The sequence below is a fragment of the Streptomyces sp. NPDC037290 genome (genome assembly GCF_055603245.1).
This window is the reverse complement of sequence record NZ_JBVJVZ010000022.1, coordinates 1-57,671: the sequence shown is the minus strand read 5'-3', so window position 1 is coordinate 57,671 and position 57,671 is coordinate 1. Positions and strand designations below refer to the sequence as shown.

General features: G+C 70.2%; 44 protein-coding genes (1 of these 44 running past the window's edge). 28 read left to right on the top strand and 16 right to left on the bottom strand.

Going from position 1 to position 57,671, the window contains the following annotated elements; all coding sequences use genetic code 11:
• The 3 genes in view from ACZ7HQ_RS38415 to ACZ7HQ_RS38405 are tightly spaced (at most 53 nt apart) and all read right to left on the bottom strand, a layout consistent with a single transcriptional unit that may run on beyond the window.
• Positions 1-108 carry the start of an aminoglycoside phosphotransferase family protein gene (locus ACZ7HQ_RS38415; RefSeq protein ID WP_471000132.1) on the bottom strand. The gene continues 792 nt to the left of window position 1, outside the view, so the window shows 108 of its 900 coding nt (coding positions 1-108); its start codon is at positions 106-108; its stop codon lies beyond the left edge, outside the window.
• 53 nt (positions 109-161) lie between these two features.
• The gene (locus ACZ7HQ_RS38410) at positions 162-671 is read right to left on the bottom strand and encodes a ferritin-like domain-containing protein (protein WP_471000130.1); all 510 of its coding nucleotides are present in this window, start codon (positions 669-671) and stop codon (positions 162-164) included.
• Positions 668-1,165: a hypothetical protein gene (locus ACZ7HQ_RS38405; RefSeq protein ID WP_471000128.1), complete on the bottom strand. Its 498-nt coding sequence runs from the start codon at positions 1,163-1,165 to the stop codon at positions 668-670. The genes ACZ7HQ_RS38410 and ACZ7HQ_RS38405 overlap by 4 nt, the downstream gene beginning before the upstream one ends.
• 234 nt (positions 1,166-1,399) lie before the next feature.
• Here ACZ7HQ_RS38405 and rimP point away from each other — a divergent pair, with 234 nt between their 5' ends.
• The 9 genes from rimP (at position 1,400) to ACZ7HQ_RS38360 (ending at position 13,967) form a co-directional block, all read left to right on the top strand.
• Positions 1,400-1,918 (top strand): ribosome maturation factor RimP, encoded by a 519-nt coding sequence (gene rimP, locus ACZ7HQ_RS38400; RefSeq protein ID WP_471000126.1) that lies wholly within the window; start codon positions 1,400-1,402, stop codon positions 1,916-1,918.
• A 2-nt stretch (positions 1,919-1,920) separates the two neighbouring features.
• Positions 1,921-2,907, top strand: coding sequence for a transcription termination factor NusA (gene nusA / locus ACZ7HQ_RS38395; RefSeq protein ID WP_471000124.1), 987 nt, complete (start codon positions 1,921-1,923; stop codon positions 2,905-2,907).
• Between the two features lie 120 nt (positions 2,908-3,027).
• Positions 3,028-3,324 carry a YlxR family protein gene (locus tag ACZ7HQ_RS38390; protein WP_351613878.1) on the top strand — a complete coding sequence of 99 codons (297 nt, stop codon included), beginning with the start codon at positions 3,028-3,030 and terminating at the stop codon, positions 3,322-3,324.
• Between the two features lie 145 nt (positions 3,325-3,469).
• Positions 3,470-6,538 (top strand): translation initiation factor IF-2, encoded by a 3,069-nt coding sequence (infB, locus tag ACZ7HQ_RS38385; RefSeq protein WP_471000122.1) that lies wholly within the window; start codon positions 3,470-3,472, stop codon positions 6,536-6,538.
• Between the two features lie 203 nt (positions 6,539-6,741).
• Positions 6,742-7,035 (top strand): DUF503 domain-containing protein, encoded by a 294-nt coding sequence (locus tag ACZ7HQ_RS38380; protein ID WP_471000120.1) that lies wholly within the window; start codon positions 6,742-6,744, stop codon positions 7,033-7,035.
• A gap of 41 nt (positions 7,036-7,076) precedes the next feature.
• Complete coding sequence (rbfA, locus tag ACZ7HQ_RS38375) at positions 7,077-7,535, top strand: 30S ribosome-binding factor RbfA (protein WP_471000118.1); 459 nt, start codon at positions 7,077-7,079, stop codon at positions 7,533-7,535.
• Positions 7,532-8,437, top strand: coding sequence for a tRNA pseudouridine(55) synthase TruB (gene truB, locus ACZ7HQ_RS38370; RefSeq protein WP_471000116.1), 906 nt, complete (start codon positions 7,532-7,534; stop codon positions 8,435-8,437). The genes rbfA and truB overlap by 4 nt, the downstream gene beginning before the upstream one ends.
• Before the next feature lie 257 nt (positions 8,438-8,694).
• A complete protein-coding gene (locus ACZ7HQ_RS38365) occupies positions 8,695-12,879 on the top strand; it encodes a hypothetical protein (protein WP_471000114.1) in 4,185 nt (1,394 codons plus the stop codon).
• A 140-nt stretch (positions 12,880-13,019) separates the two neighbouring features.
• Positions 13,020-13,967, top strand: a complete 948-nt coding sequence (locus tag ACZ7HQ_RS38360) for a bifunctional riboflavin kinase/FAD synthetase (RefSeq protein ID WP_471000112.1) — start codon at positions 13,020-13,022, stop codon at positions 13,965-13,967.
• 77 nt (positions 13,968-14,044) lie between these two features.
• Here the strand turns inward: ACZ7HQ_RS38360 and ACZ7HQ_RS38355 are convergent, their stop codons facing one another.
• From ACZ7HQ_RS38355 to eccE, 3 genes are all read right to left on the bottom strand, one after another.
• The gene (locus tag ACZ7HQ_RS38355; protein WP_471000110.1) at positions 14,045-17,311 is read right to left on the bottom strand and encodes an SCO5717 family growth-regulating ATPase; all 3,267 of its coding nucleotides are present in this window, start codon (positions 17,309-17,311) and stop codon (positions 14,045-14,047) included.
• Positions 17,312-17,683: 372 nt separating this feature from the next.
• A complete protein-coding gene (locus ACZ7HQ_RS38350) occupies positions 17,684-18,463 on the bottom strand; it encodes a hypothetical protein (protein WP_471000108.1) in 780 nt (259 codons plus the stop codon).
• Entirely contained in the window at positions 18,460-19,797 is a 1,338-nt protein-coding gene (gene eccE, locus ACZ7HQ_RS38345; RefSeq protein WP_471000106.1) for a type VII secretion protein EccE, read from the bottom strand. Before eccE ends, ACZ7HQ_RS38350 begins: the two co-directional genes overlap by 4 nt.
• Before the next feature lie 196 nt (positions 19,798-19,993).
• On the opposite strand from eccE, the gene eccB reads away from it, so the two are divergent.
• Together eccB and mycP are read left to right on the top strand one after the other, a co-directional pair.
• A complete protein-coding gene (gene eccB / locus ACZ7HQ_RS38340; RefSeq protein ID WP_471000104.1) occupies positions 19,994-21,523 on the top strand; it encodes a type VII secretion protein EccB in 1,530 nt (509 codons plus the stop codon).
• 11 nt (positions 21,524-21,534) lie between these two features.
• Positions 21,535-22,779: a type VII secretion-associated serine protease mycosin gene (gene mycP, locus ACZ7HQ_RS38335; RefSeq protein WP_471000102.1), complete on the top strand. Its 1,245-nt coding sequence runs from the start codon at positions 21,535-21,537 to the stop codon at positions 22,777-22,779.
• Between the two features lie 384 nt (positions 22,780-23,163).
• Here the strand turns inward: mycP and ACZ7HQ_RS38330 are convergent, their stop codons facing one another.
• The 6 genes from ACZ7HQ_RS38330 to ACZ7HQ_RS38305 form a co-directional block, all read right to left on the bottom strand.
• A complete protein-coding gene (locus ACZ7HQ_RS38330) occupies positions 23,164-23,685 on the bottom strand; it encodes a hypothetical protein (protein ID WP_471000100.1) in 522 nt (173 codons plus the stop codon).
• A 32-nt stretch (positions 23,686-23,717) separates the two neighbouring features.
• The gene (locus ACZ7HQ_RS38325; protein ID WP_471000098.1) at positions 23,718-26,015 is read right to left on the bottom strand and encodes a hypothetical protein; all 2,298 of its coding nucleotides are present in this window, start codon (positions 26,013-26,015) and stop codon (positions 23,718-23,720) included.
• Between the two features lie 74 nt (positions 26,016-26,089).
• The gene (locus ACZ7HQ_RS38320; RefSeq protein ID WP_471000096.1) at positions 26,090-26,590 is read right to left on the bottom strand and encodes a hypothetical protein; all 501 of its coding nucleotides are present in this window, start codon (positions 26,588-26,590) and stop codon (positions 26,090-26,092) included.
• A gap of 184 nt (positions 26,591-26,774) precedes the next feature.
• The gene (locus ACZ7HQ_RS38315; RefSeq protein ID WP_471000094.1) at positions 26,775-27,455 is read right to left on the bottom strand and encodes a hypothetical protein; all 681 of its coding nucleotides are present in this window, start codon (positions 27,453-27,455) and stop codon (positions 26,775-26,777) included.
• Positions 27,456-27,494: 39 nt separating this feature from the next.
• Positions 27,495-29,858: a hypothetical protein gene (locus ACZ7HQ_RS38310; protein WP_471000092.1), complete on the bottom strand. Its 2,364-nt coding sequence runs from the start codon at positions 29,856-29,858 to the stop codon at positions 27,495-27,497.
• Positions 29,858-30,322, bottom strand: coding sequence for a hypothetical protein (locus tag ACZ7HQ_RS38305; protein WP_471000090.1), 465 nt, complete (start codon positions 30,320-30,322; stop codon positions 29,858-29,860). The genes ACZ7HQ_RS38310 and ACZ7HQ_RS38305 overlap by 1 nt, the downstream gene beginning before the upstream one ends.
• 372 nt (positions 30,323-30,694) lie before the next feature.
• Between ACZ7HQ_RS38305 and ACZ7HQ_RS38300 the strand changes: the two genes are divergently transcribed.
• From ACZ7HQ_RS38300 to ACZ7HQ_RS38265, 8 genes are all read left to right on the top strand, one after another.
• Entirely contained in the window at positions 30,695-31,153 is a 459-nt protein-coding gene (locus ACZ7HQ_RS38300) for a hypothetical protein (protein WP_471000088.1), read from the top strand.
• Positions 31,153-32,958, top strand: a complete 1,806-nt coding sequence (locus ACZ7HQ_RS38295) for a WXG100 family type VII secretion target (RefSeq protein WP_471000086.1) — start codon at positions 31,153-31,155, stop codon at positions 32,956-32,958. Before ACZ7HQ_RS38300 ends, ACZ7HQ_RS38295 begins: the two co-directional genes overlap by 1 nt.
• A gap of 97 nt (positions 32,959-33,055) precedes the next feature.
• The gene (locus ACZ7HQ_RS38290; protein ID WP_471000084.1) at positions 33,056-34,255 is read left to right on the top strand and encodes a S8 family serine peptidase; all 1,200 of its coding nucleotides are present in this window, start codon (positions 33,056-33,058) and stop codon (positions 34,253-34,255) included.
• Between the two features lie 113 nt (positions 34,256-34,368).
• A complete protein-coding gene (locus ACZ7HQ_RS38285) occupies positions 34,369-34,710 on the top strand; it encodes a WXG100 family type VII secretion target (protein ID WP_471000082.1) in 342 nt (113 codons plus the stop codon).
• 61 nt (positions 34,711-34,771) lie between these two features.
• Positions 34,772-35,053, top strand: coding sequence for a WXG100 family type VII secretion target (locus tag ACZ7HQ_RS38280; RefSeq protein WP_471000079.1), 282 nt, complete (start codon positions 34,772-34,774; stop codon positions 35,051-35,053).
• Positions 35,054-35,163: 110 nt separating this feature from the next.
• Complete coding sequence (locus tag ACZ7HQ_RS38275; RefSeq protein ID WP_471000077.1) at positions 35,164-36,144, top strand: protein kinase family protein; 981 nt, start codon at positions 35,164-35,166, stop codon at positions 36,142-36,144.
• An 8-nt stretch (positions 36,145-36,152) separates the two neighbouring features.
• On the top strand, positions 36,153-38,351 hold the full coding sequence (locus ACZ7HQ_RS38270) for a protein kinase domain-containing protein (RefSeq protein WP_471000075.1): 2,199 nt from the start codon (positions 36,153-36,155) through the stop codon (positions 38,349-38,351).
• 31 nt (positions 38,352-38,382) lie between these two features.
• Positions 38,383-40,530: a protein kinase domain-containing protein gene (locus tag ACZ7HQ_RS38265; protein WP_471000073.1), complete on the top strand. Its 2,148-nt coding sequence runs from the start codon at positions 38,383-38,385 to the stop codon at positions 40,528-40,530.
• A gap of 85 nt (positions 40,531-40,615) precedes the next feature.
• Here the strand turns inward: ACZ7HQ_RS38265 and eccCa are convergent, their stop codons facing one another.
• The gene (gene eccCa / locus ACZ7HQ_RS38260; protein WP_471000071.1) at positions 40,616-44,581 is read right to left on the bottom strand and encodes a type VII secretion protein EccCa; all 3,966 of its coding nucleotides are present in this window, start codon (positions 44,579-44,581) and stop codon (positions 40,616-40,618) included.
• A gap of 300 nt (positions 44,582-44,881) precedes the next feature.
• Between eccCa and eccD the strand changes: the two genes are divergently transcribed.
• Positions 44,882-46,381: a type VII secretion integral membrane protein EccD gene (gene eccD / locus ACZ7HQ_RS38255; protein ID WP_471000148.1), complete on the top strand. Its 1,500-nt coding sequence runs from the start codon at positions 44,882-44,884 to the stop codon at positions 46,379-46,381.
• 71 nt (positions 46,382-46,452) lie between these two features.
• On the opposite strand, the gene ACZ7HQ_RS38250 is transcribed toward eccD, so the two are convergent.
• On the bottom strand, positions 46,453-46,746 hold the full coding sequence (locus tag ACZ7HQ_RS38250) for a DUF397 domain-containing protein (RefSeq protein ID WP_471000069.1): 294 nt from the start codon (positions 46,744-46,746) through the stop codon (positions 46,453-46,455).
• A 266-nt stretch (positions 46,747-47,012) separates the two neighbouring features.
• On the opposite strand from ACZ7HQ_RS38250, the gene rpsO reads away from it, so the two are divergent.
• The 5 genes from rpsO (at position 47,013) to ACZ7HQ_RS38225 (ending at position 52,477) form a co-directional block, all read left to right on the top strand.
• Positions 47,013-47,300 (top strand): 30S ribosomal protein S15, encoded by a 288-nt coding sequence (gene rpsO, locus ACZ7HQ_RS38245; protein ID WP_351240480.1) that lies wholly within the window; start codon positions 47,013-47,015, stop codon positions 47,298-47,300.
• Between the two features lie 336 nt (positions 47,301-47,636).
• A complete protein-coding gene (locus ACZ7HQ_RS38240) occupies positions 47,637-49,856 on the top strand; it encodes a polyribonucleotide nucleotidyltransferase (RefSeq protein WP_471000067.1) in 2,220 nt (739 codons plus the stop codon).
• Positions 49,853-51,232: a M16 family metallopeptidase gene (locus ACZ7HQ_RS38235; protein WP_471000065.1), complete on the top strand. Its 1,380-nt coding sequence runs from the start codon at positions 49,853-49,855 to the stop codon at positions 51,230-51,232. The genes ACZ7HQ_RS38240 and ACZ7HQ_RS38235 overlap by 4 nt, the downstream gene beginning before the upstream one ends.
• Before the next feature lie 26 nt (positions 51,233-51,258).
• A complete protein-coding gene (gene dapB, locus ACZ7HQ_RS38230; RefSeq protein WP_471000064.1) occupies positions 51,259-52,011 on the top strand; it encodes a 4-hydroxy-tetrahydrodipicolinate reductase in 753 nt (250 codons plus the stop codon).
• Between the two features lie 13 nt (positions 52,012-52,024).
• Positions 52,025-52,477, top strand: coding sequence for a hypothetical protein (locus tag ACZ7HQ_RS38225; RefSeq protein WP_471000062.1), 453 nt, complete (start codon positions 52,025-52,027; stop codon positions 52,475-52,477).
• 174 nt (positions 52,478-52,651) lie between these two features.
• Here the strand turns inward: ACZ7HQ_RS38225 and ACZ7HQ_RS38220 are convergent, their stop codons facing one another.
• The gene (locus ACZ7HQ_RS38220; protein ID WP_471000060.1) at positions 52,652-53,212 is read right to left on the bottom strand and encodes a hypothetical protein; all 561 of its coding nucleotides are present in this window, start codon (positions 53,210-53,212) and stop codon (positions 52,652-52,654) included.
• An 88-nt stretch (positions 53,213-53,300) separates the two neighbouring features.
• On the bottom strand, positions 53,301-53,537 hold the full coding sequence (locus tag ACZ7HQ_RS38215; protein ID WP_471000058.1) for a hypothetical protein: 237 nt from the start codon (positions 53,535-53,537) through the stop codon (positions 53,301-53,303).
• A 170-nt stretch (positions 53,538-53,707) separates the two neighbouring features.
• Between ACZ7HQ_RS38215 and thyX the strand changes: the two genes are divergently transcribed.
• From thyX to ACZ7HQ_RS38200, 3 genes are all read left to right on the top strand, one after another.
• Positions 53,708-54,457 (top strand): FAD-dependent thymidylate synthase, encoded by a 750-nt coding sequence (gene thyX, locus ACZ7HQ_RS38210; protein ID WP_471000056.1) that lies wholly within the window; start codon positions 53,708-53,710, stop codon positions 54,455-54,457.
• A gap of 229 nt (positions 54,458-54,686) precedes the next feature.
• Entirely contained in the window at positions 54,687-55,586 is a 900-nt protein-coding gene (gene dapA, locus ACZ7HQ_RS38205; protein ID WP_471000054.1) for a 4-hydroxy-tetrahydrodipicolinate synthase, read from the top strand.
• A 156-nt stretch (positions 55,587-55,742) separates the two neighbouring features.
• Positions 55,743-57,428 carry a ribonuclease J gene (locus tag ACZ7HQ_RS38200; RefSeq protein WP_471000052.1) on the top strand — a complete coding sequence of 562 codons (1,686 nt, stop codon included), beginning with the start codon at positions 55,743-55,745 and terminating at the stop codon, positions 57,426-57,428.
• Positions 57,429-57,671: the final 243 nt, after the last annotated feature.

The following is a 57,671-nucleotide window of genomic DNA, read 5'->3' as shown; positions in this document are numbered from 1 at the left end:
GGCGACGGCCCGTTCGGCGATCACGGGCAGCTCCGCCAGCCAGGCGTCCCCGTCCGGTGCCGTCTCACCGAGCGCCCGTACCAGGCGCGGCGGCGGTTCGAAAGCCATGCGCGAGTCGTTCCTTTCCGGTCCGGGTCCTGTCGTACGGGCGTCTCACCAGGTCACCGTGACGGTGACACCGGGGCGGAGACCGACGGGGTCGCGCCGGCCGCGCCCGTCCCCTCGCCGGCCCGCTCGGCGAGCCCAGGGAAGGCTACGCTCTCCCCGCTCCAGCGCACCGCGCGCACCGCGGCCTCCCGCAGCGCCGCGGCGGCCGCACCGCGCCGGGTGCCCGTCGCCACCCGCACCAGGTCCGCGTACACACCGGCCACCCGCTCCTCCAGCCGGGCGGCGAGCCGTACGGCCGCCGACGGGTCCGGCACCGGGAACGGCAGCGCGTACGCCGCGTTCGCGGCGGCCGGCCGGCCGCCCAGGTCCTCGATGTCGCGGGTCAGCGCGTCCCGGCGCGCCCGGTGGGCGTCGTACGCCGCCCGCGCCTCGGAGCGGCGCGCCGTGCCGATCCGGCCGCCGACGACGCCGTACCCGTACACCGCCGCGTGCTCCGCCGCCAGCGCCGCCTGCAGCGCGGTCAGCTCGGCCGCCGTCTCCCCGTCCTTCGCCTTGCCGCTCACTTCGCCGCCTCCGTCAGCAGGTACGCGTGCGTGGCGCCCGCCGCCGCCACCGACGCCAGCAGCCGCGCCAGCTCGCCCGGGACGTCCAGGAGGGCTTTCGCGCGCTGGTCGGCGAGCGTGCGCTCGGCGGCGGCCAGTTGGGCCAGCGCGTCCCTCTCTGCGGCCGGAACGAGGGCGGGGGAGGCGGACGGTGCGGCCGTGGTGGGCCGTGCACCGTCCGTGAAGGCCGTGGCGTGGGCCGCGACCTGGGCGCGCAGGGGGCGCAGCCGGCCGACGAGTGCGGGATGCGCGGCGAGGACGGCGTCGTAGCGCTCCAGCAGCCCCTGGCTGTCCCGTGCCGCACGCGCGCGTGCCCGGGCCGTCGCCGAGGCGCCGCTGCCGCCGGAGTCCGCACCGGCCGAGCAGCTCGTCACGAGCGCGGCGCCGGCGGCCGAGGCGAGCAGGGATCTTCTGCGCGGCCCCCACGGGGTGCGCGAGGGAGGGGGGTACGGCACGGCTGACGTCCTCGGGGGCTCGTACGAACACACGGGCGGGAGGGCAGCCCGCCGTGATCACGGTACCCGCGCCTTCCCCCGCTTCAAGTCACCGGCTCAGCGGACCCGCCCCCGAGCCCGAGGGCGCCCCGCCCCACCCCCGGAGGGGACAGCAACACCCCCCGCGACCGGATACCCTTTGACCAGACACGCGACCCATCCCACAACAGCACACGCGGCCGAGGAGTCACCCGGATGAGCACCACCCAGAGCGAGAGGCTGCGAGAGCTGCTGGAACCGCTCGTCAGGTCCCAGGGGCTGGATCTCGAAGAGATCGCCGTGGACTCCGTCGGACGCAAGCGGGTGCTGCGCGTGGTCGTCGACTCCGACACCGGAGCGGATCTGGACGCCATCGCCGATGTGAGCCGTGCGCTCTCGGCGAAGCTCGACGAGACCAACGCGATGGGTGACGCCGCGTACGACCTGGAGGTCGGAACCCCCGGCGCGGAGCGCCTCCTCACCGAGCACCGGCACTTCGTGCGCGCCACCGACCGGCTCGTGAAGTTCCAGCTGACCGAGGGCGGTGACCTGCTCGCCAGGATCCTGAAGGTCGACGAGGACGGTCTGGACGTCGAGGTGCCCGGGGTCAAGGGCCGCAAGCCCACCACCCGCAGACTCGCCTTCCCGGAGATCGACCGGGCGCGCGTGCAGGTCGAGTTCAACCGCAAGGACGACAAGGTCAAGAAGGACATGAAGGAAGAGGAGGAGGCGTAGCCGTGGACATCGACATGAGTGCCCTGCGGGGCTTGGTTCGGGAGAAGGAGATCTCCTTCGACCTGCTGGTCGAGGCGATCGAGTCGGCCCTCCTCATCGCCTACCACCGCACCGAGGGAAGCCGCCGACACGCGCGCGTGGAGCTCAACCGGGAGACCGGGCATGTGACCGTGTGGGCGAAGGAGGACCCGGAGGACCTCGAGGAGGGCCAGGAGCCCCGCGAGTTCGACGACACCCCCACCGGATTCGGCCGTATCGCCGCCACCACCGCCAAGCAGGTGATCCTGCAGCGGCTGCGCGACGCCGAGGACGACGCGACGCTCGGCGAGTACGCCGGGCGCGAGGGCGACATCGTCACCGGCGTGGTCCAGCAGGGCCGCGACCCGAAGAACGTCCTGGTCGACATCGGCAAGCTGGAGGCCATCCTGCCGGTGCAGGAGCAGGTCCCCGGCGAGACCTACCCGCACGGCATGCGCCTGCGGTCGTACGTCGTCCGGGTCGCCAAGGGCGTCCGCGGACCGTCGGTCACCCTCTCGCGTACGCACCCCAACCTGGTGAAGAAGCTCTTCGCCCTGGAGGTGCCGGAGATCGCCGACGGCTCGGTGGAGATCGCCGCGATCGCCCGTGAGGCGGGTCACCGCACCAAGATCGCAGTACGGTCCACCCGTTCGGGCCTGAACGCCAAGGGTGCCTGCATCGGTCCCATGGGCGGCCGGGTGCGCAACGTGATGGGCGAGCTGAACGGCGAGAAGATCGACATCGTCGACTGGTCGGACGACCCGGCCGAGATGGTGGCGAACGCCCTGTCACCCGCTCGGGTGAGCAAGGTGGAGGTCGTCGACATGGCCACCCGCTCCGCCCGGGTGACCGTGCCGGACTACCAGCTGTCGCTGGCGATCGGCAAGGAGGGGCAGAACGCCCGCCTCGCCGCCCGGCTCACCGGCTGGCGGATCGACATCCGTCCGGACACCGAGCAGCCGGCCGAATAGGCGGCCGGCCGCCCGGCCCGCAGGGAATAGATCCAAGCCGCAGGTGGCTTGGTTTACGACAACAGCCGTTCGATCTTTCCCCCGAAGGGGTGAGGTCGCTACGGGGAGGTAGACTTAACCGTGTCTGGCCGGACGCACGCCGGAGCATGCCCTGAGCGCACCTGTGTGGGGTGCCGGGAGCGTGCGGCCAAGAACGATCTCCTGCGGATCGTGAGGATCGAGGACGCATGCGCCCCCGATCCTCGCGGTACGCTGCCCGGCCGGGGTGCCTATGTGCACCCCGCCCTGGTCTGTCTCGACCAGGCGGTACGCCGACGGGCGTTCCCGCGGGCGCTGCGCGCCCCGGGGCCGCTCGACACAAAGGCGTTGCGCCGATACGTCGAGCAGACAACAGTTGCCGAGCAGGCAACACCGTAAGACGTGCCGTACGGAACCCCGTGCGGCCCAGGTACCCCGCGAGTTGGAAGTAGGTCGAGATTGCGATGAGCACTCGATGAGCACGCGATGAGTACGCCCATGAAGTAGCGACGGTCCGGACGCACCCGGACCTAAAAGGAGCGAAGTGGCTAAGGTCCGGGTATACGAACTCGCCAAGGAGTTCGGAGTTGAGAGCAAGGTCGTCATGGCCAAGCTCCAGGAACTCGGTGAATTCGTCCGTTCGGCGTCTTCGACCATCGAAGCGCCCGTTGTACGCAAGCTGACAGACGCCTTCCAGGGCGGTGGCAACGGCAAGTCCGCCGGCAAGCCCGCCCCGCGCAAGGCCGCCCCCAGGCCCGCCGCGCCCTCTCCGGCGCAGGCGGCCCGTCCCGCTGCCCCGAAGCCGGCAGCGCCCAAGCCCACGACGGCGCCGGCTGCCCAGCAGCCCGCTGCCCCGTCGGCCCCCTCGGCGCCCGCGCCGGCCCCCGGTCCGCGTCCGGTTCCGGGTCCGAAGCCCGCGCCGCGTCCGGCTCCGGCCGCCCCGGAGTTCACCGCTCCGCCGGCCGCTCCGGCCGCCCAGACCCCGCAGGCCCCGGCCGCGCAGGGTCCGCGTCCCGGTGCCCGTCCGGGTGCCCCGAAGCCCGGTGGCCGTCCGGCTCCCGGTCAGGGCCAGGCCCGTCCGGGCCAGGGTGCTCCGCGTCCCGGTGGCCAGGCCCCGCGTCAGGGTGCCCGTCCGGCCGGTCCGCGTCCGGGCAACAACCCCTTCACCTCCGGTGGCTCCACCGGCATGGCCCGTCCGCAGGCCCCGCGCCCGCAGGGCGGCCCGCGTCCCGGCGGCCCCGGCGCCGGTCCCCGTCCGCAGGCTCCCGGCCAGCAGGGCGGCGGTCCGCGTCCGCAGGCTCCGGGCGGCCACGGCGGTGCCTCCGGGCGGCCGTCGCCGGCCGGTATGCCCCGGCCGCAGGGCGGTCCGCGTCCCGGCCCGGCCGGTCCGCGTCCGAACCCCGGCATGATGCCGCAGCGTCCCGCTGCCGGCCCGCGTCCCGGCGGCGGTGGCCCCGGCGGCCGCGGTCCCGGTGGCGGCGGTCGTCCCGGTGGCGGCGGCGGTCGCCCGGGTGGCGGCGGCTTCGCCCGTCCCGGTGGCGGCGGTGGCGGCTTCGCCGGTCGTCCGGCCGGTCCCGGTGGCGGTGGCGGCGGTGGCTTCGCCGGCCGTCCGGGTGGTCCCGGCGGTGGCGGCGGTGGCCGTCCCGGCTTCGGTGGCCGTCCCGGTGGTCCCGGTGGCCGCGGTGGCACGCAGGGCGCCTTCGGCCGTCCCGGCGGTCCCGCGCGTCGTGGCCGCAAGTCGAAGCGGCAGAGGCGCCAGGAGTACGAGGCCATGCAGGCCCCGAGCGTCGGCGGCGTGATGCTGCCGCGCGGCAACGGCGAGACCATCCGTCTCTCCCGCGGCGCGTCGCTCACCGACTTCGCGGAGAAGATCAACGCCAACCCGGCGTCGCTCGTCGCGGTCATGATGAACCTCGGCGAGATGGTCACCGCCACGCAGTCCGTCTCCGACGAGACGCTGCAGCTCCTCGCCGACGAGATGAACTACACGGTTCAGATCGTCAGCCCGGAGGAGGAGGACCGCGAGCTGCTCGAGTCCTTCGACATCGAGTTCGGCGAGGACGAGGGCGACGAGGAGGACCTGGTGGTCCGTCCGCCGGTCGTCACCGTCATGGGTCACGTCGACCACGGTAAGACCCGACTGCTCGACGCCATCCGCAAGACGAACGTCATCGCGGGCGAGGCCGGTGGCATCACCCAGCACATCGGTGCCTACCAGGTCGCGACCGAGGTCAACGACGAAGAGCGCAAGATCACCTTCATCGACACCCCGGGTCACGAGGCGTTCACCGCCATGCGTGCCCGTGGTGCGAAGTCGACCGACATCGCGATCCTGGTCGTCGCGGCCAACGACGGCGTCATGCCGCAGACGGTCGAGGCGCTCAACCACGCCAAGGCGGCCGACGTGCCGATCGTGGTCGCGGTCAACAAGATCGACGTCGAGGGCGCCGACCCGACCAAGGTGCGCGGTCAGCTGACCGAGTACGGCCTGGTGGCCGAGGAGTACGGCGGCGACACGATGTTCGTCGACATCTCCGCCAAGCAGGGTCTGCACATCGACTCGCTGCTGGAGGCCGTGATCCTCACGGCCGACGCCTCGCTCGACCTGCGGGCCAACCCGGCCCAGGACGCGCAGGGCATCTCGATCGAGTCCCGCCTCGACCGCGGCCGTGGTGCCGTGGCGACGGTCCTCGTCCAGCGAGGCACGCTGCGGGTCGGCGACACGATGGTCGTGGGCGACGCCTACGGCCGGGTGCGCGCCATGCTCGACGACAACGGCAACAACGTCGCCGAGGCCGGCCCGTCGACGCCGGTCCAGGTCCTGGGCCTGACCAACGTCCCGGGTGCGGGTGACAACTTCCTGGTGGTCGACGAGGACCGTACGGCCCGTCAGATCGCCGAGAAGCGTGCCGCCCGTGAGCGCAACGCGGCCTTCGCCAAGCGCACGCGCCGCGTGTCCCTGGAGGACCTGGACAAGGTGCTCAAGGCCGGCGAGGTCCAGCAGCTGAACCTGATCATCAAGGGTGACGCTTCTGGTTCCGTCGAGGCCCTCGAGTCCTCCCTGCTCCAGCTGGACGTCGGCGAAGAGGTCGACATCCGCGTCCTGCACCGCGGCGTCGGTGCGGTCACGGAGTCCGACATCGACCTGGCGATGGGCTCCGACGCCATCGTGATCGGCTTCAACGTCCGTGCGGCCGGCCGCGCGGCGCAGATGGCCGAGCGCGAGGGTGTGGACGTCCGGTACTACTCGGTCATCTACCAGGCGATCGAGGAGATCGAGGCGGCCCTCAAGGGCATGCTCAAGCCGGAGTACGAAGAGGTCGAGCTCGGTACGGCGGAGATCCGCGAGGTCTTCAAGTCGTCCAAGCTGGGCAACATCGCCGGTGTTCTCATCCGCTCGGGCGAGGTCAAGCGCAACACCAAGGCCCGCCTGGTCCGCGACGGCAAGGTCATCGCGGAGAACCTCAACATCGAGGGTCTGCGTCGCTTCAAGGACGACGTCACCGAGATCCGCGAAGGCTACGAGGGTGGTATCAACCTCGGAAACTTCAACGACATCAAGGTCGACGACGTCATCGCGACGTACGAGATGCGGGAGAAGCCGCGGGCGTAACGGCCTACGGTTCGTGCTGGCCGGCGGGACTTCGGTCCTGTCGGCCAGCGCGCCGTTCCCGGGGGCACAGCCCCCGGGCGGCGTGCCCACGGCACCGAAACCCTGTCGAGTCACCGGCAGGTACGCGGTACCGTTCTTGATGTCCCCGGCCACACCGACCTGGGGCCATCGATCCCGTACCGGCGGGTAACCCGGCACACAACATGTACGTGGGGACTCTGTCCTTCGACCTCCTCCTCGGCGACGTCCACTCGCTGAAGGAGAAGCGCTCCGTCGTCCGCCCGATCGTCGCCGAACTCCAGCGGAAGTACGCCGTGAGCGCGGCCGAGGTGGACCACATGAACCTCCACCGGCGAGCGGTCATAGGTCTCGCCATGGTCTCCGGCGACGCGGCGCACCTCACCGACGTACTCGACCGGTGCGAACGGCTGGTCGCCGGCCGCCCCGAGATCGAGCTGCTGTCCGTACGGCGGCGCTTCCACGGCGAAGACGACTGACCACAGAACGCAAGAAGAAACAAGGAACGGGAGACGGACCAGTGGCCGACAACGCGCGGGCGAAAAGGCTGGCGGACCTCATCCGAGAGGTGGTGGCCCAGAAGCTGCAGCGCGGGATCAAGGACCCGCGGCTCGGCTCGCACGTCACCATCACGGACACCCGGGTCACGGGTGACCTGCGGGAGGCGACCGTCTTCTACACGGTCTACGGCGACGACGAGGAGCGGAAGGCGGCGGCAGCCGGCCTGGAGAGCGCCAAGGGCGTCCTGCGCTCGGAGGTCGGCCGCGCGGCGGGCGTGAAGTTCACGCCGACCCTGACCTTCGTCGCGGACGCCCTGCCGGACACCGCCCGGACCATCGAGGACCTCCTCGACAAGGCCCGGCAGTCCGACGAGAAGGTCCGCGAGGCCTCCGCGGGCGCCAGCTACGCGGGCGGCGCCGACCCGTACCGCAAGCCCGCCGAGGACGAGGCCGAGACGGACGGCGACGCCGCGGAATGACCCAGAAGCACACCACGCCCGACGGCCTCGTCATCGTCGACAAGCCGTCGGGCTTCACTTCGCACGACGTGGTCGCCAAGATGCGCGGGATCGCCCGGACCCGCCGCGTCGGCCACGCCGGCACCCTCGACCCGATGGCGACCGGCGTGCTGGTCCTCGGCGTCGAGCGCGCCACCAAACTCCTCGGCCACCTCGCACTGACCGAGAAGGAGTACCTGGGCACCATCCGCCTGGGCCAGAACACCGTCACCGACGACGCCGAGGGCGAGATCGCCTCGTCCACCGACGCGTCCAAGGTGACCCGGGACGGCATCGACGCCGGCATCGCCAAGCTGACCGGCGACATCATGCAGGTCCCGTCCAAGGTCAGCGCCATCAAGATCGACGGCGTACGGTCGTACAAGCGGGCTCGCGAGGGCGAGGACTTCGAGATCCCCGCCCGGCCGGTGACGGTCTCCTCCTTCACGGTGTACGACGTCCGGGACGCGGTCGCCGAGGACGGCACCCCGGTCCTCGACCTGGTCGTCTCCGTGACCTGCTCCTCCGGCACCTACATCCGTGCCCTCGCCCGTGACCTGGGCGCCGGCCTCGGGGTCGGCGGCCACCTCACCGCGCTGCGCAGGACACGCGTCGGGCCGTACAAGATCGATACGGCGAAGACGCTCGACCAGCTCCAGGAGGAGCTGACCGTGATGCCGATCGCGGAGGCCGCCGGGGCCGCGTTCCCCCGCTGGCAGGTGGACGCCCGGCGTGCCCGGCTGCTGCTGAACGGCGTCCGGCTGGAGATGCCCGACGAGTACGCGGGCGTCGGTCCCGTCGCCGTGTTCGGCCCCGAGGACCGTTTCCTCGCGCTCGTCGAGCAGCAGAAGGGCAAGGCCAAGAGCCTGGCCGTCTTCGGCTGAGACACCAGCCACCGCTGTTGCCCGTGGAGCGGCGGCCGGCCACGGGGTGCGCCCCTGCCGCCGCTCCACGGTCCCCCCTCGGTTCCCCCACCTCTAGGGTTATCCAACGGCTCCCGCCTATTCACCCGTCCGGGCAGGCGCTCGGAGTGAACCGGGGGAGCGGAAGGGGGCGCGTTCGCCAGGTGATCTGTCCCGTCGATCACCGCGCGCCTACCGTCGGAAACAGGGCACGCGGGCACCGGCGGGGAGGTACGGCCATGGCGGGACGGGGCCCGCGCACCGGAAGCGGTCGCGGGGCGGCGGCGGACGGTACGGGGGAAGCGGAGACCGGCTACACCACGGGTACCGCTGGTTACCCCGGTACTTCCGGCACCGAGGGCGCCAGGGACACCGGCGGCCGCTATGGCACCAGTGCCGGCACCAGTGAGAGCTCCGGCACCGGCTACACCACCGGCACTGCTGACATCGGCGGCTCCGGCGGCAGTGTCGGCATCACCGGCAGCCCCCTGCGCACCACCTACACCACTGGCGCCGCAAGCATCGGCGGCGCCGCAGGTCTCTCCACTCCCACAGCCGGCACCACCGCCACTCCCCGCCACATCCCCGGTCCCCACCCCGATGCCGCTCTCGTCCGGATCCGGGACCTCGCCGGGCGCCCCCGCGGCATCGGTTTCCTCGCCGATCACCAGGGCACCCTGCTCACCAGCCACGAGGCCGTCGACGGCCTGCCCCGCCTCGTGCTGCACGCCGCGGGCGACCGCATCTGCCTGGTCGGCGCGGACGCCGTCACCCCGCTGCCCACCCTGGACCTGGCCCTGATCCGCACCGAGGGCCTGGCTGTGGAGCCGTTGCCACTGACCGTTCGGGAGCGGATCGACGCCGGAACGTACGTACGGCTCCCGGCGGGCTGCTGGCGGGAGGCGCGGGTGCTGGCCGCCACCGAGGTGACGTACACCGCCAACGACCGCTTCCACCTCCTCCGGGACGCGCTGGAGCTGGCCATCGGCACCGCCGGCCAGGACGCGCTGCGGCTGGGCGGCGGGGCGGCCGGGGGACCGGTGCTCGACACGAGGACCGGCGCGGTGATCGGCGTCCTGGGCACCGCCCTGCACTCCGCACAGCGCGACACGGGCTTCGCGGCGCCGCTGCGGCCGGCCGACGGTCCCCTCACGGAACTGCTCGCCCGCAACGCGGCCACCGTGCCCGCCTTCGGCGCCGACCTGAACCTGGCCGGCATGCTGCAGCTGACCGTCACCTCGGTCGGCCAGGACGGTCCCCAGGGCTTCCTCGCGGGTGCCGTGGAACCAGTCGAACGCCTCGGTGTCGTCCGGGAGTTGGCGGCCTTCATGGACGGCGACCGGACCGTGCTCGGTCTCGTCGGCGCCCCGGGCAGCGGCCGTACGACGGAACTCGCCGCCCTCGCCGCACGGCGGGCCCGCGGTGAGCGGCCCGCCCCGACGCTGTGGCTGCGCGGTGCCGATCTGGAGGACACCGACGACTCCGTGGCCGACGCGGCCCGCCGCGCCCTGGAGCGAGCCGCCCGGATCGTCGCCGCCGATCGCTGCGTCCACCCCGAGGACCTGGGCGATGTCGGCCCCGAAAACCTGGCCCGCCTCGCGGGACAGGCCGGCCGCCCGCTCCTGCTCCTCCTCGACGGCCCCGAGGAGATGCCTCCCGTCCTCGCCGGCCGGCTGCCCCAGTGGACCCGGGGGACGGTCGCATGGTTGCGCGCGACGGGGGCACGGCTGGTGGTGGCCTGCCGCGAGGAGTACTGGGAGCGCGCGGGCACGGAGTTCCCCCCTGACCTGCTGCACACCCCGCCCGCCGGGGGCGCTGCCGTCGTCCCGGCGGGGCCCGCGACGCCTGGGACACCCGCGCCTCCGGCCGCTCCGGCGGACACCACGACCCCGACTGCCCCGCCCGCTCCCGCGACTCCTGCGGCCGCTCCCGCTGGTCCTGCGCCGATCCGCGTGGCTTGGGGCACCGCAGGCGCCACCACCCTCACCGCTCCCACAGCCACTTCGGCCGACGCTGCCGCAACGGTCCCGGCCTCCGCCACGTCCTCCGTCAGTCCCACCTCGGCCGGCTCCGCCTGGGCCGGCTCTGCTGCCGCTGCGGTTCCGGTTTCGGCCGTGTCCTCGGCTGGGCCTGCCTTGGCCGGCTCCGCTGCCGCTACGGTCCCGGCCTCGGCCGCGTCCTCCGCCGGACCCGCCCCCGCCGCGCTCTCCGCCTCCGCGGGGCCCTCCGCCTCCGCCACCACCTCCTCCATCCCCACGCCCTCCGCCCCCTCCCCACCCCACCTCCACCTCGCCGACCTCACGCCGGACGAGGCGCGTCTCGCTCGGGCCCGCTACTGGATTCCCGAGGGGGTCCTCGGCGACCGTGACGCCCGGCATCCGCTGACCATCCGCCTGTTGGCCGAGGTCCGCGCCGCCGCCCCGGACGTTTTGGCCGCCGGGCCGCTGGACCGGCACGAGGTGTTCGCGGCCCACCTGGATCTGATGTGCCTGCGTATCGCGGTCCGCCTCGCCGCAGGGAGCGGACTGCGCGGCACGGCCGTGCGCCGGCTCGCCGCGCGCGTCGCCGGGCAGGTGCACGAGGCCGCCCGGCGCAGCCTCGGCCCCGGGCAGGGCGAGCTGGACCGGGAGTCCTTCGAAGCGGTCTTCCCCTGGGGCCCCGCCCCGGCCCGGCTCGGCGGTGGCACCGGCTGGGCGTCCGCCGTCCTCACCGAGGGCCTCCTCGTCCCGGCCGGCCGCGGCTACCGCTTCGCACACGAGGAGCTGGCCGACTGGCTCCAGGGCGTGCACCTCGACCTCGACGAGGCCCTGCGCGCCCTGGTCCACCGCACCCGCACACCCGGCGAAGCCCCGTCCGTTCCCGTGCCGCACCACCGGGTCGGCCCCGTCGTGCAGGCCCTGCTGCTCCTCGCCCGGCAGCAAGGTGACCGCCAACTCGCCAGCCGACTCAGGGACTTGGTGGACGCCCTGGACCGCGACCCCGGCTCCTGGTGGGCCGCCCGGCTGCTCGCCCGCACCCTGCTCCAGGTCCCGGACGCGACGCCGTACACCGACGTGCTGCGGCTGCTGGCCGACCGCATCGTGGCCTGGCGCCGCGCCCGGCAGCCCGTACCGGCCGAGTTCGGCCCCGCATTCTGGACCGAGCTGCCGGTCCCCGACACCGAGCGGCTCGACCTGCTGCGCCGGCTCGTGCTGGCCGACCAGGCGCCCCCCGAGGCCGGCGAGCGCTACCTGGACGCCGTCGCCCACCTGCTCGTAGCCGCTCCCGCCGTCGTACAGCCGCGGCTGACGCGCTGGTTCGACGACGAACGGCCGCTGCCCGCGACCCCGCACGCCACCGTCGCGACCGCCGCCCAGGCGCTGCTGCACACCCACCGGCACGGCGCGCTGGACGACCTCACCGAGATCCTCGTGGCGAGCGCCCACCGGCGCGCCGACGAACTGCTCACCACCCTCGCCGAGGACGAGCCGTCGGCCGTCTGCCGGGCCGTCGACCGCTGGGCGCACGACGAACGCCCCGCCCGCCGGGTCGCGGCCGTGGCCTTCGGGCTGCGCGCCGCCCCGCACGTCCGCTCGGCGGCCGACCGCGAACTGCTGCGCTACGCCGCCCTCGCCCTGCTCGCCCGCCCCGCCGACTGCACCCTGCACGGCGGCGCCCTCGCCCTGCTGGTCCTCGACCCCCACACCCGCGACCGGCACCTGGCCACGGCCCTGCGGCACTTCGCGGAGGCGGACCCGCAGTTCCCGCCGAGCGCCCTGGCGCCCGCCCTGACCACCCATCCCGAACCGGTCCTGGAGGCCTTCCGCGCCCGGCTGCACGGCCCGTACGCACGGGAGGCGCTGGGCACCCTCACCGACGTCACCACCCCGGCCCTCGCCCGCCGCGTCCCGCCCCTGATCCGGGAGGCGGTACGGCTCCGCCCGGAGACCGCCCGGCACATCGCCGCCCACGTCGACCGCCGCCTCGCCGAGGGCCCCACCGCACGCCCGGTCCTGCTGCCCCTGGTCACCGGCCTGCTCGACGACGCACCGGAACAGCTCCGCGCGGCTCTCGCCACCGTCCTGGCCGCCGCCGGCACCCCTGCCTCCCGTCCCCTGCGCCGCGAGCTGCTGGAGTTCCTGCTCGCCCGGGAACACGACCCCTCCGTGCTGTACGCCGTCCTGCGCGCGGCGGCCGAGCACGGCGACGGCCGGGAGGAGGAGGCGCGCGGGCTCGTCCACCGCACCGGCCTGCTCCTCGTCCGCACCCCCGACGGAGCCACCCACTTCGACCGCGGCCTGGTCGACCTGGGCCGGCACGTGCCCGGCTTCGCCGCCCGGATGGCCCGCTGGCTGGCCGCCACCCCTGAGGACTGGGCCGCCGTGGTGGGCCCCAGCACCCGCCGCATGCTCGAGAACCTGGCGGGCGTACGCGTACCGGCCTGATCGTCTCCGGCAGGTGCCGCGGAACGTGCGCCCGGTCACAGCCCCGATACCGATGCGGGCCCGGGGCACCCGGCATGGCACCCTTAGATCTGCGCAAGTCTTAGGCGTCGATATGGACACGGGTTCGAGGAGCGGTCACAGTGCAGCGCTGGCGTGGCTTGGAGGACATCCCCCAGGACTGGGGGCGCAGCGTCGTCACCATCGGTTCCTACGACGGCGTCCACCGCGGCCACCAGCTGATCATCAAGCACGCCGTGGACCGCGCCCGCGAGCTGGGCGTCCCCGCCGTCGTCGTCACCTTCGACCCGCACCCCAGTGAGGTCGTCCGCCCCGGCAGCCACCCGCCGCTGCTCGCCCCGCACCACCGTCGCGCCGAGCTGATGGCGGACCTGGGCGTGGACGCCTGCCTGATCCTTCCCTTCACCACCGAGTTCTCGAAGCTCTCGGCCGCCGATTTCGTGGTGAAGGTGCTGGTGGACAAGCTGCACGCGAAGGCGGTCGTCGAGGGCCCGAACTTCCGCTTCGGTCACAAGGCCGCCGGCAATGTCGACTTCCTCGCCGAGCAGGGCAAGGTCTACGACTTCGAGGTGGAGGTCGTCGACCTGTACGTCACCGGTGCGGCGGGCGGCGGTGAGCCGTTCTCCTCCACCCTGACCCGACGCCTGGTCGCCGAGGGCGACGTCGAGGGTGCCCGTGAGATCCTCGGCCGCCCGCACCGCGTGGAGGGCGTGGTCGTGCGCGGCGCCCAGCGCGGCCGCGAAATGGGCTTCCCTACGGCCAACGTCGAGACGCTCCCGCACACCGCCATCCCGGCCGACGGCGTGTACGCCGGCTATCTGCACGTGCAGGGCGAGGTCATGCCGGCCGCGATCTCCGTGGGCACGAACCCGCAGTTCGACGGCACCGAGCGCACGGTGGAGGCGTACGCCATCGACCGCGTCGGCCTGGACCTGTACGGCCTGCACGTCGCCGTCGACTTCCTCGCCTATGTGCGCGGCCAGGCGAAGTTCGACTCGCTGGAGGCCCTGCTGGAGCAGATTGCCGCCGACGTGAAGCGGTGCCGGGAGATCGTCGCCGCCGAGGCGTAGGGATCTTTTCCGGCGCAACGCGCGACGAAGGGGCGGCCGGTGCGCAGAACGCACCGCCCGCCCCTTCGTGCACTGTCCTACTGCTGCTGGGGCGGGGTCTGCGGAGGCTGCGGGTAGCCGTACACCTCGCCGGGCGCCTGCGGAGGCTGCCCCTGTCCCTGTCCCTGCGCCTGGCCTTGCTGACCCGGTGCCGCCTGCGGATACGGCTGCTGGCCGGGCGCGCCCTGCGGGTAGGGCTGCTGCCCCGGAGCCTGCGGGTACGGCTGCCCCGGCTGGGCCGGATAGGCCGGCGGATACGGCTGCCCTTGCTGGCCCGGGTAGGGCTGCCCGGGGATGAGCTGACCCGGCATCTGCTGCCCGGGCATCGGCTGACCGGGGACGGGCTGACCACTGGGCATCGGCTGGCCCGGCATCGGCTGCCCGGGCATGGGCTGGCCCGGCATCTGGTGGCCGGGCATGGGCGGGGCGGCCACCGGCGGCGGGTTGCCGTCGCTGGTCCACAGCCCGTGCGACTGCTGGTGCCGTACGAAGTCCTCGGCGATCAGCGCGGCGAGGTTGAAGTACGCCTCGCGCGTCCGCGGCCGCATCATGTCGAGGTCGACCTCGGCACCGGCGGCCAGATGCTCGTCGAAGGGCACGACCACGACCCCGCGGGTCCGCGTCTCGAAGTGCGACACGATGTCCTCGACCTTGATCATCTTGCCGGTCTCACGGACCCCGGAGATCACGGTGAGGGACCGGGAGACCAGGTCGGCGTAGCCGTGCGCGGACAGCCAGTCCAGCGTCGTACTGGCGCTGCTCGCACCGTCCACGGACGGCGTGGAGATGATGATCAGCTGGTCGGCGAGGTCGAGCACGCCCCGCATGGCGCTGTACAGCAGACCGGTACCCGAGTCGGTCAGGATGACCGGGTACTGCCGGCCGAGCACGTCGATCGCGCGCCGGTAGTCCTCGTCGTTGAACGTCGTCGAGACGGCCGGGTCCACGTCGTTGGCGATGATCTCCAGTCCGGAGGGCGCCTGCGAGGTGAACCGGCGGATGTCCATGTACGAGTTCAGGTACGGGATCGCCTGCACGAGGTCGCGGATGGTGGCACCGGTCTCCCGGCGCACACGCCGCCCGAGCGTTCCGGCGTCCGGGTTGGCGTCGATGGCGAGGATCTTGTCCTGCCGCTCGGTGGCGAGGGTCGAGCCGAGCGCCGTGGTGGTCGTGGTCTTGCCGACGCCACCCTTGAGGCTGATGACCGCGATGCGGTAGCAGGAGAGCACCGGCGTACGGATCAGCTCCAACTTGCGCTGCCGCTCGGCCTCCTCCTTCTTGCCTCCGAGCTTGAACCGGCCGCCGGCCGCCGCGGGCCGCCCGCTCTTCGCCTTCTGCCTCTTGTTGTTGAGCAGCCGGTCCGAGGACAGCTCCACGGCAGCGGTGTAACCGAGCGGCGCCGCCCCGGGGTTGGTCGGCTGCCGCTGGTCGTGCTGAACGGGCTGCGGCCAGGCGGTCCCGGTACGCGGATCGACCGGCGCCTGCGGCGGCTGCGGGGCGTGCGGGGCCTGGGCGCCGTCGGCCGTCGGCGCGCCGCCCGGCCCCTGGGGGCTCTGGGGCGACTGCGGGAAGCCGTAACCACCCGACTGGGCCTGGGCGTTGGGGGCACCGGTCTGGGGGAAGCCGTAGCCACCGGCCGCGCTGGGGCCGTTGGGGTTCGGTTGCGGCGCGGGCGGCTGCGGGAAGCCGTAACCGCCCGCCGCGGCGGGTCCCGTCGGGTTCGGCTGCGGTCCCGGACCCGCCGCCGGCTGCCCGGCCGCGTGGGGCCGGCCGGGGTGCGGTGCGGTGGGCGCACCGGGCTGGTTCGGCTGGTTCGCGTGGTTCGGCTGGTTCCAGGCGGCGGGCGCGGGCTGCGGGGCCTGCGGCTGGAACGGCGTCTGCTGGCCGGGCACACCCCCGGGCCCCTGCGCGGCCGCCGGCTGCGGCTGCCCCGGCATCGGACCGGGCTGCTGCGGCGCGGCCGGCTGCCCCGGCCACTGGGCCGCCGGAGCGGGCGCCGCGGGCTGGTAGGAGGGCGGCAGCGGCGGCACCCCGCTCTGCGGCGCGGGCGGAGGCGTCCAGCCCGTCTGGCCGTCCTGCGGCGCGGGCGGGACATCGGCGTGCGGTACGGCGGCTTGCGGCGCGCCGGTCGGCGGGGCGCTGTCCGGCTGAGGGCCGCTGCCGGGTGTGCCCGGCTGCGGCGCGCTCTCCGGGGCGGCGGCGTCCGCTGCTCCGGAGTCCTGCACCACGGAGTCCTGCACCACGGCGTCCTGCACGACGGCGTCCTGCACCACGGCGTCCGCGGACTGGCCGTCGCCGGACTCGGCGTCACCGGCGGCCTCCGCCTGAACACCGGCCGCATCCCCGGCTTCGGCACCGGTGGTGTTGCTGTCGGTCGTGTCCTCGGCCCGGACCTTGCTCTCGCTTTCGCCCTCGCCCTCGCCCTCATCGGCATCGGCCGCGGCGTCGCTCTCGGCACCGGCGTCCGCGGCGACCCCGACCAGGGCCTCCTCGCCCGCCTTCTCCTCGGCCGCCTCGACGGAGTCCTCTGCCACCGACTTCTCGGAGGCGTCGCCATCGGCCCCGGCGGTACCCGTGGCGGACGCATCCCCCGTGGCCGTACCCGTCGCGGAGTCCTCGTCACCCGGGGCGCCCTGCTTGGCCGCAGCCGCCGCGCGCTCGGCGATCTCGGCCATCTCCCGCTTCAGGGCCACGGCGGAGAAGCGCATGGTGGCCCCGCTCTCCAGGTCCCCGTTGCCCGTCTCGGGCTCGACAGCGGGCGCCTCCGGCTGAGCCGGCTGGGCGGCCTGCGACTGCTGCGCCTCGAAACCCTCCGGCAACCCCGGCATCGGAACGGGATTCCCGACAGGCGGCGCGGGCGGCACGGGCGCGGCGTAGGGAGCGCCCTGGACCGGCGGGGGCGGCGGCGGGGCGTAGGGCGTGCTGTGCGCGGGCGCGAACGGAGCTCCCAGCGACGGCGAATCGACGGTCGGCGGCGGGGCGAACGGAGTTCCCTGCGGCGGGGTGCCCGAGGCGGGCGGCGGCGGAGCCGGCTCGGCGGCCGGCGTGCTCGACGGGAACGGCTGCATCCCGGAAGCGGCAGGCACACCGGAGCCGTTCGACCCCGTGAAGTCGCCCGGACCTGCCGAGGACGGGCCCGTCGCCGTAGCGGAGCCCCCCGGAGTACCGGACGCGTTCTGGGTGTACCAGGCGGGCGGAGCGTAGTCGATGGTGAACTCGCCGGTGGTCTCGACGGCTTCCGCGTCGGGCTGGTCATCGCCGGGTGTGGCCCAGCCCCCGCGCATCCCGTCCCGATCGCTGCTCACAGTTCCTCCTGGTGTGGTCGAGCACCCTCATGCCGTGCCGGGGCGACCATGTCGTGTTATTCCGAGTCGTCCGTGGTCGTTCGAGGCAGGCCGTTCCACCGGCGCTCCCCCTGGGACACCGACGGCTCTCCCCCTGGGACACCGACGCGCGGTCCACGGGTCCTGCCATCGCGCCCGCTCCCAGCCTAATCACCACGAGCCACGCCTCGGCAGGCCCGCCCGCCACTCGGCACGAGCTCACACGGTCACAGCGCGTTGGGAAGTGCCCTGCCCACCCCGCGCCTTGCCGAATGAAACAGGGAGCAAACGGTGGACAAGTGACGAATCCCGGAACGCGCGAGCAGTGAACAAAAGGGGACGGGTAGGGGCAGTTCAGTCCATCCTTCGCGGTGTGCCCAACAATCCGATCTCGGCATCGGTCGGTTGGGTCATCACATACTGCCGGTCACGGTCGGTGCACCACAGGGTGACGCCGTCGGGCAGCGCCGGCAGCGACTCCACCTCGGCCCGCGACAGCCCCATGGTGCGGCCCAGTTCGGCCGCCTCGTCCGGGGACACCCGCTGGATCCCGGCGAGCCGTGCCTGCCGCAGCAGCCGGGGCGCGACCGGGCTGAGGTACGGCAACAGGGTCAGCACCGACTGCCAGGGCCCTGACACCACGCGCCCGCGCGGCGGGCGCATACCGCAGTCCCGCACCACCAGCACAGGCGTACCGGCGGAGGCACCCTGCGGCGGTACTCGCCCGACGTCGTACACGGACAGGCCGTTCTGCCCGCCGCCCATCGCGTGCACCATCTGCATCCAGGCCTGCGGCCGCCCCGTCTCCACGGCCACACGAGCCCCCGTGGCCGCCGAACGCAGCGCCAGCACCTGCGCGGTCCACAGGCTGCCGATCAGCACGACGTCGTACGGCGTGGGCCGGTTGATACCCAGCACGGCCGGCTGACCCTCGGCATCGACACCGGCCACCACTCCGTCGTCGCCGATGGGCAGGGCGAGCGCGTCCAGTTGCTGCGCGGCCAGTGCGTGCCGGCGGTGCCGTGGCCCGATCAGGCCCAGTCCGTGCCGGAGCAACTCGACCGCGCGGGACGGGCCGGACGCCGCGGGCGTCTCCGTGCCCGGCGTCGCGAACGTCGTCGGAATCGTCGTCACCGCGCACCTCCGAGAGGCAGTGTGGCCAGCATGCCGGGCAGTTGCTCACGGTCGAGGCGGGCCAGGCCGGCCCCCGCCTGCCGCGCCGCGCCTTCCAGCGCCCGGCGTGCCGCCACGAGTTCGTCGTCGCTGCGCCCGGTCACCCGCAGATGCGCGGACACGGAGACCTCCTGCCGCTCGCCCTGGGCGAGGGTGAGGCTGAACGTGGTGGCCAGCGCCGGTATCGCCGTGACCCGGGCGACGAAGTGCGGCAGCGACTCGGCACGGTCACCGCCCAGTTGGGGCCAGCGCCTGACCCAGTACGTCGTGTGCCGCCGGTTGTCGCAGCGCCAGCTGCGCCCGGCCTCCTCCGTGCGCCGCTCCCGGGTCTCACTGCGCCCGGCCTCGGCGGTGACCAGGGGATTGGCGCAAGCCGAGGTGGCGAGCGCGGCGACCAGCTCCTCCTCGTCGAGTACCCGTGCCCGGAAACCGGCACCGGTCAGCCGACTCGCCAGATGGTCCGCCGCCCGAGCCACGCACTTCTGCGCACCGAGCAGCCCGCCCCCGCGCGCGGCCACGGCCTCCGCGCACACCTCGGGGTCGAGCTTCAGCGCGATCCACGTGATGCGCACCGCCGGGGCGCCCGTCTGCTCCTGCAGCGGCAGGTAGTTGGAGACGGCCACGGACTGCTGGGGCAGGTGCAGCGCGGGCGCCGGCTGGGTGTGCAGCACGATCTGCGCGGACTCCAGCCGGATCCCGTCCACCTCCAGCGCGTCCCGCACCAGTGCAACGGGCAGCGGCTGCCGGCTCCGCTCGGCGCGCAGCGCGGTGGCGTCGGCCTCGACCTGCAGCACGGCCGTGACGAAGGTGCCGTCTCCGACGATGCCGACCGGCCGGCGGTCACGTGGGCCGTAGGAGTACGTCCGCAGGGCCGGCTCGCACTCCACGGCGGGGATCAGCCCCGGCTCCGTACCCGGGGGTATGGGGGTGGCCGCAGCCCGCTTCTGGCGTGCCCGCAACTCCCTGGCGGTGGCGAGCCACTCGGGCAGCGACCGTCCCCGGCGTCGTACGAAGGCCAACAGGATCAGTGCCACGGCAACGACTGCGGCCGGCACCAGGGCCATCATCCCGATGGCAAGGCCGACGAGCAGCACGGCTACCGCCAGCTCCACCAGCACGAGCCGTTGCAAACGGAACGAGCCCGACTGGCCCGGCCGCGGCCGGAGGCTGAACGTGACCGGTTGCTGCGCGGCGCCGCGCTGGGCGGACGAGCCGCGCGCCGGTTCCGCGGAGCCGGCCGCGCGGCCTCGTGCCGCCGATCGTCCGCGCGCTCGCGTCCGCGTTCCGGAAGCCATCACGACATCCCCCCGATTTGCTCACAACTCACTGGAACCAGGCCACTGAACAAGGCCCTTGAGGGCCCAGGTACCCTACCCGCTCCGCGAGACCCGCTCCGTACCAGGCATAGTAGGGGCCGGGTCCGACAACGGACGGCGGGGGAGCGTGGTCCCGGGCGCGCTCCGCGTGAGACACGGGGAGAAACAGGCACAGATGGCATCTCGGCGGGATCAACTCAACGCCTACACCTTCGCGAAGCGCCGCATGCTCGCGTCGTTCGTGCAGTCTTCACCGGATGCCTCCGACGAGGGGGCTCCGCGGCCGCTGCGCGCCATCCTGCCCGGTACCCTCGTCGGTGTCGTCGTCCTCGCCGCCTTCGGCGCCTGGGGCATGTTCAAGCCGACGGCTCCGCAGGGCTGGGACACACCGGCGACGAAGGTGATCATCGCCAGCAAGTCCACGACCCGGTACGTGGTGCTGAAGACGAACGGCAAAGCCGAGCTGCACCCGGTCCTCAACATGGCCTCGGCCAAGCTCGTCCTCGACGGCCAGAGCGATGTCGACGTCGTCACCGTCGACGAGTCGATCCTGGACAACGGCAAGATCCCGCACGGCGTCACCATCGGCATCCCCTACGCCCCCGACCGGCTGCCGTCCGCCTCGGCGGCCGGAGCGGGCCACACGTGGGCCGTGTGCGAACGCCCGAGCGGCAGCGGCAGCTCCATCCAGAAGGCCGCGTTCGTGCTGGCCGACCGTGACCAGAACAGGACCGAGACGGCCGGGCAGAAGCTGCGCGGCGGTGAACTCCTGTACGTCACCACCCCGTCGGACCAGAAGCAGTACGTGGTCGACGCACAGGGCACGGCCTACCCGGTGGACCCCTCCAACAGCAACCTGGTGGAGGCCCTCGTGGGCCTGAACCACAAGCCTCAGCAGGTGACCAGCCAGTGGATCGACACCCTGCATCAGGGCGACCCGATCAAGTTCCCGCCGATCGGCGGCGTCGCGAACGCCGCCGCGAACGCCCCCGGCGAACTGGGTGACGCCAACCGTGTGGGCATGGTCCTCCGGGCGCCGGTCAACGGCCAGGAGCAGTTCTTCGTGGTGCTGCCCGGCCGGGTCGCCCCCGTGTCCGACTTCGTCGCCCGGCTGCTGCTGGCCGACACCGACCTCGTGAAGGTCGGCCAGGACGGACACTTCCGGGAGGTCAGCGCGGGCGCCATCAAAAAGAGCCGGCCGTTCGCCTCCGAGTACAAGTGGCCGACCCAGAAGCCCAGCGCGGTCAACGACGCCTCCACTGCCGACGGCAGCCGCAACACGGTCTGCAACGTCCTGAACCACGTCGACCCCGACAACGGAAACACCACCCTGAGCACCTGGGCGGGCAAGGACTTCCCGGCGGCGCTGGCGACCGGCTCCTCGAGCGCCTATGTGACCGCGGGCTCCGGCCAGCTCTACCGCGAGTTCCAGGGCACGGCGACGCAGGTGGGCCCGGTCTTCCTGGTCACCGACACCGGCCTGCGCTACGCCCTGCAGTCCAACGCCGACAGCGCCACGGACGACAAGGGCATCGGCATCACGGCCAAGCAGCGCAAGCAGCTGCAGACGGAGGCCAAGCTGGCGCAGACCCGCCTCGGCTACGCGGACGTGAAGGCGGCCCCGGTCCCCGCCACCTGGTCGAAGTTCCTGCCGACGGGCCCGCGCCTGTCGACGGCGGCGGCGCGCCAGCCGCAGGGCTCGTGAGGGGTACGCCGATGCGGACCACACTGCTCACCCGTACGACCCTGACGACGACGCTGGCCGTCACGGCCACCCTGCTGGCCGCCCCGGTGGCCGCGGCGGACTCCATGTCCGACCAGTGCGAGTTCTCCGGGAAGAACCATGTGTACACCGGCACACCCTGGGCCCTGCAGCGCGTCAACCTCGATGAACTGTGGAGCCAGTCGAAGGGCGCGAACGTGAACGTGGCCGTGATCGACACGGGCGTCGACACGGCCAACCCACAGCTGACCCACGCGGTGAACGCGTCCCTGGGCGCGAACTACCTGCCCACGAAGGACAGCAAGGGCCAGAAGATCGACGTCGGCAAGCAGGACGGCACGACCGACACGGTCGGGCACGGCACGCGCGTGGCCGGCATCATCGCCGCCCGCCCCGCGAAGGGCACCGGCTTCGTCGGTCTCGCCCCCGAGGCCACCATCGTGCCGATCAAGCAGAACGACTCCGAGGGCCACGGCACGGCCGCCACCCTCGCCAAGGCGATCAGACACGCGGTCGCGGTGGGCGCGCAGGTCATCAACATCTCCCAGGACACGGCGAACGCCATCCCCCCGGGCGACGACCTGCACAACGCCATCGACGAGGCCCTGAACCACAAGATCGTTGTGGTCGCCTCGGCGGGCAACGACGGACTCGACGGCAACGTCAAGAAGACGTACCCCGCTTCCTACCCCGGGGTCCTTGCCGTCGCCGCCTCCGACCGCAACAACGAACGCGCGGCGTTCTCCCAGTCCGGGGACTACGTGGGCGTCGCCGCCCCGGGTGTCGACATGATCTCCACGGTGCCCAAGGGCGGCCACTGTTCCGACAACGGCACCAGCTTCTCCGCGCCGTACGTGGCCGGTGTGGCCGCCCTGATCAAGGCCAAGCATCCCCGCTGGACGGCCCAGGAGGTGGTGGCCCAGATCGAGCAGACGGCGGAGCGTTCCATCGCCGGCCATGACCGCCTGGTCGGCTGGGGCGTGGTGGACCCGGTCCGCGCTCTCACCGAGGACGATCACCCGATCGAGACCCCCCACCCCGACGCGGGCCTGACCCACGTGCAGGCCCCGACCCCCGCCAAGCTCACCCTCGGTGAAACCCCTCAGGAACGGACGGCCCGCATCGCCACCTACGTGGCCGTCGGCGTCGCCGTACTGGTCGCAGGCCTCAGCGGAGGCGCGGTGGCCCTACGGGACGCGCGACGCAGGCGCCGGACACTGGAAGGCCGGGCGGCGTAAACCTGATGCTGCGGGGGCGGAGCGTGGGTGGCCGAACGGCCCCCGCGACCTCGAACGAGGCCTCCTACGCCACCTTCGCCGACGGCGCCCTGGCCGCCTGCGCCTGAGGCCCGCCGCCATGACAGGGGCCTTGGAGGGTGTCTCACATGCTCATCCGCGGCATACCCGCCGTCCGGTCCCACCGAGGACCACGGCGGCGCCGACCCGTCAAACGCCTCGGTCGGCACCGCTGGAAGATCGAACGGTCGATCGCCTCGCTCTTCGGCTACCGTCGCCTCACCGTCCGATACGAACGAAAGGGCTCGCACCTCTTCGCCTTCCTCGGCGGCGGACGCCCTGACCTGCTACAAGAAGCTCGCGAAACTTGCCACGTGAGACGCCCTCTTAAGCACACTCATCTGACGTCGCAACAGCTTTCGTGAAGGCGGTGGACAGGTTCTTCATTTTGCCGGGATCTGCGAGATTCGAGTTGCGGACCCGCAACGAGGTGTAAAGCAGCTGCCCTTTGTGCTCGGGACTTTTGCAGCCCTTGATCTGCACGACGGCACCCGTACCGCTGTAGAAAAAGGTGTCGGTGTCGGACATCTTGGCGTCATTCAGTTGAGGGTTGGCATCCGCCACCATGGAACTCGACACGTCGTCCGCCCACCACTCGAGGTTGGCCATCAGGGCCCACTTGTCATCGACGTCCAGTCGACAGTCCTTCCTCGTGGGTACCGGACGTGTGTCGAGAATCTTGATCTTCTTACCCGGAGGAAGGAAAGGAGAGACCAACTCGGGATCCACTGGGATGCCGCACAGCGCCCTGGGGACGTTGTACTCCTTCTTCTCGCCGGATCCCGAGCAGCCGGCGACCACGCCGACCATCATGAGCGTCGACGTGGCTGCCACGAGTCGCCGAGCCATCCAATCCTCCATTGAACCGGGTCGTACCAGGGTCAGATGTCCGTGACGAGTTCGGGGCCGACGCGCTCCATGTAGCCGCCGCCCTCCTGGAATCCCTGCGAGGAAGACTCCTCTGCCCAGGTGGCAACATCGCCAGTGTTCGCGAGATGGTATGCCTTGGCTGCATTGAAGGCAGCCTCTCGCGTGTACTTCATATTGTCCTGATTACCGTTCTGCCAATTCTCACCCATCTTGCTACCGGCGTCGTCCTTGGCGCTTCCCTCGGCGTCTTTGAACATTTCCTCCAGCATCATGCTGGTCGCGGTTCCGGCAGCGCCGCCGACTCCGGCGCCCACTGCAGGAGACGCGATGAAGGAGGTGCCGACACCGACCCCGGTACCGATACCACCGGACAAGAAGTTCTTCCACTGGGCCACGGAGTGATCAAAGTCCTTGTCTTTGAGATCGGCAGGGCCGGCGACGGCCTCGTTTCGTCCCATGGCCAAGGTGCCCGAGATCTGACCGGAGTGACGCGCAATATCCCGAACGGTGAGTTCCAGATCGTGGTTCGGACGCTGGTTCTCGGGCAGATCCGGGTTCAGGTGGTACTCCATCAACTTGCCCATGTAGTTCTTCTGGCCAACCTCCACCGCTGCGTAGCCGTCGGGGTCCTGGCCTACCGCGAAGAGGAACCGGGAGACTTCACGATGGTCCAGTTCGGCTGCCGAGCCCTGGATGGGGTAGAGCTTCTGAATGCGCTGCCAAGCGGTCTGTCCGTCTTCGTCACCCTTTTCCGGATGCGGGTCCACGTCGGTTGTGGCGCGGTCGATATCTGGAAGGTACTCAGAGGCGATCTGCCCAATGCTGTCGGACATCTCACGGTGGTCCGTGAGACGCTCGTTGTCGTCCGAGATCGACGACACGATGTTTTCGAACAGCTTGGCCTGTCCGGGGTTATGAGCAGGCGTGTCAGCGGTCGGCACCTCACCCGCGGGGTGGCCAGTAGCGCCCGCCTCAAGGGCAGCCGCCAGGTTGTTGTGTCCATCGGTGCTCTCGCCCTGGCTGAGGTCGCTGTTGCTCTCATGCGGCCAATGTCGGTCCTCGAAGAGATACTTGAAGTTGGAGACAGCGTGCTTGTGGTCTCCGTCCTTCGGGATGAAGTCGTCGTTGAAGAATTCGGTCGCGGCGTCCGGGTTGTTGGACAAGCCTTTGAGGTAGCCGGACATCGGGTCCCAGCCGGAGTCGCCCGACATGTGGTTGAGGTAGGGATCGAACCCGAGCCGTTGCCAGGCCGTGTGCTTGCCGTCGCCCGTGAACTTCCGTTCCGTCTCCATGAGGTTCTTGCCGTACTGCGTCATGAAGTCGTCGTCATAGTCCCCGGCTCGCATGAGGTTGCTCATGACCTGGAAGCCCAGGACGTTCCCGCGCTTGCCGTGAACGGGTTGGTCGCCGATGTCGACCATGTGCTGCTTCCACTGGGTCATGGCGCCGGTGTCGCTCTGGCTGGCGGTGGCGAGAGTGAGGCCGAGGTTCTTCTGTAGCTCGCCCAACTGCTGACGCCGCTCTCGCGTGAGGTCCGGGGTGACGGCCGGGTCGCTCACGTTCGCCCAGAACGACAGCGTTTTCTCGGGGCCCAGGTCGGTAGCGAAGCGCTCGGAGAAGAGGGAGTCGTTGTGATACTTCTTCAGGCCTGCGTTCAGCCGGTCGAAGTCCTCCACTGACAGATCGTCGGGATCCTTCTTTGCGAGCTCAGCCAGCTCGTCGGCCTGCTCGACGGCGTCTGCGGCAGCGTCCCGGTCCTTGTAGTGGACGTCGGAGAATCCCATCCGGCTCTGATCCGCGATTGCCACGAGCACGGTCTTCGCCGAACTGTCGCTCTCGCTCGCCTTGTTCAGGATGCTCTGGATCTCGTCGCGGAGGTCGTCGCAGTCCTTCTGGCTGACCGCGCTGGTGTTGCCGCTCGGGTCGGAGGCCCAGTCGGGGCGGGTGCTGCCGGTGACCGTGAAGCTGCTGCCGGTAGTGGTGACGGCCATGCCCTTTTGCTGACCGCGCGAGACGGCGTCGGTCAGCTGTGTGTGGTAACCCTTCAGCTCCCCCAGGGTGTCACGCAGGATGTCGCGGACCGTGGTGGCCTGAGTATGCGCGTCGGCGAACTCGCCGGCGGTCTTCCCGATGAACTGTTTGGACACCTGCGCGTTCACACCGGCCCAGTCGGCCTTGTTGGCCGCCTTGTGCAGACCGTCCTCGGCGTCCTTCTTCAGGTCTTCGAGGTGTTTGATGAGCGTCGACCAGTCGGTGACGGCGTCATCGAAGAGCTTGAAGTTGGCGTGGTACAGGGCGTTGAAGTCCATGCGGGTCGTCGTCCTCCGGGAGTAGCGGTGTCAGCTGATGCGGAGGGAGGTTTCGCCGTCTCCTCCCCGTGCCGCTACTCCTTCTTCTTGTCCTTCTCTCCGTAGATGGAGTTCTTCTTGCCCGGCGCCCCGACCCGTTCGTCGAACCCGTCGTCCAGCGCGTCGATGCTGCTCATCTGCCGCTGGATGTAGTTCTCGTCGTTCGCGTGGATGGTCTTGGTGGTCTGCATGTGGTTGGAGATCTGCGCACACGCGTCCATCAGGGACTTGAGCTGCTCGTCCCACCGGTCCGCCACGTGCTGGAGCCCCGCACCGACCGCGAAGCCCTGCTTGGAAAGGTCGGCGGCCGCGGAACCGCTGCTGGGGACGGCGGTGCGGGCCTTGTCCCACATCTGGTTGTAGAGGTGATGCGCGGCACTGCCGATCTTCACCAGGTCGTCGTGTCCGACCTTCAGGTCACCGGTCCTGCTGGGCATCGCGGTGTTGCCGCCACCGCCGTCGACCTGGTTGAGCTGCATGCGCGTCGACTGGCCGGCCGCGTGTGCTTTGAGCTGCTCCCACTCGTCCCATGCCATGGAAGGACCCCTTCCCCCGCGTGACTGATCCCGTGACAGTCAAAATAGCAACCCAAGGGAAGGAAAATTTCCACCATGTTCGTTATGTATCGGATTGTTCGGTGTGAAGATTCATGGCAGAGTGAGTTATGAGGTGGCCATGACAATCCCAGGCTCTGGGTCGCGGCCTGCCGAGGCTCAACGACTACGCGAACGTCTTGAGAGGCCCTGGTTTCCCTGGAAGCCGACTCTCCTTGCGGCAGTTCATCTGTTCGGCCAGCTTGAGAGCCGTGCCGTAGGCCACCAGGGTCAGGTCCTCACGGGACCGGCGGTCGGGGCCCTTCTCCAGGTGGTACGTCATGACGTTGACGGTGAGAACGGTGTTGCCGGCCCGCCCCGGGCCCGCCGGGCAGCGGAAGCCCAACCAGGCGAGGGTCGGCGTGGCAGTGGCATAGGGAGCGCTCACATCCTTCATTCCGCTTCCGAGGATGTCGATCGTCGTCCAGTCCCCGTGGCTCTTCCAGGTGTAGTCACCAGACCGCAGCCGAAGCCAGTTTGTGGAGACCGTGAGCTGCCCACCGGTCATGCCGTCCGTTGCGGCCGGACGGCAGAGGTCGAATGCCTTGCCGCTGTGGACGAACGACGTGTCGTGCAGCAGGGCGGTCCGCGCCTGGCTCGTACCCTTCACTGTCTCGTTCTCCGACAGCGGGGACTCCCTGAAATGCTTGGAGCCGGTGAGGCGTTCCAAGGCGGGTGCCGCCGGACCGTTCAGCAGAGAGCCGCAGATGCGCGCCGCCGTGGTCCCGTCGCTGGAACGGCTCGGCGCGGGAGAGGACGTGGATCCTGTGGAGCATCCGGACAGCACCATGGCGGTGAGCACGGACACCGCCGTGATCCATGGCCGCGGGCGAGACATGGGCATGGTTCAGCCTTCGGGGGAGGGGAGCTGGCCAACATCCTCCTGGAGTTGGCTTCCGCTGGTGTATCCGTCCTGGTGTGCTCGGCTCAGGGCCTTGCTCAGTTCCTGGTACTGATCACGGGTCCAGTGCGGATCATGGTCGGCCCTGTCGAGCACCGAGTACACCGGCTGCTTCGATGCTCTGAAACCGTGGTCGAACACCTGGTTTCCATCAGCGTGGTACTTCTCGCTGTTATCACGGTGCTGTGCCTCGGCGTATGCGTCGAGGTTCTTCTCGATCAGCGTGCCGGACACTTCGCTGGTCTGATCACTGACGATGGGAACGACGGTGGCCGCAAGCCCGCTCTCCGGTTCCGGAACCAGGGAGAACAGGCCTCCCGACACGGCCCCGACGACCATCTTGTTCTTTTCCATCCGGGCGTCGATCGCCTTGTTGTACGCCTCATCCAGGGCTCGGCCGTGCGCCTTGATCTCCTCGACGCGTGACTTGTCGAGCACCCCCTGAACCTCCGCACCCGTGCTCACCGCCGTCTCGGCCTGAACACTGTGCACATGGCCGTGTGCGTCAAGCGTGGGGGCGTACTTGTGCACCAGCGAGGTGGTGTACACCTGCTGGGCCTGGCCCACCTCGGTGTACGCGTCCGGATCCTGCCCCAGGGTGCTGAGGAACCTCGTCACACCCAGTCCCTTCGCATCAAAGTGTGCACGTTCGTCGATCGATGCGCGTCCCCCGTTGTCCATGGCAAACAGCGACTTGTGGGCGTCGTGGTCCATCGCCCAGTCGATGTCGTCGATGTAGGCTGCTCCGATCTTCCCCAGACTGTCCGCGATCCCCTTCTGCTTGTGCATGAGCTGGGCACCGCTGAGTCCGGTCTGTTCGTTTCCTTTGTACTCGGCGTCCCGCCCGTACAAGGAGACGACCTTCTCGGCGACCTTTGCGGTGTCCAGGTCCCGGTGCAACTGCGGCGGATGGGCGTCGTAGGGTGCCCCCGTCGTCGCCGACTCCAGGGCATGCCCGAGCGAGTCGTATCCTGCGATCGTCTTCGCGTGGTCTCCGGCGAAATCCTCGGGCCACTCGCGTTTGTCGGCGAGGTACTGGAAGTGGTCGCCCTCGTTGAAGAACTGCGTCGACGCCTCCGCGTTGTGACCCAGCGCCTCCATGAACCCGGTCATCGGATCGCGGCCGGCATCGTTCGTGTCGCCGTAGTGCAGCTGCTCCCACTCTCCTGAGCGGTCCCACGGAAGAACGTCCTTGCGGGTGACGCGGTGTTGCAGACCGCCGTACTCGTCGGAGGTGTGCGACTTCTCGTAGGCGATGAGGTGGTTGCCGTAGTCGTGCAAGAAGTCGGTTCTGTACCCCCCGTTGCGCATGAGGTTGCTCATGACCTGAAAGCCGTAGACGGGGTTCTCGCCATCGGGGCGAAGATCCGTGCCACCCAGGCTGATGACCTGGTGCTTCCAGGTCTGCATCGCGGCACTGTCGGAATGGCTGGCCGTGGCCAGTGTCATGCCGAGCTGCTTCTCGAAACCCTCGATCAGGTGCATGCGCTGCTTCTGGGCATCCGAGAGACCATGCCCGGAGCGAGGGTTCACTGCGAACTGTGAGTCGTCGACGATGCCGGAATAGAATTGGAGCGTCCGTTTGGGCCCCACGTCTGTGGCGAGCCGCTCGGCGAAGAGAGGATCGTCCTTGTACTTGGCGAGGGCGGAGTTGAGGGCGTTCAACTCGGTGTTGCTGACCTTGCTCGGATCCTTCCTGAGGAGCTGCGCCAGCTTGTCGGCTTCCTCTACGGCCTTGGCCGCGTCGTCGCGGTTCGCATAGTGGGCGTCGGAGAAGCCGTACTTGGCCTGGTCGACGAGGAGCCTGAGCACCTTGGCGGCACTGTTGTCGCTCTCGGTGGCCTTGCCGAGGATGCGCTTGATCTCGTCGCGGAGTTCGTCGATGTTCTTCTGGCTGTACGCGCTGGTGTTGCCGCTCGGGTCGGACGCCCAGTCGGGACGGGTACTACCGGTGACCGTGAACGTGCCGTGACCGGTGTCGAGGACGGTCAGGTGCTTGTACGGTTCCCGTTCGAGTGTCTCCTTCAACTGATCTCGGTAGCCCACGAGTTCACTGCGGGTGTCCTTGAGGATCTTCGTGATGGAGTCCGCCTGGGTGTGCGCGTCCCCGAACTCGCCGGCGGTCTTGTCGACGAACTCCCGTGTCACTGTGGCGTTCAGGCCTGCCCAGTTGGCCTTGTCCGCCTTGGCCTTGAGGTTGTGCTCCGCGTCGTGCTTGAGGTCGCCCAGACTCTTGGTCATGTGCTCCCAGTCGGCAATGGCGTCATCGAGCTGCGAGAAGTTGCCGAAGCGGAGCGTGTCGAGGTCCATCAGTGCTGCCCGGTCCTCTGGTCGAAGCCTGCGTCGAGTGTCGAGATGCTGCTGAGGGTGCCGGCGATGTAGGCCTCGTCGCGGGCGTGCACGCCTTTGGTGTAGTCGAGGTGGTTGGAGATGTGCGCCGTGGCATCGAGCAGGGTCTGCACCTGGTCGACCCAGCGTTCCGCCACATGGTCCAGCGCGGCACCGAGGGCGAAACCCTGGTCCTTGAGGCCACCGGCGGCTTTCATGGATGCAAGTCGGGCGTGGTCGCTGCAGCGGGAGAAGTCCTGGTGCAGTTGGTAGGCGGCGTTGCCGACGGCTGCGAGGTCCTTCTGGCTCACGCGTAGGTCGCCGCCCTGGTGGCTGTCACCGCCGGCGCCTCCGCCGGGGTCTCCCGGAAGCTGATTGAGTTCCATCTTGGTGGAATGGCGCTCGGCTGCCTGTGCCTTGAGCTGTTCCCACTCGTCCCACGCCATGCGTGGACCCTCCCCGTTGCCGTCACGTGCCACCCGTCGAACTCTTCGGCAACATAACGATGGGTTCCCCACGAAGTGGTTTTGTGGTCGCAAAGTTCCCGTGCTGCGGGAGAGTGGCGTCTCGCATGCTGGACAGATGTGAAATTTCTGGGCAGATACCAGAGTGCTTCAGTCTGTATTGACCGTCTTGTCGGTCATGGCTGACTCGCGACTCGGTCACCTCAGGACAGCATTGCAACTGAACTGTCGCAGAGTTCAGTTGGCCGCGAATTGCACAGTGACTACAGTGGTCAACGATGGATCCGGGGGTGCGGCTGCCCGCTGCCCGGGCCGTTGAAGGCTGTACGAACGGGGAACGGGGAAGGGGTCGCGGTGAGTGACGGTGGCGGCTCGGATCTGAGACGCGGACTTGAGGCTCTGAAGATCTTTCAGAAGCGCGTGAACGATGCGTTGAGCAAATTTGATGAGTCACCGGGCTCTTCGTCCAGCATCGCCCGGCACGCCATCGATCGGGCGTCGTTCAGTGGTGGGGTCATCAAGTTCCACGAGGCGGACGCTCTGCATGGGCAGTACACGCGCGTACACGATCGCCTCAAGAGCTTGTCAGGGTCGCTCAGTCTGCACATCGAGTCGCTGGGGCTCGCGGTGAAGGCTGCCGATGCCGGCTTCGACAACGTCGAGGAAGAGGTGCGGCAGCGCTTCTGGGCGATTCAGACGCAGCTCGACCGGGAGCACCAGCAGGCGAAGGCGGACAAGCAGACCGACAAGCAGGCGGGCAAGTCGGTTCCGGGTCAGAAGACCAACAAGTCCAATCAGGGCGAGGACTACTGATGAGCGACGACAAGTGGCAGCAGGAGCCCCAGTACAAGCCCGGTGTCGATCAGGCGAACCAGCAGGTCGGTGGGGTCGATGCCGTGGAGTCCTTGCTGGGCGGCTTCCCGTTCGGCCTCGGCATGCGCGTCAACGCCTTCGGCTCGACCGACTTCGAGAACCACGACCTGAACGACATGATCGACCTCGTCGAGCAAGGTCAGCCCGAACACCTGGAGACGGCCAGCAGGGCGTTGTGGGACGCCCATCAGTCCATCTCCGATGCGGCCACGGAACTGAGAGCCCATCTCGACGCGGTCGACTGGAAGGGGCAGGCCGCCACCAGCTTCCATGTCTGGGGCAAGGGTCTGGCCGGCTGGAGCGATGAGCTGGCGGCGTTCGCCAACAAGGCGGCCACGCAGATCTCCGCGGCAGGTACGGGCCTGGCTTCGGTCAAGAAGTCGATGCCGCAGCGGGATCCCCGACCCCGGGCCGATCGGAAGCTGCCCACCGAGCTGCCGAAGGCCAAGCAGCACGACAACGACCCGGACTACGTGGTCGCCAAGAAGGCCGAGCAGGACCGGCAAGAGGCGATCAACCAGATGAACAAGCTGGCCTCTTACTACGCGGTCTCGACCGACTTCCTGCACGGGGAGGACGGGCCGAAGCCGTATGAGGCGATGCCGGCTGTGGGGGTGCCGAAGCCCAGCAATGCGGGAGGTGACATCTACTCGGACAGAAGGGACCACTACGGTTCGGCTCAACAGGTCTCCGGGCAACCCACGGTGTCCGGCCATCATCAGGTGGCGGTGTCGGCTGATCCGCATGCCCCGGGCCATGCGACGCCTGTGAAAGAAGTGCATCAGCCGGTTGTCCATCCGCATCAGCCGGTTGCCGATCCGCACCCCCAGGTCGGCACGGAGATCAACACCGTTGGCACGCTGCCTCCCCAGCCCACCACCGCACCGCACGGCACACCCGCGCCCACTCTTCCGACCACCGGCGGTGGAGGTCACATCCCTCCGCTGCCCAGTGGACCAATGGCGCCTCCGATCGCGCCGACCGTGGGGCGTACCACGGGCTACGGTCCGACCGGTCGGCTCCCCATCTCGGCGCAGGGGCGCAGCGGCCCTTCGGGCACTGCAAGGGGACAAGTGCCGCAGGAGCCCGAGGGCCAGACGGGGCGGAGCACCACGGGTGGCCGGGTGCCACAAGGACCGATGGGGCAGGCTGCTCGCGCCATGGGTCGCACGACGACTCCGACCGGTCAGTCGGCTGTGCGCGGGGTGCCTCAGCAGGCCGGACGCTCCCCTCTGGGGCGTGGCGTCACTGGCGGAACGCCGAGGATGACCAACCCGACTGGTGGGCGTGCTGGGACCACCGGTCCCACGAGCGCGGTGCGCAACGGGGTCATGGGTGGCAAGCCTGTCACCGGCCGTACGTCGGGATCGGCGTCCAATCCCCGTGTCCCGCGCGGTATGGTCGTCGGCGCCGAAGAGCCGGTCTCCTCGACGCAGCCGAAGGGTGCTCTTGGACAGCGAGGGGTTGTCGGTGCGCCTGCGGCGAAGGCGGATCCGGCCACGGGGCAGTCGGTGCTGCGTTCGGCGAGCAACCCCGAGGGTGTGATCGGCGCGCCCCGCAACACTGGCGGCTCAGCGGCCAAGGACTCCGAAGGCGGCGTCGGCAGGACGGGGCTCGGCCGGGGCACAGTGGGTGATCGACAGGGCCCGGCTGGTGGCACGGTACATGTCGGAAAGCCGGCCGAAAAGGAACAGCGCCGCTCGTCGCAGAAGAAGCGACGTGACGTGCCACAGAAGAACGACTGAACAAGCGAGGACGTACGCGGGCATGAAGCCAGGGACTAGCCGACGTGGCACAAAAGCATTGCGTCTGACAGGGCGTGGCGGAACACGCCTGTCCGTCGTGTGCTCCGTGCTGGGCGCGTTGACCATCGTGTCCACGTCCCTGGCTCCTGGTGCCGCGGCCGTGGACATTCGGTCGAAGCAGTGGTACCTGAACGCGATGCACGCCGACGGCATGTGGAAGACGAGTACTGGCAAGGGGGTGAAGGTCGCGGTCATCGACTCCGGAGTCAATCCGAACACTCCCTCTCTGAGGGGTCAGGTACTCGTCAACGAGGTGCAGAAATCCGTCTCGTACCATGTCACCCAGGACTATGACGGCCATGGCACAACCATGGCGGAATTGATCGCTGGCACCGGTGCGGACAACGGTATAAAAGGCCTGGCCTTCGGGGCAAAGATCATCCCTTACCGCATTGGGCTCAATTCACTGAAAGACAAGCAGGAGAAGGGCAAGACTGCTTCGTCGGTCGAAGCGATCAGGGCTGCCGCCGATAGTGACGCCAAGATCATCAACATGTCCTTCGGCAGCGAGTTCTACGATCCGGATGAGGAGGCGGCGATAAAATATGCCGCTTCCAAAGGTAAGCTCCTTTTCGCTGCCGTCGGTAACGCGGGGTTGAAGAAGAACCAGATCGACTATCCGGCCTTCTACCCGTACGTCAACGGCATCTCCGCGTCGGATCAGTCCGGCACTGTGGCCAAATTCTCGGAGCACGGCAAGTACGTCGACTTTGCGGCACCTGGAGTCGACGTACCTGGCTGGTGTGACAACTCGTTCAAGGAGTATTGCAACTCCCCGGGCACCAGCGCCGCCTCCGCCATCGCCTCCGCCTCCGCCGCCCTCGTCTGGTCGGCCCATCCCAAGTGGACGGCCAGCCAGGTGCTCCGAGTGCTGTACGACACGGCCAGCCGTAAGTGGCCGAAAGACGAGCGGAGTATCTATCTCGGCTTCGGTCTCATGCGTCCGCGCAAGGTCCTCGACGATCCGAACATCAACCCCGGACCGGCCAACGTGGACCCCTTCACGGGCGACAAGGCCCCGGGTGCCGCCGACACCTCGGCCGGCTCCGCCCCGTCCGCCTCGTCCGACTCCTCCGCGAAGGACGCCGGATCCGCCAACAGCCCCACCTCCGCCGCAGCGAAGGACTCCGGCTCCGACGGCAACACCCAGATCTGGGTGATCGTCGGCGCCGCAGCAGCCGTACTCCTCGTCGGAGGTGCCGGATTCGCCGTGCTGCGGGCGCGGCGTAACGCCTGACCGGTCCCCGCGCAGCTGCTCGTTCCCCGAACGGGCAGAGGTCCGCTTGCCGTTGGTGCTGACTGCCTGAAGTCGGCACTCGGCAAGGTCAGTTCACAGAGAAAGGCATCGTAATGGCCGCAAGCACCCAGAAGATCACAAAAGAATCAGTTGTCGGCCTTGAACAGAAGCTGCTGGCGCAGTTCGACGACATCAAGGGGCAGCTCGGGCGCCTCCAGCACCTGATCGACTCGCTCGAGGGTCACTGGAAGGGCATCGGCGCCGGCGCATTCAACGCCAAGCAGACCGAGATCAACGAGAACATGGTCCGGATCGGCAACATCCTGGTCGGGTTCATCGAGTCGATGAGCACCACCATGAAGATCAACGACAACACCGAGGACCAGGTCCGCGCCACGGTCCAGAAGATCGACGTGAACCTCGGCGGCTCGCACTCGGCGCTGTCGCACTACTGATCCCGGTCAGACCACCACTTCTCGGAACAACGGAGGAATCATGGGCGTCAACAACAGTGGCGTGACAGAAGTTCATTACGACGGCCTCGACCAGATCGCGACCGAAATCGCCACCCAGGCCGAGAAGCTCGAGGCCAGCCTCGGCGAGATCAAGCGCGAGGTCCAGAAGGTCTCCGGCATGTGGGAGGGCGAGGCCCACCAGGCGTACATGAGGAAGCAGACCGAGTGGGACACCGCGGCCCGGGCCATCCACGAGTCCCTGCGCGCCATCGGCCGGGCCGTGCACGCCGCCGGCGGTGACTACATGGGCGGCGACAAGAAGGCCGCCAGCTACTTCCAGTAAGTGGCCGGGACCATCGGCACGTCGCGGTAGCGGGGTGGGCACGCACGGAGGGTGCCCACCCCCAGTCGTGTCGGGAAGGACCCGGCAAAGCGGAAGAACCAGGACAGGACATGCACGCCACAGGTGGTGCCACGGGTGTGGCCGCCGGGGAACCGGGCAGCGCCGCGAAGGCGCGGCGACGAGTGGGCCCGTACACGCTCATCACCGCGCTGGACGACTCCCGTACCGGGGTTCCCGTTCCCGAGCGGCGCTACATCGCCCGCAGTGCCGACGGTCAGCACACCGTCCTGCTCTGCTTCCCGCAGCCGGGAGCCGACGCCCAGCGCTTCCGCACGGAAGCCGAAGCCTCCCGTTACCTGCTCGGCCCTTGTGCCGCCCCAGCCACGGCACTTGCCGATCCGGCCGAACCCGCCTGGTACGCGTGGCCGTACCAGCCCGTCCTGCCCCTGCCGACCGCCCTCGCGGTCCACGGCGGCCCGCTGCCCGAGCGGACGGTACGCGCCCTGGGGATCGCCCTGGCCGAGACGCTGGCCATCCTGCACGGGCAGGGCCTGACCTTCGCGGGCGTGTCTCCGGCGGCCGTGCTCCTCGCCGCTGACGGGCCACGTCTGTCCTGCTTCGGCGCGGTGCGGGCAGCAGCCCCGGAGGGTACGGCTCGCACCGGGCTCCCGGGGCTCGAAGTGGGCAGCCTGCCGCCGGAACAGGCCTCCGGAGGACGCCCGCGGCCTCTTGGAGACGTCTACGCCCTCGGGGCGACACTCGCGTACGCGGCCACCGGCTACACGACGCCCGAACGGGACGAACTGCCGGCCGCCTTCCGCACGGTCATCGCCCGCTGCCTCTCCCGTGACCCCAACACCCGCCCCCAGCTCGCCGAGCTGATCGAAGTCCTGGCCGGCCACGCCCCCGCCGACGCCGGAAGCCGCAGCGCCGACGCCGGAAGCCGCAGCACGGCCCGGCCGGCCCCGGGGTGGCTCCCGGGGCGCGTGATCGCCGCCCTCGCCCATCAGTCGGCGGCCGTCCTCATGGCGGAGTTTCCCGTCGAGACAACACCCCCCTCGCCCACCAGCTCCGCACCTCACCCGAACTGACGACGGTCATGCCCTCCCCTCTCACCCACGACGATCCCCAGGTACTCGGCCCGTACCGCCCGCTCGCCCGCCTCGGCAGCGGCGGCATGGGTACCGTCTACCTCGCCCGGAGCGCAGGCGGTCGTACCGTCGCGCTGAAGACCATGCACGCCCGCATCGCGTCCGACCCGGCGTCCCGCACCCGGTTCCGGCTGGAGACCGACGCGGCGCGGGTCGTGGGGGAGCGGTTCGGTGCCGGGGTGGTCGACGCGGATCCGCGGGCCGAGACGCCGTGGTTCGCGACCGAGTACGTGCTCGGACCCCCTCTCGACGAGGCCGTGGAGCTGTGCGGTCCGCTGCCGGAAGGGTCCGTACGGGCGCTGGGGGCGGCGCTGTGCGGGGCGCTGGGGCAGCTGCACGCGTCGGACGTCGTTCACCGCGACCTCAAGCCGTCCAACATCCTGATCACGGCGTACGGGCCCAAGGTCATCGACTTCGGTATCGCCCGGGCGGCCGGCGACGACCGTCTCACGCGGGTCGGAGTCGCGGTCGGGACCCCCGCGTTCATGTCGCCGGAGCAGGCGAGCGGGCAGGAGCACACGGCCGCCGGGGACGTCTTCGCACTCGCCGGTCTCCTCGTGTTCGCCGCCACCGGGCGCCCGCCCTTCGGGCACGGACAGGCGGCGGATCTGCTGTACCGGGTGCAGTACGCGGAGCCCGACCTGAGCGGCGTGCCGGACGCTCTGGTGCCGTTGCTGAGCCAGTGCCTGGACAAGAATCCCTTCCGGAGGCCGGCGACCGGTTGGTTGGCCTCTCAACTGCACGACGGCAGTGGTGAGTTCGCCGACCATCTGCCGGACACGCTCCTGGCCGACATCGCTCGGCGGGCGACCGAGGTCTGGCAGGTCACGGCGCAACGCCTGCCGGCTCCGCCGGAGGAGGAGGCGACGGCGGCGGCTACCACGCGGTGGTCGCGTCGCCGGTTGCTGCTCGCCGGTGCGGGGGCGGCGCTGGTGGTGGCGGGCGGTGCGGGCGCACTTGCCTGGAGTGAGTGGGGCGGATCGGGCGGCGGGCAGCCGACCCCGGGGCCCAGCAACAGCCTGCTCCCGGAGAAGAAGCTGGACTCCCTGTGGCAGGTCCAGATCGGTGCGCCGGGCATCTTCGAGCGGGACGTCCTGTCGCAACCGCTGGTGGTGGAGAACCTGGTGATGGCGGTGGCCGACGACTCGGTCGGCGTCGTGGCCACGACGGGCCGGCGGCAGTGGACGACACAGCTGGTCTATTCCTGGAAGAACGCCACCGACGGAGAGCGGCTCTTCACCCTCGCCTCCGCCGACGAAGCCCCGCGCCGCAGCACCATCGGCGGGCCCCGGATGGTCCTGGCGTCCGTCGATCTGCTCAAGGGCGAGGTCTCGGGAGCCCTGGTGGCGTTCGACGACTTGAACGGCGACCTCTATCCGGCCCAGCTCGTCCGCGTCGCGGACGGCACCGCCTATGTGGTGGGGGGCCGTGGAGCGTGGGAACACAACACGTTCACGGCAGGGCAGTCCTGGTACATGTGCGCGGTCGACATCGACTCCGGCAAGCGACTGTGGACGACATCGCTGCCTGCCCGGAAGCCGGGCACCGAGCGGTTCTACGTCCTCTCCGGCGCCGTCGTGGGCCGCCACTTCGTGGCGCTTGAGGAGAGCAACGACGGAAGGGTCCACGCCGTCGTGCGCGACACCCGCAGCGGAGCCGTCCGCTGGGACCGGCCACTGGCCGGGGTGAAGCCGGATCGCGTACGCCGGTCCCTGGCCACCGACACCAGGCACTTGTACGTCGGCGCCGGCGAGCTGCGGGCCCTGCGGCTCGCCGACGGCGCGGTGGCCTGGGACTCCAGGACGACCAGGCCGGGCCGTACGTACGGGCTGCCCACGCTGACGGACGGCACCCTGTACGCGGTCGAGAAGGGGCTCGGGCTCGTCGCCTTCGACCCGGTGAGCGGCCGGGTCAAGTGGGAGGAGAAGGGGGGCCAGGGGGCGAAGGCGGACCTGGATGACGCGCCCGTGATCGGCACCGACTTCGCGTACAGCAGACGGGACTCGGAGCTGTGGGCCGTCGATCTCTCCTCCCGGACCCCGGCGCACTCCTACAAGACCAGCGGTGACCGCTTCGTCGCTCATGAGAAGGCCAAGGTGGTCGTCGGGCTGGGCGGCAGTTTCCTGGCGGCCTTCCCTCTGCAGTGAACTGTCCGGTGAGACGAGAAAGCGATCCGCGATGAGACCCCTGGAGACCGGCGACCCGATCCGTCTCGGCCCCTACCGACTGCTCGGGGTGCTGGGCGAGGGCGGTATGGGCAAGGTGTACGTCGGCCAGGACCACGCGGGCACCGTCGCCGCGGTGAAGGTGCTCCGGCCCGAACTCTCCCACGACACCAACCTGGCTCAGCGCTTCGTTCGCGAAGGGCTGGCGGCCCAGGCCGTACGGAGCCCGGGTGTGGCCGCCGTTCTGGGCGCGCAGACCGAGGGCGGGCGGCCCTGGATCGCGACGGAGTTCCTTGCCGGGCCGACACTGGACCAGATCGTGGACCGGCTCGGCCCGCTGGACGACAGCGGGGTTCGCGCGCTGGCCGCCTCCGTCGCACATACCCTGCGTGACATCCACGCCGCGGGCTTCGTCCACCGTGACCTCAAACCGCCGAACATCATCCTCACCTCGGACGGCCCGCGCATCATCGACTTCGGCATCGCACGTCCCGAGCACGGTCTGACGCTCACCACCACCGGACAGATCCCCGTCACACCCGGGTACGGCGCCCCCGAGCAGGTGCTCGGCCGGCGTGTGACCGCTGCCGCCGACGTGTTCTCCCTCGGTGCCGTCCTCGTCTACGCGGCCACCGGGCACCGGGCCTTCGAGGGCGCGCACGTGGCCGCCGTCCAGTACGAGGTGGTCCACGGTGAGCCACGCTGGCAGGGCCTGTCGCCCGAGCAGCACGCCCTGATCGCCCCCTGCCTCGCCAAAGAGGCGGCGGGACGGCCTGCCCTCGAACAGATCATCACCGCCTTCGCTCCGCCCAAGAAGGCGGACAGGGTGTGGAAGCACGGGCCGGTGGCGGACGCGATCAAGGAGAGGGAACGTGACGTCAGGAACCTGACCGCCCCTCTGCTGTCCACGGCGGAGACGGGACCCGCGTTCAGCCGGCGGCGCCTGCTCACCGGATTCGCCGCGGGCGGAGCGGTACTCGCCGCAGGCGGGACCGGTGCCGGCTGGTGGCTGCTGCGGGGCCGCGGTGACCGCCGTAGGGAACTCTTCACCTACCCGCCCGCTGTGAAGACACCGGAGGCACGCCTGCTCTCCGCGGACAAGGGCGACTACATCATCGGGGGCTCACCGAAACCCCTGTGGCAGGCCACCTGGGTGCCGAGTCCCCACTCCCCGGCGCCGTTGCCCGTGCGGGACGTCGTCATCGTCAGCAATGCCGTCACCGGTCTGACGGCTCTCAACGTCGTCGACGGCAAGCGGCGCTGGAGCGCTCCGATGAAGCAGATAGCGTGCCGCTGTCTCTCGCTCGACGACCGACTGCTCGTGGCCGCCGACGAGAACGGCATCCTGCACACCTTCGTGCCGTCCACTGGTGAGCCCAAGTGGACGGCAAAGGCCGACGCTGCCGCGCTGCTGACCGCGGACGCGGACGCGATCTACCTGGTGACGAAGGACCACCGTCTGCGTGCCGTGGGCCGTGCCGACGCCAGGATCCGCTGGACGGCACCGGTACCGGACGACTTCCGCGCGAAGCTCCTGCCCACAGCCGCCGCCGACCAGGAAAGGCTCGTCGTCGCCACCACCACCGGGCACGCCATGGCGGTGAACACGGGGAACGGGCGCATGGAATGGGCGGCCCGGAATCTGGCGAAGAAACGGTCCCTCGTTCCCGTGGCCCGGAACGGCGTCGTCTACCTCAACGGCAAGTCGCTGTCCGCGCGCAGGATCTCGGACGGCAAGCAGCTGTGGTCACACACGGAGAGGGCCTACTACGACCACAGCATCGAGGAGTGGTCGTGCCCCAGTGTGTACGGCGACATCGTGTATTCCAGTGCCTGTGACAGCGAGGGGGACGCCGAGCCCTACGGTTACGGCGTCCGCGACGGCAAGGAGCGCTGGGAAGGCGGGCAGGCCCTGAGCGCGGGCGACTTCCCCATCCTGCGGCAGGGCAACGGAGTCTGGCTCATGGACGGCGGGAGCGACCCCGGCGTGAAAACGACGGACACCGCGGCCAGGGCCAGTGAGATCTGGTCCTACAGCCTCTCCGGTGTCCTTGGGAACCTCGGCTTCAAAGCCGACCCCGGAAGCCTCGCCTTCGCAGCCGACGGCAACCGTGTCTTCGTGACCAACGGCGAATCCCTGTACGCACTGCCGGTCTTCTGAACTCCGGTCATCGCGTACTCGTACGCCTGGTGGCCGACGGCGCCCCGGTCGTCCTGATGGATGACCAGGGCCTCCGCCGCCGGCTTCAGTACTCCACGTCCACCAACCCGGTCTGAACCAACGGCTTCCCCCTCTTCCGCGACACGAAGACGCCCCGCCCCGGGGGCATCGGCCGCGGCCGGACCCCGCCGAGGATGTCGCCCTCCGCCGGGTCGCCCGCCAGGACGATTCCCTGGGCGCCGAGTTCCTTCATCCGCTGCATGAACGGCTCGTACGAGGCGCGGCTCGCGCCCGCGGAGGAGCGGGCGACGATGAAGCGGACGCCGACGTCCCGGGCGAAGGGGAGCATCTCCGTCAGGCCGCCGAGCGGGTTGCCGCTGGATGTGGAGACGAGGTCGTAGTCGTCGATGACGACGAAGACCTGCGGTCCGCGCCACCAGCTGCGGTCCCGGAGCTGCTGGGGTGTGACGTCGGCCGTGGGGGTGCGGCGCTGCATGAGGTCCGCGAGAGCCGTCATGTGGTGGTCCATCTGGCTGGACATCGGGATGTACTCCGCCAGGTGGGAGGCGGGCGTGATGTCCAGCAGGGAGCGGCGGTTGTCTACGACGAAGAACTTCACCTCGTCGCCGCCGTACCGCAGCGACAGCTGCTTGATCAGCAGGCGCAGCAGATTGGACTTGCCGGACTCGCTCTCGCCGAAGATCAGGAAGAACGGGTCCTGTTCGAAGTCCAGGAAGACCGGCTCGAGGTTCTCCTCGTCCAGCGCGAAGGCGATGCCCTGCTTCGGGAGGCGGTCGCCCGGCGGCAGCTGGACGGCCTCCAGCTGGCGCGGCAGCAGCCGTACCTTCGGGGCACCCGGCGCCTGCCAGTGGCGGCCGACCTCGGTGGACAGCGCCGCCGTGGCCTCGGCGAGGTCGGTGTCGGACGTCAGTCCGTCGATGCGCGGCACCGCCGCCATGAAGTGCAGCTTCTGCGGGGACAGACCGCGGCCGGGGACGCCGGTGGGGACGTTCGCGGCCACCTTGCGGTCGATCTCGGAGTCCATGACGTCGCCCAGACGCAGCTCCAGGCGGTTCATCAGGTGGTCCTTGAGGTTCGCGCGGACCTCCATCGAGCGCGACGCCGTGATGACGACGTGGATGCCGTAGCCGAGACCGCGCGCGGCGATGTCCAGGACCACCGGTTCGAGGGCTTCGTAGTCCGTGCGGAAGTTGCCCCAGCCGTCGATGATCAGGAAGACGTCGCCCCAGGGCTGCTCGGTGACCGAGATCTCACCGCGGGCGCGGCGGGCACGGTAGTCGGCGATGGACGCGATACCGGCGGAGCGGAAGTACTCCTCGCGGCGGGTCAGGACGCCGTAGACCTCGGAGACCGTACGCCGGACGCGTTCCGGGTCGAGACGGGAGGCGACGCCACCCACGTGCGGCAGGCCGTCGACCGCGGCCATACCGCCGCCACCGAAGTCCAGGCCGTAGAACTGCACCTCGTACGGCGTGTGCGTGAGCGCGAAGGAGCAGATCAGGGAGCGCAGCAGAGTCGACTTGCCGGACTGGGGACCGCCGACGATCTGCATGTGGCCCGCCGCGCCCGAGAAGTCGAGCATCAGGCGGTCACGGCGCTGCTCGTACGGCTTGTCGACCAGGCCGACCGGGACAACCAGGCGGCCGGCGCCCTCGTAGTTCGGCTGGGTCAGACCGCGGCCCTGCACCGCGGCGAGGCCGGGCAGCAGCGCGTCCAGCGACGGTGGGCTCTCCAGCGGCGGGAGCCACACCTGGTGGGCCGCCGGGCCCTGCGCCTCCAGCCGGCGCACGATCACGTCGAGGACCGTGTCGGCGAGCGCCTCGTCCACCTCCGGTTGCGCCTCCTTGCGCTGCTGGGGGATGGCCGTGTACCGCACCGGCACCTGGGTGGCGGTGAACAGCACCGGGCGCCGGTCCACCGGCAGCGGTCCGCCGCCGTGTACCGCGCGCTGCGTGCCCGAGCGGTACACGCCGGAGACGTAGGCGGCCTTGAAGCGCTCCATTTCGTCCGTGCCGTACTTCAGGAAACCGGAGCCGGGCACGTTCGGGAGTTCGTAGGCGTCGGGGACACCGAGGGCGGCGCGGGACTCCGCCGCGGAGAAGGTACGCAGACCGATGCGGTAGGAGAGGTACGTCTCCAGGCCGCGCAGCCGGCCCTCCTCCAGGCGCTGCGAGGCGAGCAGCAGGTGCACGCCGAGCGATCGGCCGATACGGCCGATCTGCACGAACATCTCGATGAAGTCCGGCTTGGCGGTCAGCAGCTCGCTGAACTCGTCGATCACCAGGACCAGGGACGGGATCGGCTGCAGCGGGGCACCGGCCGCGCGCGCCTTCTCGTAGTCGTGGATGTTGGCGTAGTTGCCCGCGTCGCGCAGCATCTCCTGGCGGCGGTTGAGCTCACCGCGGATCGAGTCGCCCATGCGGTCGACCAGCGTGAGATCGTCGGCCAGGTTGGTGATGACCGCCGCCACGTGCGGCATCTGCGCCATGCCGGCGAAGGTGGCACCGCCCTTGAAGTCGGCGAGGACGAAGTTCAGGGTCTCGGAGGAGTGGGTGACGGCGAGGCCCAGCACCAGGGTGCGCAGCAGTTCCGACTTTCCGGAACCGGTCGCGCCGACGCACAGGCCGTGCGGGCCCATGCCCTCCTGAGCGGCCTCCTTGAGGTCCAGCATGACCGGGCGGCCGTCCTCGCCGAGGCCGATGGGCACGCGCAGCCGCTCCGCCAGCGCACGCGGGCGCCACGTCCGCTTGGTGTCGACGGACGCCGCGTCGCCCAGGCCGAGCAGGTCGGTGAACTCCAGGTTCGCCAGCAGCGGTTCGTCGTCGTCGCCGCCCGAGGCCATACGCAGCGGCGCCAGTTGCCTGGCCAGGGCTTCGGCGGACTCGTAGGAGAGACCGTCCGGGGTGCCCTCGTAGATCTCGCCGTGCCCGGACTCCAGGCGCAGCATGCCCGGTTGTACGACCACGTTCAGGTCGCCGCCCGCTGTCGTGAGGTCGCCGGGCACGACCTCGACGACCGTGACGCCCTGGAGCCCTTCGGGGTTCGCGAGCACCGAGTCCGGCAGCAGCGAGATGTCGTCCAGTACGAGCACGATGTGCGGCGCGTCCACGAGCGGGGAGGCGGCGGGGTGGAAGCGGGGCCGGCCGGTCAGCCGGAGGGACAGCATGTCCTCCAGCTCGCGCGGGTCGGTGCCGATCAGCCGGCGGGTGCCGGCGCCGTCCACGTCGCCGGAGGACTGGACGTGCGGGAGCCACTTCGCCCAGTCCCAGTGCGGCAGCGCCTCCCGGCCGGCGGCCACCGCGATGACCAGGTCCTCCGGGGAGTGCAGCGAGGCCAGCGAGCCGACCAGGGCGCGGGCGGCGGCCCGTACGGACTGCGGCTCGCCGCTGATCGTGACGTGGTAGAAGGCGCGCAGGGACACCGCCATCGGCAGGTCGCCGACGGAGTTGTGCGTGGCGAGGAACCGCTGCATCGCACCCGCGGTCAGCGGTTCCAACTGCTCGACCGGGCCGGTCTCGGGAGCGATGAGCGGGGTCGCCAGCGGCTGCGGGCCCAGGCCGATGCGCACGTGCGCGAAGTCCTCGTCACCGGGCCGCCGCTCCCACACCCGGCTGCCCTCGGCGACGAGCGCCCACAGCTGCTCGGGGGAGGGGTGCAGGTAGTACTGCGCGTCCCGCTGCACCCTGGCCGTCTGTACGGCGGACTTGCGGGTCTGCGACAGGTAGCTGAGGTAGTCGCGGCGCATGTCGGCCAACTGCCCCTGCGAGCCCCGGCGGAAGCGGACCACCATGGCGATGGACATGGCCACCGTCGAGGCGATCATGATCATGCCCATGATCTTCATGAACGGCTGACCGTTCGTGAAGAAGAAGACCACCGAGCCGCCCATGCCCAGCGTGGGCAGGAGCTGCATCAGCACGCTCTCCTGATGCCCTCGCGGCAGCTCGGGCGGTGGCTGGACAACGACCTCTTCCGTGGGCACTTCGGACGGCAGCGCCCTAGCGGGGCGCTTGACGACAATCTGGCTCACTGCTCACCAATTCCCTTGCCCGACCCAGGCTTTCCACCCGCCGCCCCGTGTCCGGCGGGCGCAGGCCGCCGCGTGATCCTACTGAGTTCACGGCAGCCGGGTGAGCGGTAGGGTGCCGGATGTTCGCGTGAGCACACGCCGAGCAGGCTGGAAATACCGGGACAACTCCCTCCATGTCGAGGCGGGAAGGCCCCGGAACCCTGCCGCATGGCACCCGTGCCGCCACGCCCAGGGCGGATCGGCACGAGACCTTCACGAAGTAGACGCACCACCACCACTGAGGGGGAGCAGCAGGTGAGCATGACGGCCGCCGCCACCGGCGGACCCGGGACGGGAGCCCCCGCGGGATCCGGCACCGGACTCGGCTTCTGCCGGGTCACCATCGTCGCGCCGGACAGCCGTATCGACGTGGCGCTGCCCGACGACGTCCCGGTCGCCGACCTCTATCCGGAGATCCTCCGGCTGTCCCAGCAGAGCCCCGAGGCGGGCGCCCCGGTCGGCTACCACCTCGTCCGCACCGACGGCAGCGTGCTGGACAGCGCCCGCTCCTTCGCCGCCCAGCGCATTCTCGACGGCGAACTACTCACCCTGCGCCCGTTCGCGGAGTCCCTGCCGCCGGCCGTCTTCGACGATGTGGCCGAGGCCGTGGCCTCAGCCGTCACCAAGCAGCACAAGCTGTGGAGCGGCGAGCTGACCCGGGCCGCGGGCCTCGTCGGCGGCGGAGTCCTGCCGACGCTGCTGGCGTTCGTCGCCTGGACCGCCGATCCCCGTCACGACATGAACGGCCTGGCCGGCATCCTCGCCGCTGTCGCCGGCATCCTGCTGGTCGTGCTCTCCGCGGTCCGCGCCCGCGTCTACGACGACCGCGGCTCGGCCGTCGCCCTCGGCCTCGGCGCGCTGCCCAACATCGGGGTCGCCGGCAGCGGACTGCTGCCGCTCACCGGCGGGGAGGGCATCGGTAGACTCCAGTTCCTCCTGGCGTGCGGCGCCGTCCTCGTCGCGTCGCTGATCCTCGTCCTGTGCTCCCCGCACGGCGACGGACCGTTCGTCGCCTTCGTGTTCGCCTCGGCGATCGCCCTGGTCGTCGTCTTCGCCGCGACCCTCACCCACTGGTCCCCTACCGAGATGGCCGGCCTGTGCGCGCCCGTCGCCGTGGGTGCGCTCGCCTTCCTGCCCAGTATGTCCATGCGCTTCGCCCGCTTGCCGATCGGTTTCGAGAGCCCCAGCAGCGGCCCCACCCGCTCCGCCTACGGCACCGAGTCCGCCGCCGAACCCGTGGACACCGAGCGCGTCCAGGCCCAGGCCCGGCGCGGCCACGAACTCCTCGTCGGCCTGGTCGGCGGCTGCGCCGTGCTCGCCGTCGGCGCCTCGGCGGTCCTGGGCTTCTCCGACGACATCTGGGCCCAGGTGCTCGCGCTGGCCACCGGCGTCGCGATGCTGATGCGTGCCGGGCTCTTCCGCTACACCGCCCAGGTCGCCCCCGTCCTCGGCGCCGGCCTCGCCTGCCTGGTCCTGCTCGGCCTCGGCCTCGCCCTCAACCCGCCGCGCCACGCGATGCTCGAGGCGCTGACCGGCGACCGTACCGATCTCGACATCCGTACGATCTGGCTGATCTCGGCCATCGCCGCCGCAGCGGCGGTCGTGACCGCCCTCGGCCTGATCCTGCCGCGGGGCGGAGTGACCCCGTTCTGGGGCCGCTTCCTGGAGATCTGCGAGGGCTTCGTCCTGCTGACGCTGATCCCGCTGACCCTGGCCGTCTTCGACGTGTACGCGACCGCCCGGGCCATGACCAGCAAATAACCGGCGCGGTGACGACGACGGGCCCGGGCTCAGCCAAGAGCCCGGGCCCGCGCGCTACCGCCGCGCGCCGCTCAGTGCGCCCCCAGCCCCCCGTTGCCGCCACCGGGCTCCAGATCGAACTCCCCGTCCCGTGCCCCCAGGACGAACGCCCGCCACTCCGCCTCCGTGTAGCGCAGCACGGTGTCGTGGTCGAGGGACGACCGCATCGCCACGGCCCCGCCGGGCAGGTACGCGATCTCGACCCGCTCCTCGTGCTCCTCCGTGCCGGGTGCGCACTGCCACTCCACGCCCGAGATGTCGAGCGCGTACAGTTCGTCCCGCTCCCGCTCCTTGCGCGCCTTGATCTCCGCTTCCGTCTCCGTCATCGTGCAGCGATCCCTTTCCGGCGGTACGTACGATCCCGGCGCTCACCCTAGTGGCCGCCGCAGCGCCGTCCGGGCGGTTTCCGGACCGCGGTCAAGGCGCCGGCCACCTGCTGGTACCCTGAGTGACGGCCGTTTGTGTACGCACCCCCGGAACCGTCGGTTCTGGTGGCCGCGCCCAGCGGATCCCCGCCTCCCGAGTAACGGAAGCTCCCCGAGACGTAGACCGGGGGCACTCGGTGGCACTCAACAGACTATGAGGAGTGCGCGTGTCGCTCGACGCCGCTACGAAGAAGCAGATCATCGCCGAGTTCGGTACCCAGGAGGGTGACACCGGCTCCCCCGAGGTCCAGGTCGCTCTGCTCTCCCGTCGGATCTCCGACCTGACGGAGCACCTCAAGACCCACAAGCACGACCACCACTCCCGTCGTGGCCTGCTGATCCTGGTCGGTCAGCGCCGCCGCCTTCTGCAGTACCTGGCGAAGAAGGACATCCAGCGCTTCCGTACGCTGGTCGACCGCCTCGGCATCCGCCGTGGTGCGGCGGGCGCCAAGTAAGACGCCGTGAAGGGAGCGGTTCCCGGTAGCACCCGGGGATCGCTCCCTTCGTCGTACATACGGAAACGTGCGGAGTGTCACTCACGCTTTGTAGTGTGGTAGCACAACGCAATACGCACGACACAGAACGACGTACGCCACAGAACGGCGTACGACCCTGAACGAGGAGAAGCGCACCTAGCCGCCGCCGGTCCTCGGTAGTGGCCCCCGGGGGATGCGAGCCCCGGGTGCTTCGATCGAAGACCGGCCCGCAAGACGGAGCGCTTCTCCACCACCGTCCCCCTGCCACACGGGCAGCCAAGGGACGAAAGACGATATGTAACGGAGAAAACGCTAGTGGAGAACGAGACCCACTACGCCGAGGCAGTCATCGACAATGGCGCCTTCGGCACCCGTACGATCCGCTTCGAGACGGGCCGCCTGGCCAAGCAGGCCGCCGGTTCCGCCGTGGCGTACCTGGACGACGACACCATGGTGCTGTCGGCCACCACCGCCTCCAAGAACCCCAAGGACCAGCTCGACTTCTTCCCGCTCACGGTGGACGTCGAGGAGCGGATGTACGCAGCCGGCAAGATCCCCGGCAGCTTCTTCCGCCGTGAGGGCCGTCCCTCCGAGGACGCCATCCTCACCTGCCGCCTCATCGACCGCCCGCTGCGCCCGTCCTTCAAGAAGGGCCTGCGCAACGAGATCCAGGTCGTCGCCACGATCATGGCGCTCAACCCCGACCACCTGTACGACGTCGTCGCGATCAACGCCGCGTCCGCGTCCACGCAGCTGGCCGGTCTGCCCTTCTCCGGCCCGATCGGCGGCGTCCGCGTCGCGCTGATCCGCGGCCAGTGGGTCGCGTTCCCGACGCACACCGAGCTCGAGGACGCCGTCTTCGACATGGTCGTCGCGGGCCGCGTCCTGGAGGACGGCGACGTCGCGATCATGATGGTCGAGGCCGAGGCCACCGAGAAGACCATCAAGCTGGTCGAGGGCGGCTCCGAGGCACCGACCGAGGAGGTCGTCGCCGCCGGTCTGGAGGCCGCGAAGCCCTTCATCAAGGTCCTGTGCCGCGCCCAGGCCGACCTCGCCGCCAAGGCCGCGAAGCCGACCGGCGAGTTCCCGATCTTCCTGGACTACCAGGACGACGTCCTGGAGGCCCTGACCGCGGCCGTCCGCCCCGAGCTGGCCCAGGCGCTCACCATCGCCGGCAAGCAGGAGCGCGAGGCCGAGCTGGACCGCGTCAAGGCGCTCGCCGCCGAGAAGCTCCTGCCGGAGTTCGAGGGCCGCGAGAAGGAGATCTCCGCCGCGTACCGCTCGCTCACCAAGCAGCTGGTCCGCGAGCGCGTGATCAAGGAGAAGAAGCGCATCGACGGCCGCGGCGTGACGGACATCCGTACGCTGGCCGCCGAGGTCGAGGCCATCCCGCGGGTGCACGGTTCCGCCGTGTTCGAGCGTGGCGAGACCCAGATCCTGGGCGTCACCACCCTCAACATGCTGCGCATGGAGCAGCAGCTGGACACCCTCTCCCCGGTGACCCGCAAGCGCTACATGCACAACTACAACTTCCCGCCGTACTCCACCGGTGAGACCGGCCGCGTCGGCTCCCCGAAGCGCCGCGAGATCGGCCACGGCGCCCTCGCCGAGCGCGCGCTCGTGCCGGTGCTGCCCACGCGCGAGGAGTTCCCCTACGCGATCCGCCAGGTCTCCGAGGCGCTGAGCTCCAACGGCTCGACGTCCATGGGCTCGGTCTGCGCCTCCACCATGTCGCTGCTGAACGCCGGTGTGCCGCTGAAGGCCCCCGTCGCCGGTATCGCCATGGGCCTGATCTCCCAGGACATCGAGGGCGAGACGCACTACGTCACCCTCACCGACATCCTCGGTGCCGAGGACGCCTTCGGTGACATGGACTTCAAGGTCGCCGGCACCAAGGAGTTCGTGACCGCCCTCCAGCTCGACACCAAGCTGGACGGCATCCCGGCCTCCGTCCTGGCCGCGGCCCTCAAGCAGGCCCGCGACGCCCGTCTCCACATCCTCGACGTGATGATGGAGGCCATCGACCGGCCCGACGAGATGAGCCCGCACGCCCCGCGGATCATCACCGTCAAGATCCCGGTCGACAAGATCGGCGAGGTCATCGGCCCCAAGGGCAAGATGATCAACCAGATCCAGGAGGACACCGGCGCCGAGATCACGATCGAGGACGACGGCACGATCTACATCGGTGCCGCCGACGGCCCCTCCGCCGAGGCCGCCCGCGCCACGATCAACGGCATCGCCAACCCGACGATGCCCGAGGTCGGCGAGCGCTACCTCGGTACGGTCGTCAAGACGACCACCTTCGGTGCGTTCGTCTCCCTGCTGCCCGGCAAGGACGGTCTGCTGCACATCTCGCAGATCCGCAAGCTCGCCGGCGGCAAGCGCGTGGAGAACGTCGAGGACGTCCTCGGCGTGGGCCAGAAGGTCCAGGTCGAGATCGCCGAGATCGACTCCCGCGGCAAGCTCTCCCTCGTTCCGGTGATCGAGGGCGAGGAAGGCTCCGACGAGGCGAAGGACGACGCCGAGCAGTGACGTCCCGTAGCTCCAAGGTGACGGCCCGCCCCTCTTCGGAGGCGCGGGCCGTCGCCCGTACCCAAACCCTCATCAAGGGCACGGGCGGCATCGGCACGGTCCGCAAGACCACCCTCCCGGGCGGCCTGCGCATCGTCACCGAGACCCTGCCCTCCGTGCGCTCGGCCACCTTCGGCATCTGGGCGCACGTCGGCTCCCGCGACGAGACGGCGGCCCTGAACGGCGCCACGCACTACCTGGAGCACCTGCTCTTCAAGGGCACGCACAAGCGCAGCGCGCTGGACATCTCCTCCGCCCTCGACGCCGTCGGCGGCGAGATGAACGCGTTCACGGCCAAGGAGTACACGTGCTACTACGCGCGCGTGCTCGACACCGACCTGCCGCTCGCCATCGACGTCGTCTGCGACATGCTGACCGGCTCGCTCATCCTCGAGGAGGACGTCGACGTCGAGCGCGGCGCGATCCTCGAAGAGATCGCCATGACCGAGGACGACCCGGGCGACTGTGTGCACGACCTGTTCGCGCACACCATGTTCGGCGACAACGCCCTCGGCCGCCCGGTCCTCGGGACCGTCGACACGGTCAACGCCCTCACCGCCGACCGCATCCGCCGCTTCTACAAGAAGCACTACGACCCCACCCACCTGGTGGTCGCCTGCGCCGGCAACATCGACCACGCCAAGGTCGTACGACAGGTCCGCGCCGCCTTCGAGAAGGCGGGCGCCCTGCGGAACGCCGACGCGCAGCCCATCACCCCGCGCCACGGCAGCCGTACGATCCGCACGTCCGGCAAGGTCGAGCTGCTCGGCCGCAAGACCGAGCAGGCGCATGTCGTCCTCGGCATGCCGGGCCTCCCCCGCACCGACGACCGCCGCTGGGCCATGGGTGTGCTCAACACCGCCCTCGGCGGCGGCATGTCCTCCCGGCTCTTCCAGGAGGTCCGGGAGAAGCGGGGTCTCGCCTACAGCGTGTACTCCTACACCTCCGGCTTCGCCGACTGCGGCCTGTTCGGCGTGTACGCCGGCTGCCGGCCCAACCAGGTGCACGACGTCCTGAGGATCTGCCGCGACGAGCTCGACCACGTCGCCGCCAACGGCCTCACGGACGACGAGATCGCCCGCGCCGTCGGCCAGCTCCAGGGCTCCACCGTCCTCGGCCTCGAGGACACCGGCGCGCTGATGAACCGCATCGGCAAGAGCGAGCTGTGCTGGGGCGAGCAGATGTCCGTCGACGACATGCTGGACCGGATGGCGGCGGTCACCCCGGACGAGGTCCGCTCGGTCGCCAGCGACATCCTGGGACAGCGCCCGTCGCTGTCGGTCATCGGCCCGCTCAAGGACAAGCAGGCCGCGCGGCTGCACGACGCCGTCGCCTGAAACACCACCGATCAGGAAGCAGGAACATGAGCAAGCTGCGCGTGGCGGTCCTCGGTGCCAAGGGCCGGATCGGCTCCGAGGCGGTCAGGGCGGTCGAGGCCGCCGAGGACATGGAGCTGGTCGCCGCCCTCGGCCGGGGCGACACGCTGGAGACGCTGACGGCGGCCGGCGCCCAGGTCGCCGTGGAGCTGACCACCCCGGACTCCGTCATGGACAACCTCGACTTCTGCGTGCGCCACGGCATCCACGCGGTCGTCGGTACGACGGGCTGGACCGAGGAGCGCCTCGCGCAGCTGCAGGGCTGGCTCGACCGGTCCCCGCGGACCGGCGTGCTCATCGCGCCGAACTTCTCCATCGGCGCCGTCCTGACGATGAAGTTCGCGCAGATCGCCGCGCCGTACTTCGAGTCGGTCGAGGTGGTCGAGCTGCACCACCCGAACAAGGTGGACGCGCCGAGCGGTACGGCCACGCGCACCGCTCAGCTCATCGCCGAGGCCCGCCGCGCCGCCGGTACGGCCCCGGCGCCGGACGCCACGGCCACGGCCCTGGACGGTGCGAGGGGCGCCAGCGTCGACGGGATCCCGGTCCACGCCGTCCGCCTGCGCGGCCTGCTGGCCCACCAGGAGGTCCTGCTCGGCGGCGAGGGCGAGACCCTCACCATCCGCCACGACTCCCTGCACCACAGCAGCTTCATGCCGGGCATCCTGCTCGGCGCCCGCCGCGTGGTGACCACTCCGGGCCTGACCTTCGGCCTGGAACACTTCCTGGACCTGAGCTGAGACAGACCCTGCGATGCGCGCGAAGATCTCCTTCCTCGTCACGGCCGCCGTCCTGGTCTTCTACTTCCTGCTGGTCGGCAGCCGCGGCGTGATGCTCATCGAGTCCGGCACGGTCGTCACCGTCACCTTCGGGGTCGCGGTGCTGATCCTGCCGGTCATCGGCCTGTGGTTCCTGTGGAAGAACACCCAGTTCGTCCGCAGGGCCAACGCCCTCGCCGCCGAGCTGGACGCCGAGGGCGGCCTGCCGGTCGACGAGCTGAAGCGCACGCCCGGTGGCCGGATCGACCGCGACTCGGCCGACGAGGTCTTCGCCAAGCGCAAGGCCGAGACCGAGGCGTCCCCCGACGACTGGCGTTGCTGGTTCCGCCTCGCCGTCGCGTACCACGACGCCCGCGACACGCCCCGCGCCCGCAAGGCGATGCAAAGGGCCATCGCCCTGCACGACGGCCGACCCGTCCCCTCCTGACCGCGCCCCCGCCGAGGGGCGTCCGACCTGCGCGGATGCGGGTGCGGGCCTGATCGCGCAGTTTCCCGCGCCCCTGAGGAACCGCAGCCCCGTCGGCCGCATCGCGCCGACGCCTGCCGGCAGTCATACGGCCGGGGGCGGCACAGCGCACCGCTCAGCCGGGCGAACCGGCCCCTACGGCGTGACCCGCCCGTGTTCCGCCGCCCATGCCTCCACCGTGTCCGCCGCCCGGTCGAACGCGGCCGGGCGGCCCAGGAAGTCCAGCGTGTGCGTGGTCAGCAGCGGCGGCGTGTCCTCGGCCGGCCGGTCCTTGCGTACGAGCGTCAGCGCCTGCCCCTGCACCGTGCGGGGCAGCCCCAGCCAGCGCACCGGCTGCTGCACCGTCCGCACGGAGACCACCCGGGCCCACGGCGCCGTACGCGTCACCAGGAAGCCGACCTGGCGCAGCCCGCGGCTGCTCACCCACACGCCCATGCGCAGCAGCCGCAGCGCCCCAGCGAGGATGACGAGCGCCGCGACGAGGACGGCACCGGCGGAGGACACCGAGTCGGTCAGGGCGACGGCCACCGCGGCGAACAGCACGAAGGAGGCGAACAGCAGCACCAGCGCCGCCATGCCCACACGCCAGGGGCCGGGACGGTAGGGGCGCCGCCAGCGCTCCCGGTCGTCGTACGGCAGCGCAGTGTCGGCGGCAGCCTCGAAGGTCCGGTCGGCCGTCAGGAAGGACAGGGGCACGGCTGGTCCTCACAATCCTTGCGTGAGCTGTGCCCGGTGAGGCTATCCGCCGCTGTTCCCGCTCACCACCCTTGGGCGGCCGGAAGGGTCAGTGCCCCTGGGACGCCTGGGACTGCTGCGTCGACGTACTGGACGGCGTGGACATCGCCGGCATGCCGAGTACGAGGGCTCCCGCCAGCGCCGCGACGATCGTGAGTCCCAGCAGCCAGCGCCCGGCTATCTCGCCGAAGGACGCCCGCTGACGGGGCGGGGGAGTGACATTGCTGCGGAACCGGTCAGCCTCGGCCAGGAAGGCGAAGGGTACGGGCTCGCGCCGACGGAACATGGGGGCTACGTCTCCTTTCGGGGTCGAACGAGCAGGTCTCACCGATACAGACGCTCGAGTGACACAAAGGGTGCCCATGTCGGAAAAAATCCGTGGCGGGATTTTTGAGGTGAGGTCCTGCCGTGGCCCGGCCGGGTGCCCCGTAAGGTGGGCGCGAACCGCATGCAGTGATGGGAAGGACCCCGACCCCCGTGACCACCCCCGAGTCGCTCACGTTCCGCAGTGACGTCACCGTCGAGCTGGTGAAGTCCAGCGCTTCGGACGCCGACGTCCTCTTCGCCGCGCGGGTCTCCACCGCCGGCGAGCAGTCCCTGGACGAGCTGAAGAAGGACCCCGAGCGCTCCAAGGGCCTGATCAACTACCTGATGCGCGACCGGCACGGCAGCCCGTTCGAGCACAATTCGATGACGTTCTTCGTCAGCGCCCCGATCTTCGTGTTCCGCGAGTTCATGCGGCACCGCGTGGGCTGGTCGTACAACGAGGAGTCCGGCCGCTACCGGGAGCTGCAGCCGGTCTTCTACGTCCCCGGCGCCGACCGCAAGCTGGTCCAGCAGGGCCGCCCCGGCAAGTACGTGTTCGTCGAGGGCACCCCGGCCCAGCACGAGGCGGTCAGCGACACCCTGCGCGAGTCGTACGAGCAGGCGTACGCGGCCTACCAGAAGATGCTCGCCGAGGGTGTCGCCCGTGAGGTCGCCCGGGCCGCCCTCCCCGTCGGCCTCTACTCCTCGATGTACGCCACCTGCAACGCCCGCTCCCTGATGCACTTCCTCGGCCTGCGCACCCAGCACGAGCTGGCCAAGGTGCCGTCCTTCCCGCAGCGGGAGATCGAGATGGTCGGCGAGAAGATGGAGGAGGAGTGGGCCAGGCTCATGCCGCTGACGTACGCCGCCTTCAACGCGAACGGCCGCGTGGCTCCCTAGCCCCGTAGCCAAAGCGTGCGAAGCCCTGTTCCCCCACCAGGAACGGATGTCCGCATCAGCCTGGCGAAGTGTCCGTATTGCGGCATTTAGAGAAGTTCATCTAGCCTGATCAAACGGACCCGGCACTGCTTGAACCCCCGAGCAGGCAGTGCCGGGCTCCGCATTTGTCCTGACTTTCCCGGCACCCCAAGGGCAGACCACGCATTCAGCACCGAGTAGCGTGTTACCCATGGCTCCGACCTCGACTCCGCAGACCCCCTTCGGGCGGGTCCTCACCGCCATGGTCACGCCCTTCACGGCGGACGGCGCACTCGACCTCGACGGCGCGCAGCGACTCGCCGCCCACCTGGTGGACGCAGGCAACGACGGCCTGATCATCAACGGCACCACCGGCGAGTCCCCCACCACCAGCGACGCGGAGAAATCGGACCTCGTACGAGCCGTACTGGAGGCGGTCGGCGACCGCGCCCACGTCGTGGCCGGAGTCGGCACCAACGACACCCACCACAGCATCGAGCTGGCCCGCGCGGCCGAGCGCGCCGGCGCACACGGCCTGCTGGTCGTCACGCCGTACTACAACAAGCCCCCGCAGGAAGGCCTGTACCGCCACTTCACGGCCGTCGCGGACGCCACCGGCCTGCCGGTCATGCTCTACGACATCCCCGGCCGCAGCGGCGTCCCGATCAACACCGAGACCCTCGTCCGGCTCGCCGAGCACCCCCGGATCGTCGCCAACAAGGACGCCAAGGGCGACCTCGGCCGCGCCAGCTGGGCCATCGCGCGGTCCGGCCTCGCCTGGTACTCGGGCGACGACATGCTGAACCTCCCGCTGCTTTCCGTGGGCGCGGTCGGCTTCGTCTCGGTCGTCGGCCACGTCGTCACCCCCGACCTCCGCACCCTCGTCGACGCATTCGTCTCGGGCGACGTCGTCAAGGCCACCGAGATCCACCAGAAGCTGCTCCCGGTCTACACCGGCATGTTCCGCACCCAGGGCGTCATGACCACCAAGGCCGCGCTCGCCCTCCAGGGCCTGCCCGCAGGACCCCTGCGCTCACCCATGGTCGAGTGCTCGCCCGAGGAGATCGCCCAGCTCAAGATCGATCTTGTTGCCGGCGGGGTACAGCTCTGACAACAGACTTGGCACCACACGAGCTTCACAACTGAAGAACAACAGAAGATGACGGGCCACCGGTGCCCGCACCCCACAACGACAACTGCTTCTGCACGAACGTCTCACGCGCCACGTGCCCGACCGGTACGTGGCGCGTGTGGTGAGGAGAGTCTTTTGAGTCATCCGCATCCCGAACTCGGCTCGCCCCCGCCGCTCCCCGAGGGGGGCCTACGGGTCACCCCGCTCGGCGGTCTCGGCGAGATCGGCCGAAACATGACGGTCTTCGAGTACGGTGGCCGCCTGCTGATCGTCGACTGCGGAGTGCTCTTCCCCGAGGAGGAGCAGCCCGGAATCGACCTGATCCTGCCGGACTTCTCGTCCGTCCGGGACCGCCTCGACGACATCGAGGGCATCGTCCTCACGCACGGCCACGAGGACCACATCGGCGGTGTCCCGTTCCTGCTCCGCGAGAAGCCGGACATCCCGCTGATCGGCTCCAAGCTGACCCTCGCCCTCATCGAGGCCAAGCTCCAGGAGCACCGGATCCGTCCGTACACCCTGGAGGTGGCCGAGGGGAACCGTGAGCGCATCGGCCCCTTCGACTGCGAGTTCATCGCGGTCAACCACTCCATCCCGGACGCCCTGGCCGTCGCCATCCGTACTCCCGCCGGCATGGTCGTCCACACCGGCGACTTCAAGATGGACCAGCTTCCGCTGGACAACCGCCTCACGGACCTGCACGCGTTCGCGCGCCTGAGCGAGGAGGGCATCGACCTCCTCCTCACGGACTCCACGAACGCCGAGGTCCCCGGCTTCACGCCGCACGAGCGCGATATCTCCAACGTCCTGCGGCAGGTCTTCGCCGGCGCCCGCAAGCGGATCATCGTGGCCAGCTTCGCCAGCCACGTCCATCGCATCCAGCAGATCCTGGACGCCGCCCACGAGTACGGCCGCCGGGTCGCCTTCGTCGGCCGCTCCATGGTCCGCAACATGGGCATCGCCCGCGACCTCGGCTACCTGAAGGTCCCACCGGGCCTGGTCGTCGACGTCAAGACGCTGGACGACCTCCCGGACCATGAGGTGGTCCTGGTCTGCACGGGCTCCCAGGGCGAGCCGATGGCGGCCCTGTCGAGGATGGCCAACCGCGACCACCAGATCCGGATCGTGGAGGGCGACACGGTGATCCTCGCGTCCTCCCTCATCCCCGGCAACGAGAACGCCGTCTACCGCGTGATCAACGGCCTGACCCGCTGGGGCGCCAACGTCGTCCACAAGGGCAACGCCAAGGTGCACGTTTCCGGCCATGCCTCGGCGGGCGAGCTGCTGTACTTCTACAACATCTGCCGCCCGAAGAACCTGATGCCGGTGCACGGCGAATGGCGCCACCTGCGGGCCAACGCCGAACTGGGCGCCCTCACCGGGGTCCCGCACGACCGGATCGTCATCGCTGAGGACGGCGTGGTCGTCGACCTGGTCGCCGGCAAGGCCAAGATCTCCGGGAAGGTCCAGGCCGGTTACGTCTACGTCGACGGCCTCTCCGTCGGCGATGTCGGCGAGCCGGCCCTCAAGGACCGCAAGATCCTCGGCGACGAGGGCATCATCTCGGTCTTCGTGGTCGTGGACTCGTCCACCGGCAAGATCACCGGCGGCCCGCACGTCCAGGCACGTGGCTCCGGCATCGAGGACTCGGCCTTCGCCGATGTCCTCCCGAAGATCACGGAGGCACTGGAGCGGTCGGCCCAGGACGGCGTCGTGGAGCCGCACCAGCTGCAGCAACTCGTTCGGCGCACCCTGGGCAAGTGGGTCTCGGACACCTATCGCCGCAGGCCGATGATCCTCCCGGTGGTCGTGGAGGTCTGACGCCCCGTCGGATGCGAGCCCGGAGCGGGGCGCCTCGATTTGCATCGGGGCGCCCCGCTCCAGTACGTTTACGGCTCCGCCCAACCGGGAACCCCAGCACTTCACGCGCTGGACACAGGTGTCCGGGAGCGGGTGGGAAAACCGACTCAGAACTTCTGATAAAGTCGGAACCGCCGGAAAGGGAAACGCGAAAGCGAGAACCTGGAAAGCACCGAGGAAATCGGATCGAGAAAAGATCTGATA

Excerpts from the sequence above, each read along its gene's own strand:
- rimP (WP_471000126.1), top strand. The coding sequence starts at position 1,400 with ATGAGCACCACCCAGAGCGAGAGGCTGCGAGAGCTGCTGGAACCGCTC.
- ACZ7HQ_RS38380 (WP_471000120.1), top strand. The coding sequence starts at position 6,742 with ATGTACGTGGGGACTCTGTCCTTCGACCTCCTCCTCGGCGACGTCCAC.
- truB (WP_471000116.1), top strand. The coding sequence starts at position 7,532 with ATGACCCAGAAGCACACCACGCCCGACGGCCTCGTCATCGTCGACAAG.
- ACZ7HQ_RS38365 (WP_471000114.1), top strand. The coding sequence starts at position 8,695 with ATGGCGGGACGGGGCCCGCGCACCGGAAGCGGTCGCGGGGCGGCGGCG.
- eccE (WP_471000106.1), bottom strand. The coding sequence starts at position 19,797 with ATGGCTTCCGGAACGCGGACGCGAGCGCGCGGACGATCGGCGGCACGA.
- eccB (WP_471000104.1), top strand. The coding sequence starts at position 19,994 with ATGGCATCTCGGCGGGATCAACTCAACGCCTACACCTTCGCGAAGCGC.
- mycP (WP_471000102.1), top strand. The coding sequence starts at position 21,535 with ATGCGGACCACACTGCTCACCCGTACGACCCTGACGACGACGCTGGCC.
- ACZ7HQ_RS38330 (WP_471000100.1), bottom strand. The coding sequence starts at position 23,685 with ATGGCTCGGCGACTCGTGGCAGCCACGTCGACGCTCATGATGGTCGGC.
- ACZ7HQ_RS38325 (WP_471000098.1), bottom strand. The coding sequence starts at position 26,015 with ATGGACTTCAACGCCCTGTACCACGCCAACTTCAAGCTCTTCGATGAC.
- ACZ7HQ_RS38320 (WP_471000096.1), bottom strand. The coding sequence starts at position 26,590 with ATGGCATGGGACGAGTGGGAGCAGCTCAAAGCACACGCGGCCGGCCAG.
- ACZ7HQ_RS38310 (WP_471000092.1), bottom strand. The coding sequence starts at position 29,858 with ATGGACCTCGACACGCTCCGCTTCGGCAACTTCTCGCAGCTCGATGAC.
- ACZ7HQ_RS38305 (WP_471000090.1), bottom strand. The coding sequence starts at position 30,322 with ATGGCGTGGGACGAGTGGGAACAGCTCAAGGCACAGGCAGCCGAGCGC.
- ACZ7HQ_RS38295 (WP_471000086.1), top strand. The coding sequence starts at position 31,153 with ATGAGCGACGACAAGTGGCAGCAGGAGCCCCAGTACAAGCCCGGTGTC.
- ACZ7HQ_RS38285 (WP_471000082.1), top strand. The coding sequence starts at position 34,369 with ATGGCCGCAAGCACCCAGAAGATCACAAAAGAATCAGTTGTCGGCCTT.
- ACZ7HQ_RS38275 (WP_471000077.1), top strand. The coding sequence starts at position 35,164 with ATGCACGCCACAGGTGGTGCCACGGGTGTGGCCGCCGGGGAACCGGGC.
- ACZ7HQ_RS38270 (WP_471000075.1), top strand. The coding sequence starts at position 36,153 with ATGCCCTCCCCTCTCACCCACGACGATCCCCAGGTACTCGGCCCGTAC.
- ACZ7HQ_RS38265 (WP_471000073.1), top strand. The coding sequence starts at position 38,383 with ATGAGACCCCTGGAGACCGGCGACCCGATCCGTCTCGGCCCCTACCGA.
- eccD (WP_471000148.1), top strand. The coding sequence starts at position 44,882 with ATGACGGCCGCCGCCACCGGCGGACCCGGGACGGGAGCCCCCGCGGGA.
- ACZ7HQ_RS38250 (WP_471000069.1), bottom strand. The coding sequence starts at position 46,746 with ATGACGGAGACGGAAGCGGAGATCAAGGCGCGCAAGGAGCGGGAGCGG.
- dapB (WP_471000064.1), top strand. The coding sequence starts at position 51,259 with ATGAGCAAGCTGCGCGTGGCGGTCCTCGGTGCCAAGGGCCGGATCGGC.
- ACZ7HQ_RS38225 (WP_471000062.1), top strand. The coding sequence starts at position 52,025 with ATGCGCGCGAAGATCTCCTTCCTCGTCACGGCCGCCGTCCTGGTCTTC.
- ACZ7HQ_RS38215 (WP_471000058.1), bottom strand. The coding sequence starts at position 53,537 with ATGTTCCGTCGGCGCGAGCCCGTACCCTTCGCCTTCCTGGCCGAGGCT.
- thyX (WP_471000056.1), top strand. The coding sequence starts at position 53,708 with ATGGGAAGGACCCCGACCCCCGTGACCACCCCCGAGTCGCTCACGTTC.
- dapA (WP_471000054.1), top strand. The coding sequence starts at position 54,687 with ATGGCTCCGACCTCGACTCCGCAGACCCCCTTCGGGCGGGTCCTCACC.